Source organism: Bacillus cereus, from assembly GCF_007678085.1.
GTDB lineage: Bacteria > Bacillota > Bacilli > Bacillales > Bacillaceae_G > Bacillus_A > Bacillus_A cereus_BE.
On sequence record NZ_VEDW01000005.1, the window covers coordinates 115,343 to 173,013 of the forward strand.

Consider the following 57,671-nt stretch of genomic DNA (forward strand, 5'->3'; position numbering starts at 1 on the left):
GAAGAACATCGTCAGCGAATAATGTTACGCCCCACTCAAAATCGTCGAATCCAACAGATCCTGAAATAACTTGGCGTACTTTACCTGCGTACTGGCGACCAATTTTACTATGACTGTACATCATTTTTTTACGTTCTTCCATAGGAAGCATGTACCAGTTGTCATCACCTTGGCGACGCTTGTCCATTGGGTAGAAGCAAATGTGATTTGCTTTTGGTAACTCTGGATATAAGCGAGCTAAGATTTGTGGATTTTGGTATGGATCTTCATCAGCTGGAAGGTAGTTGCTTAGTTCAACAACAGATACGTAAGAGTATGCAGGAACCATATATTCAGCTAATGTTGTTTTATTCAATTCTGTCTCAATTTCATTTAACTCTTCCATTGTTGGACGTAAAATCATAAGCATAATATCAGCTTTTTGGCCAACAACAGTATACATTGCATGACTGCCTTTTTTCGCAGTAGATACTTCGTTCCATTTTTCAACGACATTTAAAAATTCAGACACAGCTTGTCCGCGTTCGTCGCTAGATAATGTTTTCCATGCAGCCCAATCAATAGAACGTAAATCATGTAAACAATACCAGCCATCTAACGTTGTTGTTGCTTCACTCATTCTATTCACCTCAGTTAATGATAGTTTTACACGTTAACTATAGCATATATAGTTTTAAAATCATCTATATAAAGCTTTGGCGCATAAAATTGTCACATTTAAGTTTACTTGAAAATAGGAGGGGATAAGGCTTAAAAGGGGTTTATTTCTAGGCTGAATTTTATGAAAATATAATCATTTTCATTTTATCTATTTTTTGGGAGCTATAAGTTTAAAATATAGAGGAAAAGCAGTATTCTTAAAGATAGAGTTTTTTAACATATGTAGGAGGGTTTATTCGTGAGCAACTTATTTACAACAGTAAAAGAAAAAGTTCAAGGAAAAGGCATTTCTATCGTACTTCCTGAAGGAACTGATGAAAGAATTTTAGGCGCTGCAGAGCGTTTAGCAAAAGAAGAGTTAGTAAAACCAATTTTAGTTGGTAATAAAGAAGAAATTAGCGCAAAAGCTGCTAGTATGAATTTAACCTTAGCAGGCGTTGATATTTATGACCCAGCTACATACGAAGAAATGGATGCAATGGTAGCATCTTTCGTTGAACGCCGTAAAGGTAAAGCAACTGAAGAAGATGCTCGCAAAATCCTTAAAGACGAAAACTACTTCGGTACAATGCTTGTATACATGGGCAAAGCACACGGTTTAGTAAGTGGTGCAGCTCACTCTACAGCTGATACAGTTCGTCCAGCACTTCAAATCATTAAAACAAAACCAGGCGTTACAAAAACTTCTGGTGTATTCATCATGGTACGTGAAGAAGAGAAATATGTATTCGCTGATTGCGCAATTAACATTGCACCAAACAGCCAAGATTTAGCTGAAATTGGTATCGAGAGTGCGAAAACAGCTGAACTATTCGGTATTGATCCACGCGTTGCTATGTTAAGTTTCTCTACAAAAGGTTCTGCGAAATCTCCAGAAACAGAAAAAGTTGTAGAAGCAACTCGCATTGCAAAAGAAATGGCTCCTGAATTAACTTTAGATGGAGAATTCCAATTCGATGCTGCATTCGTACCATCTGTAGCTGAGAAAAAAGCTCCAGGTTCTACAATTAAAGGTGATGCTAACGTATTCGTATTCCCAAGCTTAGAAGCTGGTAATATTGGCTACAAAATCGCTCAACGTTTAGGTAACTTCGAAGCAGTAGGACCAATCTTACAAGGTTTAAACATGCCTGTAAATGACCTATCTCGTGGATGTAACGAAGAAGAAGTGTACAAGTTAGCTTTAATTACAGCTGCTCAAGCACTTTAATTCTATAATGAATTGAAATAAAGACCGTCGCTATAATAGCGACGGTCTTTATTTTTCTAAGCCAAGTGCTTTATTGTTACGATCAATAATACGTTGTAAATTCGTCTCATATAAAGGTATTTCATCTATTGTTAATTGAGATGGTGTTAACTTTCGAGCGAATTGCTGCAATGTTTTTAAAAGGCGCATCATTAAATCTTGTACTGTAATGGTTTCGCCAAGTAATTCTGAAAGTGAAGCCATCGTACTCGGTACAATTTCAGGATACGTAAAGCGTGTTTCTTCTCCTTGAATGGCTAGGTTGTAAAAATCACGAACGAGTGCGGCACGTTCAGAGCCACTTCCTGTAGCGCATAGATAAATTTGGACAGCGACACCGCCGCGAATACGGCGCTGTGAAATACCAGCAAATTTTTGATCGCGAATACTTAAATCGTAGCTACCAGGACAGTAAGAACCAACGATTTCTTTTGCCTCGATTGTAACATCGTAATCCTTTAACATTTCCTGAATTAAATGCCACATTGTATCGTATCCAAGATCAATATCGATGCCTTTTTCCGTCTCTTGGAATAAAAGTGATACGTTTAAAACACCTTCATCCAGTACGACTGCAAGTCCGCCAGAATTACGGACGATAACATTGAAATTGTTTTCTTTTAAAAAGGAAATGCCTTCTTCTAAGTGTGGTAGGCGTGAATCTTGAATGCCAAGAACAATTGTATTGTGATGAACCCAAGAACGCATTGTTGCAGCTGATTGACCATTTCCAATGCTTGTGCACAGTGTGTCATCCATTGCGAATGATTGCAATGCATGGAATGTTGGTCCCAAACTAGACTGATCTACAATACGCCACTCTGGCTGAGATAAAATGGAACGGGAATTGCTCATATAACTAACCCCTTATCTTTAAAATGACAATCTCTATTATAGCAAAAATATAGAAAGTAGTTTTAGGGAGAAATCTTACTAAATTGTAATGTTGTTGTAAGGAAAGTAAATTGGTTAAACTAGCTGCGATAGTTAAACTAAGAGATGTAATTATGACTTTAGGAGGAATACAAATGAAAAAAGTGAAATTAGGACTCGTAGCGATTATGTCAGCTGCTGTATTTAGTGGTTGTTCTATTATGGATATGATTGCACCACAAGCAAAGGGTGTTGTGATGTATGGAGATGAAACTGGCGTTCAAAAAACAATGGATCAATATAAAGATAAAATTGAATCCCAAAGTAAATTTGAAGCAAAACTAGGTACTGTTAATGAGAAAAAGGTTTTAATTATGAATAAAACAACAGCTGAAAAGATGGTAAAAGAAAATATGCTGAAAAAAGTCGTGAAAGAAGATGTGGAACCACTTAAAGCATTGCCGACTATTTCTGATGAAGCTGGAATCGTATTTGCTAAAGAGGAACAAAAAGATGTAGTAATTGCAGGAAAGAAAATGAAGTATGAAGGTAATGTAGTAATTGGTGATGCGCGCAAATATACAGATATGTATGCATTTGTTAGTGATACGGAATATGCAAAAATAAGTGAACCGGTAAAAACAATTGGTTTAGCGGCCTTTAAAGAAAATCCAAAGGAAAAAATTTTCCCAGATATAAAGAGAGATTCGAAAGTAGAAGAAGCGCATATGGTTGAAGTGAAATAAAAAAGGATGCATGTAATGCATCCTTTTTATTCTGCAATTTTTTCTAAATTACCATTTCGATCCATTCGGAAGGATGTTTGAGAACGTTCTTCGTCATCCATGACTGCCAACTTACGAGCGCGGTTCATAATGTTCATAAGTGTTTCGTAATCTTCTTGTACAGTATGAGATTGTTTTTCTAATTTTTCTAGTTTCTTTTCTAGTTCTTCATTTCGAAGGATTTGTGATTTAATTTCTTGTTTCAATCTCGTATTCTCGTTTTCAAGAGCTGTCACTTTTATATTGGAAGATCCGACTGTTTGTAAAAAATAAATAACATCTTGCATTGTCATAGAGCTTTTTGCAGCAGGAACGGTAGTTTCTTGATATGGAATAGTTTCTTTATATTGTACAATTGATTCCTCTTGTACGAATTCTTCATAATCAGTTATCGAATCTGAAGCTGGTGGTGTATAAAGTAAACGTTTTTTCGCTTGTTCACCGCTTGCAGCACGCATTTTATCTTTACGATGTTTTTTTGCTAGTTGAAGAGCTTGTTCATAGCTATAGCGAACAACAGCATTCCAACGGAAACCACAGGCAGCCGATGTACGATTTAATTGATCCCCTACTTCTTCAAATGCATTTAATTGCGTACTCCCTTCTCGAACGTGACGAAGTACAGTTTCAGCAAGTAATAAATCATCCTCATCTGTCCAAGCATCTTGTCTTACTTTCATAGATTCAACTCCCTTTCTTTTTATGAACTTCCTATTTTTATAATGGGCAAAAAAACGAGCTTTTATACAAAGCTTTTAAAAATATGGTAGATTTCGATGAAAGGTATAAATTTTGCCAAGAATGACGGAAGCTTCTGTAGGAGAGCATATAAATATGTAGCATTATAGGAGGAAAGAGCGTCGCAAGGAAACTTGCAACGAGCTTCAAAGAGCGGTAAAATACCATTTAGTGTTTATTTTTAAATGTACTTGAGAAAAGTTTAAAATAGAGGAAGTGTTATATAATGGGAAACGAATTTCGTGTGTGTGATGATTGTCAGGCAACGAACGTTAAAACGTTGATTCCGAAGCTAAAAAAAGTAGATTCATGTGCAACGATTGAAGTTGCATGTCAGTCTTACTGTGGTCCTGGTCGTAAAAAATCATTCGCATTTGTAAATAATCGTCCAGTTGCGGCGCCAACAGAAGACGAATTAATTGTAAAAATTGAAGCAAAGTTAAAGAAGTAAGAACAAGAAGAGTGAACAGATTACTCTTCTTTTTTTATGCCCAAAAGAGGAAGCGTTTATTCTGTGGAAGCTTAATTGATGATAATAATAGTTAATGACAGATAGGCATTATCTATTTATTAAAGTCTCAACCTATATGAATTTGTATTTCAAAATAATGGTTGACAGTCTTTTGAAGCGATAGGTAGAATAGAAGGTGTCTGATTCTGAGAATCATTATCAGGAAAAGGACGATTTATTAAATTTTTTTATTACTATTTGAGAATAAATTTCATTTCATTAAATTAAATATATGTTGTTGGTTAGGATGGTTGAGGGATGGAAGCGAGCGCAAGGAGTATAGAACAGCAAGATGTGAATGTTAAAGAGATTAAGAGCAGGCCGCTCATTGCTTCTATTATTTTAGTAGCAGGTACAATTTTGTTAGCTTTAAGCATGGCATTGTCTATTTCATTTGGTGCTGCAGATATTAGCTTAAAGACTGTATGGCAAGCTGTATTTCAGTTTGACGGTTCTATTACGCATCATAACGTAATTCAAGAACTTCGCATGCCTAGAGCAATAGGGGGCGTAGTTGCAGGTGCCTTTTTAGCAGTATCAGGGGCAATTATGCAAGGTATGACGCGAAATCCACTTGCTTCTCCATCGTTAATGGGGATTACAGATGGGGCTGTATTTGGAATTGCGATTATGTATGCATTCTTCCCTAATTCACCTTATTTAATGTTCGTTATCGCATCTTTTATTGGTGCTGCGTTTGGAGCGAGCATTGTATATGGAATTGGATCTTCTTCACCAGGTGGATTAACGCCTGTGAAATTAGCTTTAGCAGGTGCAGCAATTAGTGCTTTATTAGGGGCCATTTCATCTGGAATTGCGCTATATTTCAACCTTGCCCAAGAGGTGAGTATGTGGAATGCAGGCGGAGTTGCTGGCGTGAAATGGGAAAGTATTAATATGTTAGTACCAATTGGTCTAGTTTGTCTCTTTATTGCAATTATAATGTCGAGGTATATTACAATTTTAAGCTTCGGTGAAGAAATTGCGATAGGACTTGGTCAAAATACGACGCTAATTAAGTTTATCGGAACAGTGCTTGTTCTTGTGTTAACAGGTTCTGCAGTTTCTATGGCAGGATCGGTTGGATTTGTTGGTCTTGTAATCCCGCATATGACTCGTTTCCTTGTAGGCTCAGACTATAGATGGGTTATCCCATGTTCTGCGGTCTTAGGCGGGCTGTTAATTGAATGTGCAGATATGTTATCTCGCGTTATTAATCCGCCGTTTGAAACGCCAATTGGAGCAATTACAGCGCTAATTGGGGTTCCATTCTTCCTCTACTTAGCACGTAACGAAGGGAGAGGGAAAATGTGAGGACAAGTGTCTTAACAAAAAAGAACGTTTCTATTTTAACAATTTTAGTAGGATTAATCGTTACTGTATTTTTAGTGAGTTTAAATACAGGGACATTTAAAATACCCCCAATAGACGTATTAAAGTCATTGGTTGGACTTGGGGCTGAAGATCAGTCTGTTATTTTATTTGAATTCCGTATGCCGCGCATGGTTATTGCTATATTAGTTGGATCTGCTTTAGCGATGTCAGGGGCGATTTTGCAAGGATTATCGCGAAATCCACTTGCTGATCCAGGTATTATCGGTATTAACGCTGGAGCGGGGTTAACAGTCGTTATCTTCGTCTACTTTTTCTTCGGAAAAGTTGGGACTGGTACATTTTTATCTGTATTTATCCTTCCTTTCTTCGCGTTAGTTGGAGCGATATTAGCAGCGGTTATAATTTATTTACTAGCATGGAAAGACGGCGTTTCATCAACGAGATTAATACTTGTCGGTATCGCTGTTGCAGCCGGGTTTGGTGCTGTTAGTTTAATTTTTTCTATGAAGATGACATCTAATGATTTCCGTTTTGCTACGATTTGGTTAGCAGGAAGTTTGTGGGGCACAGATTGGAAGTTCGTGCTAAGTGTACTTCCGTGGATGGTTATTTTCTTGCCACTTGCAATTAGTAAGGCACACATATTAAATGTAATGAACCTAGGCGACTCCACAGCTGTTGGCCTTGGATTAAATGTAGAAAAAGAAAGACGTAAATTATTATTTATTGCAGTTTGTTTAGCTGGTGCATCTGTTGCTGTTGCCGGAGGAATTGGTTTTATCGGTTTAATGGCTCCGCATTTGGCGAGGCGCCTTGTTGGTGGTAAACATCAAATTATGCTGCCTACCGCTGCACTAATAGGAACGTTTTTGCTTTTATTCGCAGACGTAATTTCAAGAAGTGTGTTAACAACTTCAGAAATACCGGTCGGTCTTGTTATTTCTGTAATTGGTGCACCGTATTTTATATACTTACTTATGAGGACAAAATAAAGGGAGGCTTTTTGTATGGCAACTTTAGCAGTTGATGCGGTATCTGTTGGCTATAATGAAGGGTTAATTATTGATGGATTAACAGTTGAAATTCCGGAAGGGAAAATTACAACAATTATTGGACCAAATGGTTGTGGGAAGTCCACATTATTAAAAACGGCTTCTCGTATTTTGAAGGCGAAAAAAGGTACTGTTTATCTTGACGGAAAAGCAATTGAGAAACAGCCAACGAAAGAAATCGCAAAGAAAATGGCAATTTTACCACAGACTGCAGAAGTGCCAACTGGCCTTACTGTGTTTGAACTCGTTTCATATGGACGCTTTCCTCATCAAAAAGGATTTGGAACATTGAAAGAAGAGGATTATCGCTACATACATTGGGCGCTTGAAGTGACAGGAATGACAGAATTCGCAAACCGTCCTGCAGAGGCGTTATCAGGTGGGCAACGTCAACGTGTATGGATTGCGATGGCTCTTGCACAAGGAACAGAATTACTCGTATTAGATGAACCGACGACGTACTTAGATATGGCTCATCAATTAGAAGTATTAAACTTATTGAAAAAGTTAAATGAAGAAGAAGGAAGAACGATTGTTATGGTTATCCATGACTTAAACCATGCTTCTCGCTTCTCAGACCATATGATTGCATTAAAAGCAGGTAAGTTAATGAAACAAGGAACGCCAGACGAAGTGATGACGAGTGAAACACTTCGCAGTGTATTTGAGATTGAAGCTCAAATCGTTCCATGTCCAGTAAACTGTAAACCAATTTGTTTAACATATGATTTAGCGATGATTAGTAATCAATTGCGTAAAAAAGCATAAGTAGAATCCCCCTCGTAAGGAGGGGGGCTTCTAATGGACGTTGAGCTTCTTATTCGTAAATAGGAAGTTGAACACCCGTTAGAACGGGGCATAAGCAACAATTAATAAATATATATTGATTAATTGTTAACCTTGTTTCTTATAGTTCACTGTAACGTATAAGAGAAATACAGCTAGAAGGAGTGGGAACATGAAGAATTTTAAAATGGTGTTATTAGCAATGGTACTAGTCGTTACTTCTGTACTATTTGCAGCTTGTTCTAACAAAGAAGAGAAGAAAGCAGATGCGAAGGATGCGAAAACTGAAGAGCGCACTGTACAACATGCAAAAGGGGAAATTAAAATCCCTGCAAATCCAAAGAAAATTGCTGACCTTAGTGGTTCAACAGAAGAATTATTAATTTTTGGTATGAAACCAATTATTACTGCTAATACATCTCAAGAAAAAATTGATGCACATATTGAAAAGAAATTAAAAGACGTAAAACCAGTTGGTTCTGCTTGGGGCGATAAAATTAACATCGAGGCAGTAGCTGCTGCAAAACCAGACTTAATTCTTGTAAACAATCGTCAAGAAAAGATCTATGATCAATTATCTAAAATCGCACCAACAGTTATGTTAAAAACTCCATTAGACCAATGGCGTCCAAAATTCGAAGAAGTAGGTCAAATCTTCGGTAAAGAGAAAGAAACAAAAGAATGGTTCAAACAGTATGAAGAAAAAGCAAGCAAATTACATGACAAAATCATTGCGAAAACTGGCGATGCAACATTCATGAAAATGGCTGCATATCCAAATGCTTTCCGTGTATACGGTGACTACGGTTACGGTAGCGTAATCTTTAATGACTTGAAATTACCAGCAGTTAAAGGTACACCAACGGATAAACCATTAGTACAAGTACAAAAAGAAGCTTTAATCGATTACAATCCAGATTACTTATTCGTATTTACGACTGGTGACGGTTCTCAGCGTCTAAAAGAATTCCAAGAAGAATCGATTTGGAAAAATATGAACGCTGTTAAAAACAACCACGTATTTACAATTAAAAACGAAGACTTAAACAAAGGTTACTTCCCTCTAGGTAAAGAAATGATCTTAGATGAAGTTGCTGAATTCGTTTTAGGTAAATAATGTATAAAAAGAAATCACTTTTACTCTGGTAAAAGTGATTTTTTCTTTATATAAGGGCAATTAATATAGTCTTTCGTTTCTTTCTGTTTCCTATTTCGTTTATAATATATAGTAAGAATGCAGTAAAGAAAGGGGGATGTCGGAAGGTGGTATATTTAAACGACAAACTCAGCGAAACAAAAGTGTTTAAAGACCCGGTACATAAATATGTGCACGTGCGCGATCGCGTTATTTGGGATTTAATCGGAACGAAAGAATTTCAACGCTTGCGCCGTATTAAGCAGCTTGGAACGACATTTTTTACATTTCACGGTGCGGAGCATAGTCGCTTTACTCATTCGTTAGGTGTATATGAAATTATTCGTCGTATGATTGATGATGTGTTTGATGGCAGGCCGAATTGGAATGCTGAAGATAGATTGTTATGTTTATGTGCGGCATTACTTCATGATGTCGGTCACGGCCCGTTTTCTCACTCGTTTGAAAAAGTATTTTCATTAGATCATGAGAAATTTACGCAAAAGATTATCGTTGGAGATACGGAAATTAATCGCATATTAAGTCGTGTGGATAAAGATTTTCCGCAAAAGGTAGCCGATGTAATTGGAAAAACATCTACTAATAAATTAGCGATTAGTATGATTTCCAGTCAAATTGATGCTGATCGTATGGACTATTTATTAAGGGATGCGTATTTCACTGGCGTAAAGTATGGAAACTTTGATATGGAACGTATACTGCGTGTCATGCGTCCGTACGGCAATCAAGTAGTTATTAAAAATAGTGGTATGCATGCTGTTGAGCATTATATTATGAGTCGTTATCAAATGTATTGGCAAGTATATTTCCACCCGGTAACGCGCAGTGCCGAAGTTATTTTAACGAAGATTTTACACCGTGCAAAATCATTGCATGAGAAGTATTATACGTTTAAAAATCATCCGGTTCATTTCTATTCTTTATTTGAAGAAGAAGTAACGGTAGAGGATTATTTAAAGTTAGACGAGAACGTCATGTATTATTACTTCCAAGTATGGCAGGATGAAGAAGATCCAATTTTAAGTGATTTATGCCGCCGTTTTATGAATCGAAACCTATTTAAATATGTAGAGTTTACAGATAAGCACGGTTTAGATAATTGGATGGAATTAAGTAGCTTATTTAAAAAGATTGGACTTGATCCAGAATACTATTTAGTAGTTGATTCAACATCAGACTTACCGTACGACTTTTACCGTGCTGGTGAAGAAGAAGAGCGTCTGCCAATCTTACTTCTTATGCCCAATGGAGAGCTTAGAGAGCTTTCACGTGAATCGGATATTGTTGAGGCGATTACTGGTAAGAAGAGAAGGGATCAAAAATTATTCTATCCGCATGATTTAATCTATGAAGATGGAAGAAAAGGAAAATATAAAGAGAGAATCATCGAGTTACTAGAAGGAAAAAAATAAGAAGCAGCTAAGGGCTGCTTCTTATGAAAGAACTTGAAATTATTTGTCGCTTAAGCGTTTTCCGCCAACTGCATAATGGTTTTTAGACATTTCTTCGATGAAAACAACGATGTTTTCTTCAGGAGCACCAGTTGTTTCGCTTACTGCTGCTGTTACTTTCTCAGCAAGAGCTTTCTTTTGTTCCTCTGTGCGTCCTTCTAGCATTTTCACTGTTACGTATGGCATATATAATCGCTCCTTTTATGTAAGTTACAATCTTATTATAGCGGATTATGGGGAAGAACAATCGAAAAAACAAATATTTTCTTTTTTGATATATGGAAGGGAACGTTGCAACCATTATCATTGCACACAAGGATAGATTTGTTTGGGATAGGGTTGCATAGTTTCTTCATAAAATCGGAGTGGAAATCACTTTTGTTCATAATGAAAAATTATCTCCACAAAAAGAACTTGTTCAAGATTTGTTATCTATCATTCGTGTATGTAGTTGTAGGATATATGATTGAGAAAATACAAAAAATGTCGAGGGTAAAGAGATATGAGAAGAGCATATTTTATAGAGATACGACCGACAAATGAACAAATAACCAAGATTAATCAAACGATTGGAGTGTGCAGGTATGTTTACAATCTGTATCTCTCTAAAAGCAAAGAGATGTATGAATCAGATGGGAAGTTTTTGAGTGGATATGGTTTTTCAAAATGGTTAAACAATGTTTATACAAAAGAATGTAACCAATGGATTAAAGCGGTATCTAGTAAAGCGGTTAAACAGGCCATTATGAATGGAGACAAAGCTTTTAAAAGATTTTTTCAGGGTTTGTCAGGATTTCCACGTTATAAGAAAAAGAAGAATCAAGATGTGAAATGCTATTTTCCGAAAAACAACAAAACAGATTGGACAGTAGAGAGACATAGAGTAAAAGTCCCAACGATTGGTTGGATGAGGTTAAAAGAATATGGGTATATCCCCAAAGATGCTATTGTAAAAAGTGGAACGATAGGTAAAAGAGCAGGAAGATATTTTGTGTCTGTGCTTTGCGAATTGGAAGAAACAAAAGCAAAGCCAACACTCCATTCGACAGGTTTAGGGATTGATTTAGGGGTGAAGGATTTCGCTGTACGTAGCGATGGAAAAACTCACAACAATATCAATAAAACAGTGAAAGTAAAAAAGATAGAAAAACGGTTAAAACGTGAACAACGCTCTTTATCGCGTAAATTTGAAAATCGAAAAAAGAGAGGTGAACAATCTGTTACTAACAAGAGAGCGAATATAGATAAAAACATTCTTAGGGTGCAAAAACTACATGCTCGATTAGCAAATATTCGACTAGAGTATGTAAAGTCTATTGTAAATGACCTGGTGAAAACCAAGCCAGCGTTTATTACAGTGGAAGATTTGAATGTGAAAGGTATGCTGAAGAATAAACATCTATCTAAAACAATTGCTAAGCAGTCTTTTTATGATTTTAAAGTGTGGCTTTTGACAAAATGTGAGGAATATGGAGTTGAATTACGTCAAGTAGATACATTCTATCCCTCGTCAAAGTTGTGCTCATGTTGTGGTCAAAAGAAAGCAGATTTAAAACTATCTGACCGAGGATATGAATGTAAATGTGGCAATGTAATGGATAGAGATTTGAATGCAGCGATCAACCTTTTACAAGCAAAAGAATATACAATACTAACGTAAATAGTTTGTATATATGTACGGTGGGCTACATCGGAATTTACGCCTGTGGAGTGTTACAGCAAACTGTAGTAGCGAGTTAGTGGCGAGACAGGACACATAGAAGCAGGAATACTCTAAGAATGTACATTTGTTTATATTTTTAGTAGCAGATGAAGCATGGATCAGTTATTTAGATATCCGTTGCACCAAATTCCGTTGGTAGCAATGGCCATTATTATTGCATTATCAGTGCATGAATTTGCGCATGCATATGTTGCATATAAATTTGGAGACGATACAGCAAAGAAGCAAGGCCGTTTAACATTATCACCGATGGCACACTTAGATCCTATCGGGATGATTGCTGTATTAATTCTTGGTTTTGGTTGGGCAAGACCGGTACCAGTTAATCCGTATAATTTTAAAAGACCGCGTCTCGCAGGAATATTAGTTTCTATTGCGGGACCAATTAGTAACTTAATTTTAAGCGCAATCGGTTTAATTATTTGGTATAGCTTATTAAAATTTGGTGTATTATACTCGATTCCATCTGCAGTAGCAGATACGTTAGCTCAATTTTTCCAGATTTTTATTATGTTGAATATCGTTTTACTTGTCTTTAACTTATTACCAATCCCACCACTTGATGGATATCGCGTAGTGGAGGATTTAGCACCAACAAATATTCGTGCGAAAATGACACAGTATGAAAAGTATGGAGCGATAGCGTTATTAATTCTTGTTATTACACCGCTTAGCAATTACACAATCCAGCCTATTTTTAATGTTGTTATTCCGTATGTATTAATATTTTTACAGAATATCATTGCGCCTATTTTCGGCCTTTAAACGAGGAGGAGCTTACATATGACAGAGAAAAAGAAAAAAATCGGTTTTAATATCGTGAAAAATGATTCAACAGATGGACATGGTGGTTTTGGCGTTGGGTCATTAAGTCTAGAAAACATTTCACCAGTATTTGTTGATGTACTAGAGAAAACAGCATTCGTTGATATCGGTGCGATGCATGCGCGTAGTACAGTAGAAAAAGGTATTAAGTTTTTAACAAATAAAGATGAGGTTCCAAACGGAAAACCATTTTGGCTTGTGTGGGTAACGATTGAAAGAACTGCGACGGGAGCTTATTATGCAGGTGTAACAGCTTGTGAAATGACAGTTGACCGTGAAATTCGCCGTGGATATAAATCACTTCCAGAGCACGTAAACAAAATGGATAAATCAATGAAGCGTCACATTATGGTTGACCATATGGATGAATCATCTAAAAAAGTGCTTGGTACGTTCTTGAAAGAACATAATGAAGCAATTTGGAACGAATCTAGTGAAGAATTGCGCCGTGCATTATTAAGTGAATAAAAAATAGCTGACGGATGCCCGTCAGCTATTTTTTTACCAAGGAAGATATTTTTTCCACCAACTTGTTTTTTTCTTTTCCTCAGTTGTCTTTTCAAATTCTTCTTTATCATCAACATGATCCATACAATATTCAGTTGGTTCTGTACCTTTTGCGAAATACATTTTCACTGAAATTGGACAGTTCTTTGTAGCGATTTTTCCGTTTTCAGGGTTAATATCGACTGCAACGACGTCACTTGGTTGTTTAAAATCTTTTTTAGGTTGTCCATCTAAGCCTTTTTCCATCGTATCGGTCCATATTCTTTTTGCATATCCTTGTTCTGCTACATTTGAAATCGATTTAGGTTGATCGTATCCAACCCATACACCCGTTACGATTTGTGGGGTAAATCCAATCATCCAACTATCTGTTTCAGTAGAACCAGATTTTCCGGCATATGTTCTTGATAATTTTGATAACATCGATTGACCAGTTACAGCAGCATAACTGCTTAGCTTTTTATTAAACATACCTGTCATCATTTCTTCCATTACAAACGTTTTGCTCTTATCGAGAACTTGTTTACTCTCCAAATGAGCATCATATAATATATTTCCTTCATGATCCATAATGCGTCGAATAAACATCGGTTTTACTTCTTTTCCGCCGTTTGCGAACATGCTATAAGCGTTAACCATTTCAATTGGTTTTACAGGAGATGTACCGAGAGCAAGAGACGGTACATCTTTTAATGCAGTAGTAATACCGAATTGCTTTGCTGTTTTTGTAAGAATGTCTTCGCCTAAAAACAAATTGGTCTTCACGGCATATACGTTATCAGAGACCGCAAGAGCTTGCGCCATTGTTACAAAATCGTCTGCATAATAGTCTTTATAGTTTTTCGGTTTATACTTTGAAACACCGTCACCTAAAGTAAATACAGTGTATTCGCTTTTTAAGCGCGTAGCAGGCGTAAATCCTCGTTCTAATGCCGCATAATATAGGAATGGCTTAAATGTAGATCCAGGCTGGCGAGCGGCTTGTGTAGCCCTGTTAAATTGACTTGTATTATAATCAGTTCCACCAACAAGGGCAGCTACTTCACCTGTTTTTGGATTCATAGAGACGAGAGCAGTTTGTATGTTTGTTGTGTCAGGTATGTTGTCTTTTACAGCTTGCTCTGCGACCGATTGTAATTTAGGGTCTAGCGTTGTATAAATACGCAGACCACCTTTTTGTAAGGCTTGTTCATCTAATCCGATATCACGAAGAAGAGAAGCTTGTACAGCATCTTGGAAATAAGGCGCGACCTCTGCCACTTTCTTCGTATCTAATGAGGCAAAAGTTAGCGGCTCTTTCTTCGCTGAAGTTGCTTGTTTCTTCGTAATATAACCTTGTTCTACCATTTCATCTAATATGAGAGATTGGCGTCCTTTCGCACGATCTTCTTTTAAAAAAGGAGAGTAGACACTAGGTCCTTTCGGAATACCTGCGAGCATACTAGCTTCCGCTAATGTTAATTCTTTTGCTGTTTTATCGAAATATAGACGAGACGCAGCTTCGATTCCATAAGCGCCATGCCCGTAATAAATTGTATTTAAATATCCTTCTAAAATATGATTTTTATTATAATTCACCTCAAGGCGGATTGTGTACATCGCTTCTAATAGTTTACGTTTCCACGTTTTATCATGATCTAAGTATAGGTTACGAGCATACTGTTGGGTAATTGTACTGGCACCTTGGACTTTTGCCATCGCTTTTAAATCGGCAACAATGGCACCAGCAATACGCTTCATATCAAAGCCATGATGTTTGTAGAATCGTTGGTCTTCGATAGATAGTGTCGCCTCTTTTACATAAGGAGAAATTTCATTGAGAGATACATTGTAGCGTTTTTGCATTTCATTACTTTGTCCTATAACAGTGTCATCATTAGCGTAAAAGACACTTGTTTGCGGAACAGCAACAGGAGGAGGTCCCATAATTTTTGCAACTATAATAATAACAAAAAAGGAAAAAACGAAAAAAAGAACAGAAGAAAACATTACGGTGAAGAAAAGACGTTTATATTTTTTAAGTTTCGGATTCATAGTTTGATCCATCTTTTTCAGCCCCTCATTCATACAAACATTATTGTATTAGTATTGAGGGTTTTCGGTTATTTTAAACAATGAAATTTCGAAAACAAAAAGCCCCTTCAATTAAGAAAGGAGCTCAAAGGCACGTGCTGGCCAATCGGTAATAATGACATCTACGCCATAGTCAATCATAGTTTGTAAATCTTTGTATTCATTAATTGTATAAGGGCGGAAAACGTACCCTTGATCTTGTGCGAATTGAACAAATTCTTTTGTTAATAATTGAAAGTTTGGGTGTAAACCAGTTGCTTCTCTATTTTTTGCTTCAGCAATAGGGTCAGCAAGTGGTACATCATATAAAATTGCTCTGGGGATTTCAGGAGCTATTTCTGCTAATAATGAAACAGATTCGTGGTTAAATGACGAGAATACAATTTGATTAGACAGGTGGTATTCACGAACGAGAGCAACAGCCTTTTCTTCAATATTTGGATAGTGAATAACATCTGTTTTTAACTCGATGTTGAGCTGTAACTTTGTTGTAGATAACCAAATGAATACTTCGCGTAATGTCGGAATCTTTGCTTCATGGAAAGAAGGGTCTTTATAGCTACCAGCATCTAGAGCTTGTAATTCCACTACCGTTTTTTCAGAAACAAGACCTCTACCATTTGTTGTGCGGTCTACCGTTTCATCGTGAATTACGACAAGTTCACCATCTTTTGATAGGTGGACATCAAGTTCAATTCCATGGGCGCCGATACGTTCAGCCTCTTGGAAGGCAATCATCGTATTTTCTGGATGTGTTCCTTTTACCCCGCGATGGGCGAAAATAAGTGGTTTATTCATACGGAAATCTCCTTATCTTTTCTTTTCTTTTCTTTTCTTTCATTATGAAACTGCTTCTGGAAAAATACAATTGAACAGGATAAACATTTACAAAAGTCTAACAGTTGCACAAAAGTTAACGTTAACGTAAAATGTAATAATTGAGTGGAGGGAGGAATAAACATGTATAAAATTGATGAAGTCACAAAGCAAGTTGGTTTAACAAAACGTACACTTCGTTATTATGAGGAAATTGGTTTAATTCATCCGCCTGAGCGTAGTGAGGGGAACATTCGCCTGTATACAGACGAGGATATCGCCAGAATTAAAAGAATTGTGGAAGCGAAAGAAGTGTTAGGAATTACGCTTCAAGAAATGCAACATTTCTTATCGTTAAAAGAAAGAATGGAGCAAAGAAGAAATAGCGAGAATCCTCGTGACCGCGAAGTGATTCAAGAAATTAAAGAGATGCTTGAAAAACAAGTGCAAACGCTAGACGAGAAAATGGAACAAATGCAGCGTGTAAAGGCAGAACTTGAAGATAGCTTACATCGTGCAGTGACATTTTTGGAGAGTACAAAAGGAGAATGATCAAAATGGAGAGCAAACAAAAACTAGGGAGATTGATTACAGTGGTGGCTACCTTCCTTGCCTTTTCGGGTATAGGGGTAGTCGACCCAATCTTGCCAAGCATTGCCGAGCAAATCGGTGCATCGCATTGGCAAGTAGAGATGTTATTTACAGCATATATTTTAACGATGGCCATTATGATGTTACCAGCTGGAGTATTCGCATCGAGATTTGGTGATAAACGAATGATGACGATCGGCCTTGCGATTGTGACTGTGTTTGCGTTTATATGCGGTATATCGCAAACGATTGCCCAATTATCTCTTTTCCGTGCGGGGTGGGGATTAGGAAATGCAATGTTCTTCGCAACGGCGATGACATTATTGATTGCATTAAGTAGAGAAGTTCATGAAGCAGTAGGATTATATGAAGCGGCTATCGGTTTAGGGATGGCAGGTGGCCCGTTATTAGGCGGGATATTAGGTGGACATTCTTGGCGTTACCCATTTTTTGCGACGAGTATTTTAATTTTCTTAGCATTTATTTTAGTTTTCTTTTTTGTAAAAGAACCGGAGCGAAAAGTGAAGCGTAAAGCGGCAGGCGTAGGAGAACTACTTAACCTGGTGAAATATAAACCGTTTATGCAAGGTGCGATTTCAGGAATGCTATATTACTACGGATTTTTCGTTGTGTTAGCATATTCACCACTTATTATGCATTTATCTGCTATTCAATTAGGATTTGTATTTTGCGGATGGGGATTAGCATTAGCTTACGGTTCTGCAATTTTAGCTCATAAGTTAGAAGGTAAATATGAGCCAAAAACATTGTTGAAAGGTAGTTTACTCGTATTTGCGCTTTTCTTAATCGCATTATTCTTTGTGAAAGTTATGTGGTTACAAATTGTATTAATTGTTCTATCAGGATTAGCATCTGGATTAAATAATGCATTATTTACAAGTTATGTAATGGATATTTCACCTTATGAAAGATCTGTTACATCAGGTGTTTATAATTTCGTTCGTTGGCTAGGTGGCGCAATTGCTCCAATCTTATCAGGAATCATCGGTCACACCGTTTCACCGCAAAGTCCATTTTTAGTCGGCGGAATTGTTGTATTAGTCGGTTGCGTAATGATTTTAATTCCGGTTCGAAAGCCGGTAGAAGTAGAGAGAAAAGCCCTTTCTTAAGAAAGGGTTTTCTTTCCTATTATAGGGTAATCCCTTTTCGTATATATGTTAGAACCCTCTGACTAAAATATATTTTCGGTATTTTTGTACTTTTAACTATACTTTTTGGATGTTTTGTTTTATTTTTGTTAGGGGACATTAATGATGTCCCTATTATAAATTTGCATTGAAAGGCGTGATTGTACGATGGAACTATGGTTCACTGAAAAACAAACAAAACATTTTGGGATTACGGCGCGTATTAACCGCACATTACATACGGAGCAAACAGAATTCCAAAAACTTGATATGGTTGAAACGAAAGAGTTCGGAAACATGCTTATTTTAGATGGCATGGTTATGACAACAGAAAAAGATGAGTTCGTTTATCATGAAATGGTAGCGCACGTACCTTTATTTACACATCCAAACCCTGAAAACGTATTAGTTGTAGGCGGCGGTGATGGCGGTGTTATTCGTGAAGTGTTAAAACACCCAAGCGTAAAGAAAGCAACTCTTGTTGAAATCGATGGAAAAGTAATTGAGTACTCTAAACAATACTTACCATCAATTGCAGGCGCATTAGACAATGAGCGTGTAGAAGTAAAAGTAGGAGACGGTTTCCTACACATCGCAGAAAGCGAAAATGAATATGACGTAATTATGGTAGATTCTACTGAGCCAGTAGGACCAGCAGTAAATTTATTTACAAAAGGATTCTACGCTGGAATCTCTAAAGCGTTAAAAGAAGATGGTATTTTCGTTGCACAAACGGACAACCCTTGGTTCACACCAGAACTAATTACAACTGTGTTTAAAGACGTAAAAGAGATTTTCCCAATTACTCGTTTATACACAGCGAACATTCCAACTTACCCAAGTGGTCTTTGGACGTTCACAATTGGATCTAAAAAACATGATCCATTAGAAGTAAGTGAAGAGCGTTTCCACGAAATCGAAACGAAATACTACACAAAAGAATTACACAATGCAGCATTCGCATTACCGAAATTTGTTGGCGATTTAATTAAGTAAGAAATCGAGTTTGAACAAATAAAGTGTAGGTAGCTCATTTAAGGTGTTTGTCCAGAAGACTTGAACATGCTAGCTACTTACACTCCTGTAAAGAAAATCGTCTTCTTATTGTTAAAAAAGAAGACACCGGTAAATCGAGAAAGAGGAGCAGTTCGCTCCAAATTTGAGAAATAATGAAAGGTTGGGATACCTTAAGTTCCACATAAGGAGGAAAAGAATATGCGTTTTGATGAAGCTTATTCAGGTAAAGTATTTATTAAAAGTCATCCAAGTTTTGAAGAGTCAAAGGTAGTTATTTACGGGATGCCTATGGATTGGACAGTAAGTTACCGTCCAGGTTCTCGCTTTGGCCCTGCACGTATTCGTGAAGTATCAATCGGTCTTGAAGAATATAGCCCATATTTAGATCGTGAATTAGAAGAGGTAAAATATTTTGATGCGGGTGATATCCCATTACCATTCGGAAACGCACAACGCAGTTTAGACATGATTGAAGAGTATGTATCAAAACTTTTAGATGCCGATAAGTTTCCACTAGGTCTCGGCGGTGAGCACTTAGTGTCTTGGCCAATTTTTAAGGCAATGGCAAAAAAATATCCGGATTTAGCAATCATCCATATGGATGCTCATACTGATTTACGTGAGTCGTATGAAGGGGAGCCTTTATCCCACTCTACACCTATTCGTAAAGTGTGCGATTTAATTGGTCCGGAAAACGTATATTCTTTCGGTATTCGTTCTGGAATGAAGGAAGAATTCGAATGGGCAAAAGAAGTAGGTATGAACTTATATAAATTTGACGTATTAGAACCGTTAAAAGAAGTATTACCGAAACTTGCAGGACGCCCAGTCTATGTCACAATTGACATTGACGTATTAGACCCAGCTCACGCTCCTGGAACAGGAACATTAGAAGCTGGAGGTATCACATCTAAAGAACTATTAGATTCCATCGTAGCAATTGCAAATTCAAATATAAATGTAGTTGGAGCAGACTTAGTAGAAGTAGCTCCTGTCTACGACCATAGTGATCAAACGCCAGTCGCAGCAAGCAAATTCGTGCGGGAAATGCTGCTCGGTTGGGTGAAGTAAAAGCGGAAGCGGCTCGCTCAGAATGTGAGGGGGACGGAGCTTCAGACGTAGAGGCGTTTTTTGCCTCGAAGGAAGAAGCGAAGCCACCGATCATTCTAGCCGCCGCAGCTAGATAAAGTAAAAGTGAAGCCGACTGTTTAGACCCGGTGACTAAGGTTCTTAGACGCAAGGGTCTAGCCGTTGTAGCTAGATAAAATACGAGCCTCCTATATGAATAGGGGGGCTCTTATTTTGTCGATATATTAAAAAAATCGCTGATATATTCGAAAAATCGCCGATATTATTTCATTTAACGTTACGCAACATAAAAAAGAGCTATTCTCAAACAATGAGAATAGCTCTTTTTCTTATGCAACCTTCTCTTCCGAAGTAATACCGCGAATTTCATCAGCAGAACGGATTGGATATTTGCGGAATATGACCGATCCGATATATCCAACAATAGTGGTAACGATTCCACATAATACAGCAGCAATTGTTACTTTTACAACGTCATTAAATCCGAATAAGACAAGAAGTCCTGGGATTGGTGATGCTGTTCCTGGTGCGTTATTAACGAGCTGGAACAGAGATGTAATAATACCAGCAAGTGCACCGCCAACGAAGTTTGTCGCATAAATTGGAATTGGATTTGCTGAAACAACATCGGCTTGTGTTAAAGGCTCGATTGCTACAGCGATTGTATCTTTCTTTGAACAAATTTTTAGTCGCTTAAAGAAAATAAAGTTCATCGGGGCTGAGGCTGCTACGGCAAGACTACCAATTGCCATTGGTAAGCCTGTTAATCCAAGCATTGCAGTTAGTGCCATAGAACTTAATGGAGAGGTAGAAATAACTGTTATTAATCCACCAAGCATGATACCCATAATGATAGGACTTTCTGTAGTTGCAACTGAAATCATAGAACCGATTTTACCGAGTGTTGCGTTCACGAGCGGATCCATAAGCATTGCCATTCCGCGTGAGATTGGTGCAGCAATAAATAAAATTGCTAAAAATTCTACACCAGCCGGTAATTTCTTTTCGAGAAATTTCACGACGAAAGCGCAAATATATCCAGCGAAAAATCCTGGTAAAATACCGAAACCACTAGTAGCGATACCGATTAAAACAGCATATACGGGTGAAACACCAATTGCTAGTGCGACTAAAATTGCCGCTGCGACACCGCTCATACTACCAGAAGCTTCTCCTACTGATTGTAAAAAGTCATTATGAAACATTTCTCCACCGATATAACGATGAAATGCTTCAATAAGAAAACTCGCGATTGCTGCATTAGCTAAAGCACCCATTGCTTTCATGCCGTAAGGAGCACGGTAACTAAAAAGTGTAAATAGACAAAGTACAACAAGTAATAGTGCTAAACCTTGCAAGATAGCCATTTGAAAACTGTCTCCTTTGATTTTTGTAATAAAAATTCGTATCATTCAATAATAATATAAAAGTTTGGTAAACGGAAAAATTTTTTGATGGGAATTTGCTATAAAGGGAAAAACTCTTACAATAATGTAAGGAAAGTGTAAGGCGTTTCGATAGAGTATAGTATGTTGTTTTTCGTATAATACATGTATAGACATAAGGTTAGTGAGAAAGAAGTGCAAACAGGAGGCGCATTTATGAAATTGGTAATTAAAGTTTTAGCTGTGTTCGCCATTATTTTAGGGGGAACAGCATATTATTTAAACACAAAAACAGAAGGTGTACATGCTTTTGTAGACAACTTCTTTTCAAATAAAGAAATACAAGATTATTATGCGGTTATAGATAAAGGTGAGAAAAAAGACGATGAATACTTGTATACATTTAAAGGGTATACAGAAGACGGAAAGTTACAAGTTGTGAAAAGAATGATGAACCGTGAATTGCATACGGGGGCATTTATAAAAATTTATGCAAAAGGTATGCAAGGAAAAGGATGGGCTGAAATCTCAAAAGAATCAATTCCGCAAAAAGCGTTGGAAAAAATAGAAAAACCATAAAAGGAGCGACTCATTCGCTCCTTTTTTAGTGCGTTAAAATGGTGATAGATGTCTTTTCTTTGTTAGAAATGATTTTTGCACGTCCACCAATTGGGAAAGTGAAAATCGGGGTTGTATGCCCGAAACTTGCGTTTGCGATGATAGGAATATGTGTAAGTTCAGGTTTTGAAGCGATCATTTCTTGAATGTCTTCTATCGTACATTCTGCACCTTTTTGCATCTTTCCTATGACGATGCCCTTTATGCACTCAAAATCTAACTGCTGCATAAGGGAATGTAAATAACGATCAAAAGTTTTAAGAGTAGCTGTTCCAGTTAAACTATCCTCTTCAAGAAATAAAATTTTATCCTGTAAATTTGGCATATATGGTGTACCTTGTAGTAAATTCAATGTGCTCATATTACCACCGATAATTTCTCCAGTTGCTTCGCCTTCGTGAATTGAAACATATCCTTCATTTTTTATGAATTCTCGATTTTCCTGATCGATGTACCAAGAATCATCGCTCCATGTTTCAGATGGCAGGATTTCAATAGGCTCATTAGAAGTTAAGCATTTTAAAAAGTAATCGGTTGTATACTCGAGACCTTTTTCCATTCCAAATGAAGAGAAGTGGGGTCCTGAATATGTAACAAGTCCTGTTTTTGTGTAAATTGCATTATTTAAAGCAGTGATATCAGAATAGCCACAGAAAAATTTCGGGTTTTCTCGAATTAAATCGTAATCGAGATGTTTTAATAAACCGTTAGAATTGTATCCACCAAGTGTCGTCAAAATAGCTTTTACATTTGGGTCTTTAAATGCTTCGTGGAGATCTTGAACGCGTGAAGAAATAGAAGAGGAAGCGAATCGATCTATCTCATCAGCATATGTTGAGAATGTAACTTGAAAGCCCATGTCAGTTAATCTTTTTATAGCAAGCTCTTGGTTCGTATTTGAGACAATACTTAAACTACAAGCTGGTGAAATCACTCTAATTTCATCACCTTTTTTCAATTTTGTTGGTAGCAAATAACTCACCTCTTTAAATAAAAGAATATTTAGATTTAAAAAACATTTTATCATATGAAATAAAGTGAAAGTGAATTATTTTTTGAAATGGAGTTTTCCTGATTTTTCAGCAGACAGGCAGAGGTTTTTTTTGATATGATAGGAAAAGTGATTTATTATAAGTAGTATTTAATATCTATAACATTTGAAAGGTGTGCAAGACGTGGAGAAACAACTTGCAGGCTTGCCGGTACACGTTCATTTCGTAACAGAAATCCGTGAAGGGGCGAGGAAGGAAACCGTTGCTTTTGAAGCAAACGGTCAATACTATGTAAAAGGTCAAGGTACATATGTAACATTCCAAGAGCCGAACGAACAGGGCGAAGTGAAAACAATTATTAAAATTCAAGATGAACAAGTTCTCATTATGCGTTCAGGTGCTGTTTCAATGCGTCAAACGCATGTGAAAGGTGAATGGACAACTGGTACGTATACGAGTGAACTTGGTACGTTTGCATTGCAAACGAAAACTGATAACGTTCTTTTTAAATGGTCGGATGAAAAGAAAAAAGGACAACTCTTCTTAACGTACGCATTGCTTCTAAGTGAACAAGAAGCTGGCAGATATACAATTACACTTAATTTGAAGGAGGCAAAATAATGAATTCTTTAGAACAAGTAAAAGGATTAATTAAAGAAGAAATTCAAGCTGCTGTATTAAAGGCAGAATTAGCGACAGAAGAACAGATTCCAAACGTTGTATTAGAATCTCCAAAAGATAAAACAAATGGTGACTTCTCTACAAATATGGCAATGCAACTTGCACGCGTTGCAAAAAAAGCACCTCGTATGATTGCAGAAGAATTAGTTGCAAACTTCGATAAAGCAAAAGCTTCTATTGAAAAAATTGAAATCGCAGGACCTGGTTTCATTAATTTCTACATGGATAATAGCTATTTAACAGACTTAATCCCAACAATCGTTAACGCTGGCGAAGCTTACGGTGAAACGAATACTGGTAAAGGTGAAAAAGTACAAATTGAGTTCGTATCTGCGAACCCAACAGGTGACCTTCACTTAGGACATGCACGTGGTGCAGCAGTAGGTGACACTTTATGTAACCTATTAGCAAAAGCTGGTTACGATGTATCTCGTGAGTACTACATTAATGACGCTGGTAACCAAATTCATAACTTAGCTCTTTCTGTTGAAGCTCGTTACATGCAAGCTTTAGGGTTAGAGAAAGAAATGCCAGAAGACGGATACCATGGTGCGGACATCATTGGAATCGGTAAACGTTTAGCTGAAGAATTTGGCGATCGTTATGCGAAAGCTGATGAAAAAGAAAGCTATGAATTCTATCGTGAGTACGGTTTAAAATATGAGTTAGCGAAACTTCAAAAAGACTTAGAAAGCTTCCGTGTTAAATTTGATGTATGGTTCTCAGAAACATCATTATACAAAAACGGAAAAATCGATCAAGCTCTTGCTGTATTAAAAGAGCGTGAAGAGATCTTTGAAGAAGATGGAGCAACTTGGTTCCGTTCAATGACTTACGGTGACGATAAAAACCGTGTATTAATTAAAAACGATGGTTCTTACACATACTTAACGCCAGATATCGCGTATCACCGTGATAAATTAGAGCGTGGTTTTGATAAGTTAATCAACATTTGGGGTGCTGATCATCACGGTTACATTCCTCGTATGAAAGCTGCTATTCAAGCGCTAGGTTACGATAAAGAAACACTTGAAGTAGAAATTATCCAAATGGTACAACTGTACCAAAACGGTGAAAAAATGAAGATGAGTAAGCGTACAGGTAAAGCAGTTACACTTCGTGAGCTTATGGAAGAAGTAGGCGTGGACGCAATGCGTTACTTCTTCGCAATGCGTAGTGGTGATTCTCATTTAGACTTCGATATGGACTTAGCTGTATCAAAATCTAATGAAAACCCAGTTTACTATGCACAATATGCACATGCTCGTGTATGCAGTATCCTTCGTCAAGGTGAAGAGCTAGGATTAGCTACAGGCGGAGATGTGAACTATAAACTTGTTACTTCTGAGAAAGAAGTAGAGTTACTGAAAAAACTTGGTGAATTCCCAGCAGTAGTTGCGGATGCAGCGCAAAAACGTCTACCACACCGCATTACAAACTATGCATTTGAATTAGCAGCAGCATTACACAGCTTCTACAATGCTGAAAAAGTATTAAACCAAGATAACGTAGAATTAAGTAAAGCTCGCTACGAGTTAATGAAAGCAGTACGCACTACACTTCAAAACGCATTAGCAATCGTAGGAGTATCTGCACCAGAAAAAATGTAATAAAGAAAAGCGGAGCCGACTGTTTAGCCCCGAAGGCTAAGGTTCTTTCCCACTGAAGATGTTTTTTATCTTCTCGTGGGAAAGGTTCTTAGACAGAAGGGACTAGGAGGCAGAGCTGGACATAAAGAAAAGCGGAAGCGGCTCGTTCAGAATAGGAGGGGGATGGAGCTCCTGACAGAGAGGCGTACTTTGCCTCGGAGGAAGGCGCGAAGCCACCGAGTGTTCTAGTCAATTTTTCGCTTTCAGTAAAAGGCAATCACACGATGTTGTGATTGCTTTTTTTTTATGGAGATAATAAAAAAATAAAATTTTATCAAACAAAAGGAGAATTTGCGTCGTCTTATATAAATGACAGGAGGTTTCCGATGGAAGAAAAAGTAGAAGAATTAATCGATATATATAAGCGGCAAATATATTCCTTATGCTATAAATTAGCGAAAACGAAAGAAGATGCAGAAGATATTTTTCAAGAGACTTGGATAAAAGTTTTTTCCTCTAGGCACCAACTTTCTTACGTGGAAAATTATAAGAAATGGATTACTACAATTTGTGTTCGGACATTTTATGACTTTTATCGTAAGAAGAAAAGGTGGAAAGATCGCGTCTTGGATTTATTTCATAAAGAGGAGGGTGGAGAAATAGATTTCGCAGATGAAGTGAATATATCAGAAGAGTTTATTCAAAAAGTGGAAGCAGAACTGATACGGGAAGTTATACAGTTATTGAATGAAAAATATAAAATCGTGCTCGTACTCTACTATTATGAACAATACTCTTATAAAGAAATGAGCGAAATATTAAATATACCGATTGGTACGGTGAAATACCGCCTTAATTATGCGAAGAAGCAAATGCGGGAACATTTGGAGGGGTTCGTTTATGACGGAAGATAAGTTTGATCAAAAGATAAAAAGTAGCTTAGCAGGAGAGATGGTTCCTAGTGCAGAGCTGCTAAACAATACGAAAAATAGTGTGCGAAAGGCTCGGAAATTAGAGAAAAGATGGTTTGCTTTTATACATGTTATTTGGATTGTATTATTAACAGCTGCCCTAGAACAGTTTGTTGTTCATTTAGATAATAAAATACCTATGATAATAGCAATTGTTATAGTGATGCACCTATACATTCCGATATATGTTGTCATACAGTCATTTTTAAAGAAGGAGTATAAATTATATGAAGGAATTCGTTAATTCAATTATTACATTTGAAACAGTTGGGATTATCATGTTATTGGCTTTTATATCACTTTTAATATGTGTTGCATCATGGGTGTATACTGACGCGAAAGCACATGGAATAAGTAAGTGGTGGAGTGTAGTGGCAATTATAGTGCCATTCTTTATTGGAGTATTGATATATACGTTAAGAAGAAACAAAAAGAAAGTAGACGGAGAACATAATATGAATGGTATGAAAAAACAAAAATTAACATTAGTTGCGATATTTTCAAGTACAATGTTTGTATTACTTAGTGGTTTTACTTTTGTGCAAACGTTAGATGATACGTGGAGATCAGGAGATATATATTTAGAAAATGAGAAGCAAGGAGAGACAAGTTATGAAGCGGAGTTTTCATCATGGGATATCGCTGGGAAAGATATTGAACTTGAGTATGCAAAAGATACAGAAGTAATATTTTCTTATGAGACAGATGCAAAACGTGGGAATTTATGTTTTAGCTTATATGAAAGGCAAGGAGAAGGTATAAGAGAATTAAAAGAGATCTGTGAATCGAAAAAAGGTACTTTCAAAGCTACATTAAAAGCAAATGAAAAGTATGTATTTAATATAAGTGGTTTAATGGTTAAAGATGGTTTTGTAAAAGTGAATTGGGAGATAAAATAAAGGGCCTTGAGAAAGGCCCTTTATTTTATTGGATTGTATACGTAACGGAAAAGCTAACAGGACTATAGTAAACGAAAGGTGTATGAAATTGAACATACATATTTCCATCTGTTTTTGCAGTGAAAATTCTGCCGTAACCATCAGAATAACGCCCGATAAGGTTATGATTTGAATCATAGACACTGTAACTAGGAGTTTTGCTATTAGGTTGAATTGTTAACTCTTGTCCCTTTTGAAGGAAAACAGGTTCTTGTTCAGAACTACTTCCAGTTTGCAAAGAATAAAATTTTGTAAAGCTTTGTTCTTGAGTGGCAGCAGCGATCTTTGTTTCGGGAATAAACGCGGTAGCACCAGTAATTCCTGCTAAAGTTAACGCACCGGCTAAAATCATTTTTTTCATAGTAGAAAAATCCTCCTTATTAGTTGTAATCATTTTTGTTACAATTAATATTGTATATGATAATGAGTTGGTGGAAATATGCTTTTATGCATATATGTATTTTCTCAATAAAAGACCACTGATAAAAATCAGTGGTCTTTTAAATAATTAAGCAGCTTTCTGTTCAGTTTGAGTAATAGGTTTTTGAAGGGTATTATAAACACCAGTCCCAATAACCTCTAATGCCATTCTCATACGTTCAGGTGAAATATTCTCAAATACGTTATCTTGAGGTGTGTGATATACCTTTTCGATATGATAGATTAATGGATTCCAACTATCAACACCCATCCAAATAAATAGAGCGGCAGGAATACCAACTTCAGCAAACGGTACGTGATCACTAGAGCCAAATTTTCCTTGCAGTACGAGGTCATTATTTAATTGTTTACCTGCTTGTAAGGCTGCGTCTGTTACAAGGTTTGGAGAACCGTTAGGCGTCATAGCATATAAATTCTTTGCTTTATCGTAATTTGTTGCAACCATGTCTGCGTTAAAGACGCCTAAAATTCGATCGCGTTCTTTTTGGGGTAGACTATTAACGTAATAATCGGAGCCAAGTAAGCCAGTTTCCTCAGAACCAAAAGCAATAAAACGAATTTCTTTATCAGTTTCTACATTTTGAAAAGAACGAGCTAACTCTAATACTAATCCTGTACCAGAAGCATTATCGTTTGCTCCAGGTGCTCCAACTACGCTATCATAGTGCGAACTTACAACGACAGCTTTTTCATTACCTGTACTATTTTTTGGTTTCTTTTTAGCGATGACGTTTAAGGATGTTAAATTAGATTCATGTCTCGCTTTTAGAGAAAGAAGAGTGGTCCCTTTTTTAGCGATTTCTTCTTTGAATGCATTTCCTTGCGCATAAGCAAGACCAAAGACAGGGATAGACTGCTTTTTCGTTAGGCGGGGATTGAAGGTTTGTCCATAATTTCCGCGTCCGCCAATTAAACTGTATAAAAGGACACCTTTTGCTCCTTTGCTAACAGCATTTTCAACTTGTTTATTATAGTCTGCAACTGTTGTTCCTCTTTCAAATAGAACAATTTTCCCGTTTACTTCATTTGGGATATCCTCTAATTTTGTCCCACCTTGAACAAAGATAAGAGGAGCTGTAACAGCTTCTGTAGAAATTAGTGCGTTAGGGGCAGCACCAGCTTGCCAATTACGCTTTGTGGATAATGGTGATTCAATAAATCCAACGTATTGATCAGGCACTTGAAATGGTTGATATTCTACTTCATAGCCCATTGATTTAAGTTGCATACCAACGTAGCGAGAAGCCCATTCTTCTGATTTTGTCCCACCAGGGCGAGGACCAATTGTTTCGGATAAGAAACGAATATGTTCGATGGCGCGGCTTGCATCAACTTGTTTTGTGATAGGTGAAGTCTGTGTGATTTCTGACGTGGAATCAGCTTTGGCTTGTCCGATTGGAGCTAAGCTAACAGCGAGTGATACGGCAAGCAAAGAGCTTACTATCTTTTGTTTCAAAGATTTTTTCATTTTTTCCTCTCCTATTCTTCTATTCTCTCTGACTGACAAAAGAAGACGGATAACGACTTCATTTTACCTTTATTTTCATTATTTTTCAATATTCTGACATTGAGAAATAAAAAAATGCTATATGCATATTTGCATATTTTTGATGGAGATATGTATGCTATCATTTTAAATGAAGGTTCGCTTTCTGCTTGGAAAGCTCCTACATTGCATGAATCTAGTGTACCCAAACTTTAGATTATGTAGAGAAAAGAATCCTATAGGGTTTCTTTTCTCATGTTTGAATCATGTGATGATAAATATGTTTCCGCATTTCATACTTATTATCAGTGATATATGTAAGGCATCCATATGAAAATACGAGGCTGTTCAAAGGTTTTCCGTACTTTTGGACAGCCTCACCCCGTTAAAAGGACGATACTCTATGTATCGTTTTTTTTGCATAAAAAAACACCCAATCAAATGTTTACTTGATTGGGTGTGAAAAACTATTAATAATATTTTTTTCGTTTTGTAGCTAAAATACTTAACAATCCAGCTAGTATAAGTATGATGCCTACTGTTTGAGTAGGATCATTTTTGTGACCTGTATTTGGAAGTTCTTTACCCGTATTTCGGCCATCTTGCTGTTTGTTTATCTGTGTTTCAGGGTTTCCTTTTTCTAGTTCTTCAGAAGTTCCTTTACCATGTGTTTCAGGATTTCCTTTTTCTAGTTCTTCAGAAGTTTCTTTTCCTGTTTCTTCTTCTTTATTAGGAGGAGTAATTGGTTTATCATCTCCACCTGATGAAGAGTCGATTTTTTTATTTGAAACTGTAACTTGTAGTGGTGCGGCTTGAGCTTTTTCAATTGTAAAGTTTATTGGTGATGCATCTAATTGATAGCCTGTAGGAGCCTTTGTTTCCACTAATTGATAATTACCAGGTTTCAAATCATTTACGATTAATTTACCATGCCCGTCTGTTTGTAAACCTTCTCGTATTACTTTTCCGTCTGGATCTAAAATATTGAAAATGGCACCTTCAAGTGTTCCATGGTGATCGATATCAACTTTAGTTAACTCCACTGAACCTGTTGTTAAACTATTTAAGGCTGTAACAGAAGTAACTTGAGATTGTCCTTTCGCAATTGTGAAAGGAATTGGTTTAGCGCTTAAATCGTATCCAGTAGGAGCCTTCGTTTCAATAAACTGATAGTCTCCCGGACGTAAATCAGAAACAGAGATTTTTCCATCTTTATCAGTAGTTAAATCAGAACGAACATCATTGCCGTTCATATCAACGATTTTAAAGATAGCTCCTTCAAGAGTAGAGTTGTCAACGTCGTCGACTTTAGTTAATTCAATAGCGCCTTTCGTTAAGCTATTTGTAGCAGTAACAGAAGCTTTAGCCGTTTGACTCTTTTCAACAGTAAACTTGATAGGATTTTGATTTAGGTCGTAATGGTTAGGAGCCTTCGTTTCAACGAATTGATAGTCTCCCGGACGTAAATCAGAAATAGAAATTTTTCCATCTTTATCAGTAGTTAAATCAGAACGAACGTTGTTGCCGTTCATATCAACGATTTTAAAGATAGCTCCTTCAAGAGTAGAGTTGTCAACGTCATCGACTTTAATTAATTCAACAGCGCCTTTCGTTAAGCTATTTGTAGCAGTAACAGAAGCTTTAGCCGTTTGACTCTTTTCAACAGTAAACTTGATAGGATTTTGATTTAAGTCGTAATGAGTAGGAGCCTTCGTTTCAACGAATTGATAGTCTCCCGGACGTAAATCAGAAATAGAAATTTTTCCATCTTTATCAGTAGTTAAATCAGAACGAACGTCGTTGCCGTTCATATCAACGATCTTAAAGATAGCTCCTTCAAGAGTAGAGTTGTCAACGTCATCGACTTTAATTAATTCAACAGCGCCTTTCGTTAAGCTATTTGTAGCGGTAACAGAAGCTTTAGCTGTTTGACTCTTTTCAACGGTAAACTTGATAGGATTTTGATTTAAGTCGTAATGAGTAGGAGCCTTCGTTTCAATAAACTGATAGTCCCCAGGACGTAAATCAGAAACAGAGATTTTTCCACCTTTATCAGTAGTTAAATCAGAACGAACATCGTTGCCGTTCATATCAACAATTTTAAAGATAGCTCCTTCAAGAGTAGAGTTGTCAACGTCGTCGACTTTAGTTAATTCGACAGCGCCCTTCGTTAAGCTATTTGTAGCGGTAACGGAAGCGATTTTTTCTTGCCCTTTTTTAACTGTGAACTTAATAGGTGTTTCGTTTAAGTCATAATGAGTAGGAGCTTTTGTTTCGATAAACTCATAGTCTCCTGGTGGTAATTCATCCACAACTAAACGGCCGTTTTTATCAGTCGTTAAATCAGTACGGACATCGTGTCCATCCTTATTAACGATTTTAAATACCGCACCCTCAAGTGTTGTGTTTTCTTCAACATCATCCACTTTAATTAACTCCACACTACCTTTCGTTAAGCTGTTAGTAGCAGTAACGAAGACATGTTTTGTTTGACTTCTTTCAATTGTGAACTTAATAGGATCTTCATTTAAGTCATAATGTTTTGGAGCTTTCGTTTCAATAAATTGATAGTCTCCAGGTTGTAAGTCTTTAGCGATGATTTTTCCATCTTTATTGGTAACTAAATTCGTACGAATATCGTTACCGTTTATATCAGTAATTTTAAATACCGCACCTTCCAGCGTTTCTTTTGCATCTAGAGAGTCAACTTTCGTTAATTCCACGCCACCTTTAGTTAAGCCATTTTTAGCAGTAACAGAAACGTGAGTTGGTTGGCTTTTCTCGATAGTGAAAGGAATCGGTGTTTTATTTAAATCATAGTCTTTAGGAGCTTTCGTTTCAACGAATTGATAATCTCCAGGTCGTAAATTAGAAGCAGAAACTTTCCCGTCTTTATCAGTAGTTAAATTCGTGCGAACAACTTTACCTTTCGCATCAATGATGTTAAATACTGCATCAGAAAGTTTTGTATCTGGATTTATATCATCTATTTTAATTAATTCCACAGCACCTTCAATTAAGCTGTTAGTAGCAGTGACTTGTAGTTTCTCTGCTTGGCTTTTCTTAATTGTAAATTTAAGCGGTGTACTGTCTAATTTGTAGTGTTCAGGAGCTTTCGTTTCAACAAACTGATAGTCTCCTGGACGTAAATCTGGAACAGAGATTTTTCCATCTGCATCTGTCGTAAGATTAATGTGAAGATCTTTACCATTACTTAAATCAATGATGTTAAATACTGCGCCTTTAAGGGCAGTTCCATCGACGTCATCCACTTTAGAAAGCTCTACCATACCTTTTGTTAAACTATTTTTAGCAGTAACAGAAATCGGTTCGGCTTGTCCTTTTTCAATAGTGAAAGGAATCGGTTCTTTATTTAAATTGTAGTGTTTCGGAGCTTTCGTCTCGACGAATTGATAGTCACCAGGACGTAAGTTAGAAACACTAATTTTACCTTGTGAATTTGTAGTAAGATTCTCGCGAATTACAGTACCCTTCATATCAACAATGTTAAATACTGCGCCTTCAAGAGTAGTACCATCGACGTCGTCCGCTTTAATAAGTTCCACGCCGCCTTTTGTTAAACTATTTTTCATAGTAACAGTAGCAATATTTTTCTGGCTTTTTTCAACTGTAACTACCATTGGCTTTTTGTCTAAATCATAATGTTTCGGAGCCGCTGTTTCGACAAATTGATACGTACCAGGACGTAAGTTTTCAACAATAATTTTTCCTTCACCGTTCGTTTTTAAATCTGGTTTAATTACAGTACCGTTTTGATCTAGTAAATTAAACACGGCATCGGCAAGTTTTGTTTGATCGTTTAAATCATCCACTTTAATTAATTCGATACTACCTTGTTTTAAACTATTTTTAGCGGTTAAAGAAATAGTCTCCTTCTGCCCTTTTTCAATAGTGAAATTGATTGGTGTTTCATCTAAAACGTAATGCTTAGGAGCTTCTGTTTCGATGAATTGATAATCACCAGGACGTAGGTCGTTAATTTCAATTTTCCCTTTACCATTTGTAACAAGACTTTCATGAATTACAGTACCCTTCATATCAACAATTTTAAATACTGCGCCTTCAAGTTTAGTACCATCGATGTCATCTACTTTATAAAGTTCCACTGCACCTTTTGTTAGAGCGTTTTTGGCCGTAACATGAAGCGTTTCAGTTTGGCTTTTCTTAATTGTAAATTCGATCGGTGTTTTATTTAAATCGTAATGTTCAGGAGCAGTTGTTTCAATAAATTTATACGTACCAGGACGTAGGTTTTCAACAACAATTTTCCCTTCATCATTTGTTTTTAAACCTTCTTCAACTAGCTCTCCTTCTGCATCTAATAAATTAAATACAGCATTAGCAAGTTTAGTGTTTGTATCGATATCATCAATCTTTGTTAATTCCACGCTACCTTTTTTCAACGTGTTTTTACCTGTAACAGTAATTTTTTTCGTTTGACTTCTTTCAATTGTAAATGGAATCGGTGTTTCGTCTAATACATAATGCTCAGGAGCAGTTGTTTCAATAAATTGATAGTTTCCTGGATGTAAATCAGAAACCGAGATGTCACCATTGTCGTCTGTAACAAGGTTTGTGCGAACTTCAATGCCATCCATATCAACAATTTTAAAGATTGCACCTTTCAGCATTGTACGATCGATGTCATCAATTTTCGTTAATGTGACTGCACCTTTCTTTAAGCTGTTAGTAGCAGTAACAGTAATGTTTTCTTGTTGACTTTTTCCGATAGTGAACGGAATAGGATCGTTGCTTAACGTATAGTCTCTTGGAGCTTTTACTTCAACAAACTGATAGTCTCCAGGACGTAAATCAGAAGCGGTAACTTTACCGTGCTCATCGGTCGTTAAGTCTTTACGAACGACCTTTTTAGTATCATGAGCATCAACAATGATAAATTCTGCACCTTCAAGCGTAATGCCATTAACATCATCCACTTTAGTTAAAGTAACGCCACCTGTAAGTAAACTATTTTTTATAATTACAGGGATAGGAAGATCTTCCTTGCTACCTTTTTTAATCGTGAACTTAATTGGTGTTTGATCTAATTTATAATGTTCAGGAGCAGCTGTTTCAATAAATTGGTAATCTCCTGGTGCTAAATCAGGAATAACTAGTACTCCATAATCATCTGTTTTTAAATCTTTCGCAATTTCTTTGCCAGTTGCGTCTTGTAATGTGAACACCGCACCGGCAAGGGCGATACTACTTTCCACATCATCTTCTTTAATAAGTTTAACTTTTCCTTTCGTTAAACTATTTTTAAATGTAAGTGGAAGAAGTTTTTGTTGTCCTTTTTCGATTGTAAATTCAATAGGTTCTACATTTACATCGTAATAAGTTGGAGCCTTTGTTTCGATAAGTTTATAGTTACCAGGACGTAAGTCGTCTACAACTAGCATTCCTTTACTATTCGTAACAAGTTCCGTACGAATAACTTCATTCGTATCTCTATTAATAATTTTAAATACTGCACCTTCAAGTGTTTCCTTTTCATCTGCAGCATTCACTTTTGTTAATTCAATACCGCCTTTTGTTAAGCTGTTTTTAGCAGTAACGGTAATTGGTGAAGTTCCTTGACTTTCTTTAATCGTGAACTTGATAGGTTGCGTATTTTTATCGTAATACTTCGGTGCTGTTACTTCGATAAATTTATAATCGCCAGGGCGTAAACCAGTAGCGATAGCTTTACCATCCGCACCAGTTTTCACATTTTCGCGAATGACTTTCTTTTCATCATTAGCATCAACAATTTTAAATACAGCACCTGCAAGAGCTGTACCATCGATATCATCAACTTTCGTTAATTCAACATCTCCTGGTTTCAAAGCATTTTCAGCTTTCACAAGTAGAGTTTCTTTCTGACTTCTATCGATTGTAAATTCAATAGGTTCTGCTCGTAAAACGTAATGTTCAGGAGCAGCTGTTTCAATAAATTTATACGTACCAGGACGTAAGTTACTAACTTTAAATTTACCTTTTTTATCGGTAGTTAAGTTAGTGTGAGGGGGAACTTCATTATTATTTGCATCGACAAGTTTGAATACTGCACCTTCTAGCGGCTTTTTCTCACCAAACTCATCAACTTTTAATAATTCCACTTCTCCTGTTTTTAAACTGTTTGTTGCCGTAACGGTAGCTAAAGATTGTTGGCTTTTGTCAATTGTAAACGTAATAGGATCTGTGTTTAACGTATAATCCTGTGGAGCTTTCGTTTCAATAAATTTATATGTGCCAGGCTCTAAGTCTTTAACAGTTACTTTACCATCCGCACCAGTTGTTACGTTTTCGCGAATAACTTTCTTTTCGTCATTAACATCAACAATTTTAAAGACCGCGTCTTTAAGAGCTGTACCATCGATGTCATCAACTTTTGTTAAAGTTACGCCACCTTTAATGAGGTGATTCGTTGCTGTAACAGTAAGTGCTTTTTGTTGGCTCTTTTCAATTGTAAATTTAATCGGTGTTTTATCTAGGTTATAATGTTTAGGCGCTTTTTCTTCAACAAATTGATAATCTCCAGGACGTAAATCTTTTGCCTCGATTTGCCCTTGAGCATTTGTCGTTAATTTTCCGTAGCCAGGGATTATTTTGTTTTTTCGGTCCCGTACACTAAATACGGCCCCCGCTAAAGTTTCACCATTTTTATCAACTTTTGTTAGTATAGCCGACCCTTTAATTAAATTGTTTGTGGCTTCTTTTTCAATTACTGTTGTTTGATCTTCTTCGATTTTAACTTCAATAAGTTGACCATCTAATTGATAATGCTCAGGAGCTTTTATTTCTTGTAAGTAGTAAGTTCCTGGTTTTAAATTATCTACAGTAATTTGCCCTTTATCATTTGTTGTTAATTCTTTATGTTTAGGAATGACTTGTTTGTTTTCATCCAGTAAAGAGAAAACAGCATGTTCAAGTTTTTCCCCACTGTGAGCATCAGTTTTTGTAAGTACTACTTTCCCAACAAATTTCTTATTTGTAAGGGTATATTTTGTAATTTCTTCAGAACCTAGCTCAACAAGTATACCTTCTCTTAATTCTTTACTAATTACATAACCTTTAGGTGCTTTCGTTTCTTTAATCATATATTTATCGCGTCGTAAGTTGTTAAACTTAGCGACACCATCATCACCTGTTGTAATTGGTCGAATAGCGGTTGTACCTGTTTGATCATATAAAGTAAATTCTGCTCCAGCTAATGGTACTGTTTGATCTTTATCATCAACCTTTATAATTTGAAGGCTTCCGCGTCCTTTACTAGCAGAACCACCTCCAGATCCAGAAGATACTTTAACAACTACCTTTTCAGTAGTTTTCGTTTCCTCTAATACTAAACGGTGGCCAGTAATATTTGCCTTATTGCTTACTGTTTCCATATGATCTGCATTAATGAGTGATCGATATTCTAAAATATATGCTCGATTAATCGTATGAAGGAATTCAACTTTAAACTGTTGCTTCCCTGTATCGTTGTCTGTTGTTACTTTGAGTTTATAGTCTGTACCTTCTTTTAATTCATTTGTTGCATCTTTTGTTAAAGTACCATCCACGGCTACGGTTGTCGGATATAGGTGGAATGACTTTTCATCAAGAATTTGATTGTCTGTTGGATCATCTGTTACAACTGCATTTTCAATAGTTGATTGACTCGGGTTAATAGAAACGCTCCAATCAATGTACTTGTCATTTTGTTTCGCTTTTTTCATAACCCCGCTACCACCGTTTGTGATTTTAAATGCACCATGAATACTAGCAATGGTTTCTGATCCATCTTTTAAATCGGCATAATTATCGTAGCGTTTATTAATTTGTTCACCTGCAAGTGAAGTTTTAAAGCTAATATGGTACGCTGTTTTAATTTCATTTTTAAAATGAATCGTTAATGTATTGTTATTATCTTTTGTTGGAGTTTCTATCGTATATTCGCTAGATGGAACAGGATCACTTACTTCAAATCCATTTGCACCACCAGTTAATTTCATATGTCTAACTTCAATAGATTCCGGTATTAATTTTTGGTTATCTCTTAATACGTCAACGATAGAAGGGTCCTTAATCGTCATATTATTATAGTTAAAACCTATGTCCCATTTAATTTCTTTCGTTTGGGCGTTGTAAGAACCGTATTTAAATCCGTTTCCTTTTGTGTAGTAATCGGGATCAAACGTATCATCGGAGGAACTATTTTTCTTGTTATCATTTATGTCTATCCATGATAAATTTGCTGTATTTTGGAATGAGTTATTTTTACTCTTATCCTCTTTTACTTTAGATAGGGTTTCGTAATTAAAGTCTGTTGTGTATGTGATAGTTAAAGTTTTATTCATATTAGACTTATAATCACCAGTTAGTTTCACTTCGAATCCTTTATCGGTTACATGAAGTGTGTAGTCATGCCCTAATTTAAGTTCATTTGATCCGTCAGTAATCTTGAAACTATTTTCCTGTAACGTTAGACCGCCAAAGTCAAACGTATCCTTGATAACAGCATCGTTTAACACGTAGTTGTTATTATTGACAATAATTGTCCATTTTGTTGTTTTGGCATTGTAATCTGTATCGCCTGCATTTTTATTATGTTTCTTTATGATGTTTTGTTGTTGTAATGTAACTTTGTTTGTTTTACTTGAACCACCATCTGCGATAATTTTATTTTCGATTTCTCCATCTGCGATGACATCACTCGCGGCTTTTGATGTGTAAGTAATTACGTAGGCACTATCAATATCAGTAGTAAACTGTAAATCAAATCCCTCAGTCGTTTCTTTTACTGTGAAGTTTGTAGCATCGTCACCAGTGACAATTTGCCCACTATCATTATAAGAAGCATTTTTTACAACAATAGAACTTCGATCAATTTTATGATCCTTATCTAGAATATCTTTTAAAAGAGCCGCCTCTTTTTTGATCTTTTTTTGGTCCCCGTTGTAAGTAATCGTCCATTCGATTGTTTGTGTTTTTGGGTTGTACTTACTAGTTTTCTCTAGATGTGTACCGCGTGAAACAGTTACAGTTGCATTTGCAGATACATCTTTTTGATTCTTGCTGGATACTTTTGCGTTGTTTTTGAAACTAGTAACACTTTCATCTGTAATCTTTGTTGCATATTCAATTTCATATGCTTTATTCGTTTCATTTTTAAAAGCGATATTTAATTTATCAGAGGATGAAGTAAGCTCATATTCTTCCTTAGGAACTTCTGCTCCACGAGTTGTCTTCCCGTTAATATCTACCTCTAAATAATAAACCTTAATAGAATCTTCGTTGAGGCTTGCCCCTTTTGGGATTTCATCTTGAAAGACGGCATTTGTAAGCTTATCTTTCGTCTTGTTCATTTCTACTTTCCAATTAATTTGATTCGTATTAATTGGTCTATCAGGTACACCTGTTTTATCTATAGATTGTTTTACTTTAGGTTTAAAATCGAGCTCAATAATAACGTCTTTTTCTTTAATAGGGAATGGGATTTGTTTTTCTGTAGTCCCTGTAATTTTTACTTCATTAAACTCCGTACGAATGTTTAAATTTCCAGCTATATTAGGATGATCTTCAATATATTCGTTAAAAGTCATCGTTACTTTGCCATCAGGCGTAACAACGAACGATCCAATCGTATGTCCTTTTCCATCTATTAAATCTTGTGTAATCGTATTGTGGACAATAAAGTATTCTGGGAGTTGGAAAGTAAAATAATCACCATTTTTGACGTTTAGTGATTTTAAAACTTCCCATGTAAAATCGATTTGGGTAATAGAATTTGGATTTGGACGATTATCCGTATTATTAAATGGTTTACCGTCTTTATCCGTTAATGTGACACCCGTTAAAATATTTTCTGTAATTTGCTTAGGTGATGGATCTGGATTCTCAACAGGTTGTTCTGTTGTATTATCACCAGGAGTCTCCGTAGGCTGCTCTGCATCACCATTCTTGTGCTCATCCACAGGTTGCTGAGCTTCGCCGTTCTTGTGCTCATCCGCAGGTTGCTGAGTATCGCCATTCTTTTGTGCATCCGCAGGTTGCTGAGCTTCACCATTTTTTTGCTCATCCACAGGTTGCTGAGCATCGCCGTTCTTGTGCTCATCCGTAGGTTGCTGAGTGTCGCCGTTCTTTTGTGCATCCACAGGTTGCTCTGCAGTGTCCTTGTTCGTAGTAGGGAAAGCAGGGCTATCTACTTGAACGGGAACTGAAATAGACTTAGCTGTTGTACCTAGAGGGAATGAGAGTTGAACAGATTTTGCACCAGGTTTTAAATCAGGATTGAATACTGTATCAAAATTGATTTTTCCGTTAGCACCTTTGGAATCTTTTACTTGATCGTTAAATACTAGTTTCATCTTGTTATCGTTTGCTGTAACAAAATATTGACCAATAATTTGCTGATCTGCCATCAGATTTCCTTGTTGATTATTTTTAACTTTTAATGCGTTAGGTATTTCGAGCACTGCTGAGTCTGTTTGATGATCTTTTATTGACCAAGCATATTCTAGGTGAATGGTTGATCCTACTTGTATTAAGTTTTTAGGATTTAGTGCTTCGTCAATAATATGATTCGTTGTATCTTTCATTTCAACAGTGTCAAATAATGAATTGCCTGTTAATGTTTCCGCTTTTACTTGATTGTATGGAAAACTAGCAAGCTGTGAAAATAGTACGAATACAATTAAACATATATTGAAAAGTTTTTTCATTGTGCCTCCTTTATGAATCCTTCTATTGTATAAAAATGCTTTGTGAAGAGATTATTTGTCATGGATCAATGTGATTTACGTGATGCCTCCTTTACTACGTATACTCTTTAGGGAAAGTATTCATATTCGATGCTTTGTAACGTAAAAAAATTGCATATTTTAATAATATAGGGAGTGAATATACAAATTTCGACAAAAAAATGACGAATGAAATACTGATAAGGAATGATATCAGACCTTTATAGAATGTGACTTGTTACGTAGTTCTTTATAAAATAGGTACATACAAAAAATATGCAGTGAAATGCTTAAACTATTTTATACTGATCGGTATTTTTGCAATGTGCAAAGAATTGTTATAAAGGTGAGTTTTACGATACATACTAACCAAAATAATGTATCCCATTGTAAAAAATTCTTTCGTATTGAGGTAGTAATAAAATGTAGCTTGAATTTGGTCAGGATGAAGAAAATATGTACTGTCTAAAAGAGTATACAATTCGTAGATTAAAGCGAAGATAGCGTTTTATAATAAATAGAACGCATTCCTTTAATCGATGCTATTAAATAAAAAAAGAAGGTACTCCCTTGATCATCTTTTATGAGAGATAATCATCAATAACCTTCGTTAAAAATTATATACGTAAATGAAAAAGAGTTCAACCGTATTGCCTCTTTTCAAAAAAGTATGTAAAAAGAACCGCTTCCTACTAAGAAGCGGTTCTTTTTTATATTTCTGTTAAGATTATCGGCTCGCCGCGTGTTACGACAACTGTATGTTCACATTGTGCAACAAGACTTTTATCAGGTGTAACGAATGTCCAACCGTCATCGCCACGTTCAATAATGTGATCAGCTTTCATAGAAATGAATGGTTCTACAGCGATAACAAGACCGTCTTTTAGAAGTGCATTATCCATTGGGTCAAAGTAGCTTAAAATGTGGTTTGGTGCTTCATGTAAGCTAAGACCAATACCGTGACCAGTTAAGTTTTGAATCACATTGTATCCATTTTTATGTGCAAAGTTTGAAACAGCACGACCAATTTGGTTTTGTTTTGAACCAGCTTTCACCTTTTTCATTGCTGCCCAAAATGCATCAACCGCTGCTTGGCAAAGCTTTTCTTTTGCTTCATCTTCTCCAAGTACAAATGAAATACCTGTATCTGCATAATAACCATCAAGTGCAGCAGATACGTCAACATTTACTAAGTCGCCTTCTTTTAATACGCGATCTCCTGGAATACCGTGAGCAACTTCTTCGTTTACACTAATACAAGTTACACCTGGGAAATCATATTCTTTTTCAGGTGCAGAAATAGCACCATGCTCATCTAATACTTTTTTACCGATCAAATCAAGCTCTTTCGTTGTCATACCTGGCTTCGCTTCTTTTTTCATTTCTTCACGTGCAAGCGCAACGATGCGGCCGATTTTTCGTAAGCCTTCTAAATCTTGTTCATTACGAATAATCATGAAAACCACTGTCCTTCCTCGAATGTATATCTTACCCGATTGTATCATGTTTATTTTCGTCCTGCTACTCGCTTGCGGTATGTGAGTTGATTCCTCTCATAAGGAATACATGACAATTGTCATATCGATGTCATGACGCATCATACTGTTTCCTAAGTTTTCCAAAACGTACAATATAAATATAAGAAACAGCGGGGGTGGAGAGATGGAAAAGATTATAGAAGTAAATGGTGTTTCTAAAACATTTAAATATAAAAAGGCAGTAAATAACGTTTCATTTCATGTGAATAAAGGAGAAATAGTAGCACTGCTTGGACCAAATGGTGCAGGGAAAACGACGACGATGTCGATGATGCTTGGATTAAAGGATCCGACGGAAGGAAATGTTTCTATATTTGGAAAGAGTCCAAAGCATAGGGACGTTCGTAATAGCTTCGGTGCGATGTTACAAGAAGTAAGTGTCATTGATAGCATTACAGTAGAAGAGGCGATTGAGTTATTCCGTAGTTATTATACGAATCCGGTAGCGAAAGAAACGTTGCTACAGTTATCAAATTTAGAATCAGAGCGAAAGCAAAGATGTGAGAAATTATCAGGTGGTCAAAAGAGAAGGTTAAATTTTGCGCTCGCACTTGCAGGAAATCCAGATTTGCTATTTTTAGATGAGCCGACAGTGGGGATGGATATTACGTCTCGAAGAACGTTTTGGGAAACAATTCGAAAGCTAGCAAGTGAAGGGAAAACAATTATTTTAACAACGCACTATTTAGAAGAAGCGGATGCATTGGCGAATCGTATTTTATTGTTTGCGAATGGAAAGATTATCGCAAACGGTACGCCAGACGAGATGAAAGCGACGATTTCACGAAAAACAATTACGTTTTATTCGAAGGAAAGTATTCCTGCAAAATTACTAAAAGAATTACCAAATGTAACAGAAGTACAGTCAAACGAAGGGCACTTCACTTTAATAACCGAAGATACAGATGCAACTTTAAAAGCAATTTATCAAAAGAACTTACCTGTAACAAATATTTCAGTTGAACGTGGAAGTCTTGATGAAGCATTTGAACAGTTTGTCGCAAATCAGAAGGGGGAAATCGCATGAAAGCTTTATGGATGCAATGCAAAATAGAAATTTTACGTACGTTCCGCAATAAATTATTTATCTTTTTCTCATTATTAATGCCAGTTATGTTTTACTACATTTTCACAAATGTTATTCAAGTGCCACAAAATGGAGATGCGTGGAAAGCACATTATTTAATCTCAATGGCGACGTTTAGTATTGTAGGGACGGCACTTTTTAGTTTCGGTGTAAGGATTTCTCAGGAAAAGGGGCAAGGGTGGACACATTTGTTGAAAATTACACCACTTCCAGAGGGAGCGTATATAACAGCAAAGATTATTGCTCAAACAGTAGTGAATGCTTTTTCAATCTTAGTTATCTTTATCGCAGGAATATTAATTAATCATGTTGAGTTAACAGTAGGGCAATGGATTGGTGCTGGATTGTGGTTGTTGTTAGGAGTGACACCATTTTTAGCGTTAGGAACAGTAATAGGTTCTATTAAGAAGGCGGATGCAGCAGCGGGTTTAGCGAATATTTTAAATATGAGTTTAGCTGTAATTGGCGGTCTATGGATGCCGATCGAAGTATTCCCGAAAATATTAAGAACGATTGGTGAATGGACACCAACATATCATTTCGGAAGCGGTGCATGGGATATTGTAGCTGGAAAATCAGTTGGTTGGGAAAATATCGCGGTATTAGGAGGTTATTTCCTTATATTTGTTGTAGTATCAATATATATAAGAAAAAGACAGGAAGCGGTATAAATGATAGAGAAGAAGAGGATTGAGATTTTTCCGAAACATATGGGTTTCTTCCCGTATATGTGGCTTGTGTATCTGTTGTTTCCAATTTACCATTTAGTGCAGGCGTCAGGGTGGAAGCTTGTAATTGGAAGCGGTATGTTGATAGTTTTTATTATCACATACCGTCAGCTTTATTTTGTGCAGAGGACGTTTGTTGTTTGGGCATGTATTCAAATGGTACTTATCTTTTTATTTGCTTTATTTTATAATCCTTTCATGATATTCTTTGGCTTTTTCACGGCAAGTGCGATGGGATTTACGCCAAATAAGAAAGTGTTTCGAGTGCTATTATGTTTGTTAGTTATAATGCTTGGGGCATTTTTATTTGTAAATATGAATCAATTAACAACTACAAGTTTAGTAAATATCGTTCCGATGTTTATTTTAATGCTCCTTACGCCATTTGGAATGCGTAATTTTAATCAGAAAAAGATGTTAAGAAATCAATTAAACGAAGCGAATGAGCAAATTAAGGACTTAGTAAAACGTGAAGAACGGCAGCGGATTGCAAGAGATCTTCATGACACGTTAGGGCATACGTTATCACTCATTACTTTAAAAAGTCAGCTTGTGGAGAAGTTAATTGTAAAAAATCCGGAGCGTGCAAGTGTGGAAGCAAAGGAAATTACGCAAACATCTCGTACCGCTTTAAAGCAGCTAAGGGAATTAATTTCTGATATGCGTATGATTACAGTGGAAGAAGAGCTTGAGCAAATAAAAGCAATCTTACACGCTGCTACTATTGAATTAGAAATAAAACAAGAAACGAGTGCAAGTTCGTTATCACCAATTGAACAAAATATTTTAGGAATGTGTTTACGAGAGGCTGTGACGAATGTTGTAAAGCATAGTAAGGCAACGCGTTGCACAGTTTCTGTACTGGAATCACAAGGTGAATTAATTTTGACAGTAGAAGATAACGGAATCGGTTTAGCAGATCAAAACCACGATGGAAATGGCATTCGTGGTATGAAAGAGCGCATCGCTCTTATTGATGGGTTTGTTGAACTGAGTACGGTCAATCCAGGGACACTATTAATAGTAAAAATACCAGTCGTCATTAGAACAGGAAAAGATGAGGTGAGGGCATGATTCGAATTATTATTGCAGAAGATCAGCGGATGCTTCGTGGTGCATTAGGGGCCCTACTGGATCTAGAAGATGATATTGAAGTAATTGGGCAAGCCGCGAACGGGGAAGAGGCGTTAAAATTAATAGAATCGCTAAAACCTGATGTAAGCATTATGGATATTGAAATGCCAATTCAAAGTGGATTAGATGTTGCGGAAACGTTACAGAAAGAAAAATCAGCATGTAAGGTAATGATTTTAACAACATTTGCACGCCCTGGATATTTTGAACGAGCAATGAAAGCTGGCGTGCACGGATATTTATTAAAAGATAGCCCAAGTGAAGATTTAGCTGCATCTATTCGTAATGTAATGAAAGGAAAGCGAGAGATTTCTCAAGATTTAATGTTCGGCTTATGGCAGGAGCAAAATCCGTTATCAGATCGCGAAAAAGAAGTATTGCTACTTGCGAAAGAAGGAAAGACGGCAAATGAAATTGCGAAGGCACTTTATCTTTCACCCGGCACAGTGCGTAATTACATTTCTGAAGTATTAACGAAGCTCGATGCGAAAAATAGAATTGAGGCAATTACAATTGCGGAAGAAAAGGGATGGATATGAAAAGAAGTTTACCTATGAGTGGTAAACTTCTTTTTTCTTATAAACAAGTATTTCAATAGAGAGTTTCGTCGCAGTTGCATCGCTCAGAATTTGAAGTATATCGCGTAATTTAGATTTTACTTCATTTTTCGACAAAAAATTTGTTATAGTAAGATTAGGTTGTTGGTCTAAATTTTGGACAACTTTACCACTAACAGTTGTAATTACTCCATTTTTATCTACTTTTACAATAAGATCTTGGCAATATACTTTGTAATTTTTGTAAGTTTGTGCAAGGTGAACTTCGGTTTGATTTTCTTTTGTTTCTTTATTGGTAGGTTGGGAATCTACATTCATTTCAGTTGTCACTCACTCTTGTTGAGCTTTAGCCTCGTTTATCTCACTCTTTAAATACTTTTTCGCCATATATTTTTGTATCATTTTGAGGTTGTGTTAATTTTTAAATCGTTAAACTAGGCTGAGCGATTTCAACTTTTACTTCATTTCTATCTAGTTCTTGGGTGTGGATATCTTCTGCTGATAAAGGATAAAGAAGACCGAATGTAACGAAAGCATGGGCAAATTTTCTATAATTTATCTATAAAATTACTAGTCTATTATATTATGTGAGATGGATTGTATGAAAAATTTGCCGAATTTTATATATATTATGCATTATTTCATATCAAAAATTGTCGAATTCACATTATGGTAGTGGTATGACAACTTAACAAATTAGATTGTTATAATGGGATGGTGAGTAAGTATGCACGCAGAAAAATTAGGAAGTGAAATTAAGAAGATTAGGGTAATGAGGGGATTAACACAAAAACAGTTATCCGAGAACATATGTCATCAATCGGAAGTGAGTCGAATTGAATCGGGCGCGGTATACCCAAGTATGGATATATTACAAGGTATTGCAGCAAAATTACAAGTTCCCATTATTCACTTTTATGAAGTACTTATTTATTCTGATATTGAAAGAAAAAAACAGTTTAAAGATCAAGTCATTATGCTGTGTAAGCAAAAAAAATATAAAGAGATTTATAATATAGTATGGAATGAGCTGAAAAAGGAAGAATATCATCCTGAATTCCAGCAGTTTCTTCAATGGCAATATCATGTAGCAGCTTACATATTGAAGAAAATTGATTACGAATATTGTATTTTAGAATTAAAAAAATTGTTAAACCAACAATTAGCTGGAATAGACGTATACCAAAATCTCTATATAGAGAATGCAATTGCAAATATTTATGCTGAAAATAATTATTTTAAGAAAAGTATTGAGTTATTTGAAGATATATTAAAACAATTAGAGACATTGCATGATAATGAAGAATTCGACGTGAAGGTAAGATATAATCATGCAAAAGCATTATACTTAGATGAGCAATATGAAGGGTCACTTTATCAAGTAAATAAAGCAATTGAAATATCATGCCGAATTAATAGTATGGCATTAATTGGACAGTTATATTATCAAAGAGGCGAATGCCTAGGAAAATTGGGGTATGATGAGGCAGAGATTGAAGATGCATATAAAAAGGCAAGTTTCTTTTTTGATATATTAGAGATGCATGCATATAAAGAAGCGCTCGCAGATAAAATCAGCAGATAGATAACCTAAAAAATGGATATGCATAATTGCATAGGATATGGATAAAATTTCATGATATATTAAAATAAAAAAATGTGGGTGATGGAATATGAAGAAACTACTTATTGGTAGCCTATTAACGTTAGCAATGGCATGGGGTATTTCATTAGGTGATACAGCATTAGAGAAAAGCCAAGTAATTTCTCATAATGATCAAGAGGTACAATTAGCAGGAGATCTACCTTTTGAATATTAAAAAACAACCGTCTTACTTAGACGGTTGTTTTTTTGTGGAGTAACCTCCAAACATCTTTACTAGAAACAGGCTTGCTAATAAAGAATCCTTGAATGTGGTCACAGTTTTGTTCATATAAAAACTTCCATTGTTCTTCCGTCTCTACACCTTCTGCAATAACTTCTAAATTTAGTTCTTTTGATAGTGTAATGATGGAAGAGATAATTGCTTCCTCTAAAGGGCTATTTGTAATTCCACAAATAAACTCTCGAGCAATTTTTAATGTATTGATAGGATATTTTGTTAAATAAGCTAAAGAACTATAACCCGTTCCGAAGTCATCGATTGAAATTTGAATACCGAGATTTTGCAGCTGTTCTAGTTTGGAAATGACAGATTGATTTTGATTAATAGCGATACTTTCTGTAATTTCGATATCTAGTGCTTCAGGTTTGAGTTCGGTTTCTTCTAGCACTTTTGAAATAGTATGAATTAAATTTGCATGGTTAAATTGAACAACAGATAAATTTACACCAACTTTTAAGTGAGCAAAACCTTGATTATGCCATCTTTTTGCCTCTAAGCAAGCGGTACGTAAAATCCAATTTCCAAGTTCAATAATAAATCCAGTTTCCTCCGCTAGAGGAATGAATTGGACAGGAGATACGATGCCGAGTTTTGGATGTTTCCAACGAATTAACGCTTCAAAACCGATAATTTGTTTTGAAGCTGTACTTACTTGTGGCTGGTATTCAAGGAAAAATTCATTTTGTTGTAATGCCTTTGTAAGTTCGCCTTCTAAGAATTGGATCTCATTTTGGGCGATACTCATTTCTTTTGAGAAGAAAACAAATCTGTTTTTTCCATTTGCTTTCGCGCGATACATAGCCATATCAGCATTTTTCATTAATTCTGTTACATCTGTTCCATAATCAGGGTACATTGCAATTCCGATACTCGGTGTAATAGACAGTTCTTCATCTTTAATGAAGAATGGTTTGTTTAAAATGGTTAAAATTTGTTCAGCTATAAAAGCCGCACTTTTCTCTGAGTACATATCTGGTAATAGAATTGTAAACTCATCTCCACCTTGGCGAGCAACGACATCCTTTGAACGCAAACAACTGCGTAATCTTTTTGCTACTTCAATTAATAATAGATCTCCGACATCGTGACCAAGTCTATCGTTTATTTTTTTGAATCGATCTAAATCAAGGAACATGACGGCAACATCATTCGCGCTAGTTTGAGCTGTATTTAAAATGTTTTTTAAATCTTTTTCGAACTTTCGGCGATTTGGTAATCCAGTAAGTGCATCGTGAAAGGCTAAATGTTCTACTTGTTTTTGCTTTTCATATAAAGTTGTAATATCACGTGCTATGCCGAACATCCCAACAACTTCTTTGTTTATAAAAGTAGGGATGAGCGTAATATGAAGGTAATAGTAATAGCCTTCTTTTTCTTTTGTGCGAACTTCTAAAGTTTGTGGTCTACCTTCTTTTGTCATTTGCAAAGCTTTTCTTAGTAGATCATGGTCTTTTGAGTCAATAAAGTGTAGAAGAGAATAGCTTTCTACTTCACAATAGTAGGCAGTAAATAAGCTTTCACAAGCTGTATTAGATTTTTGGAAAATACCGTCCATATTTAAAGAGAAAACGGCATCAGGATGATCTTCGAACAACGATTTATAGCGTTGTTCACTCTTTGATAACGCAGATGCACCCTCTTCTACTTTGCCTTCTAGTTGTGTAGTCAACTGTTCGTATGTACCGATTAGTGCTTGATTATCTTTCCACATGTAAAGTTGCCGTAGGAATAATAAGATGAGTGATAATACTAGACCGATTAGCATAAACTTATCATCCCAAGGTTGAATAAGAATAAAGGAAAAGGTAATGATTATACTGAAATAGGGTAATATAAAGCGCACATAGTCGAATCGGTAATACTTCGTTTTCGTTTCATGCTGCATTGGTTTATCTAAAATGTATAGTATGGATGATAAACCGATTAATAAAATCGAAGCAGTATGTACTAAATAAGAGACTTCAGAAGAAGTTTCCATTCCGATATTTAGTTGGAGCAGATGTATATATCCGTACACAAGTATGATAGTAAAGCCGATAATTAATGAAATTCTGCTAGCAGAATATTCTTCTCTTCTATATAGGCTAATAACCGCGTAAATTACTAATGATTGTGCAATAAAATATCCGATTAAAACCCACTTATCTGTTGTTAACATACGAAAGTTTGAAAGGTCTAAAATAAAAGTTAAGGTAAAATAAATATTCATAATAACAATAAAGATGCTATCAAATGAAAATTGAGCAAGACCTCTAATAGAGTAATGTTTTATGAACTTGATAGCAAAGCCAGAGAAGAGCAAAATATATTGTACGATGAAAAAGGGCAATGCCTTATATGAGAATATAACTTGGTCGTATATAGAAAGTGAATGAAGAAATAAAGTTATCTCCATTGTCAATCCACATAGGCAAGTGCATAGTACTAAAACCCAAAATAGTTTGTCCCCACGCTTCATTTTCATAATTGCTTTATATAGGCAATAGCAAGAAAAGAGTGTGGCAAAACAAAATAAGAAGAGAATTCCAATTTCTTTTATATTCAAGTTCTTAGGAATAAGGAATATCCAAAGGGAAAATATAATTATGTACATCATGACAAAGTGTACATATTTTTTTTGATTAATCATAGTATGACTCCGTTTCAATAAAGTTGAATCACAGGTGGAAAATGCTAACTCCAATCATAGCATATAAAATAGGGTGTTTTTTATTAAAAAACTTACTTTTTTTGAAAAAAATAGCGCAATGTTACAATTCACCATTGTAACATTGCGCTTTTTATCCTTTTTATTCCTCTTATAGAGGAAATTTTATCTACTAATTGAAAAAGTGCTAAATCTTTTTGTTTACTTTCAATCATAATATCGAAATTCTGATTGGTTTTTTTTGCAATGTGTAAGAAAGGCTTAATAAATTCTAAATCAATATATGCAGCGTGAGCTCTAAATTCTTTCTCTGATTTAGGGGAAGAAATGTGAACTTTAGGAGAGATATTTGTATGTGACCAAGTTTCAAAAATTGCAGGAAGTAACTCTTCTAGTGGTTCCTCGCAAAGGTTGGCCATATGATGATGATAATCAAATACAAATGGGATTTTTTCTTTTTGGCAAATAGATAAAGTTTCAGCAGTTGTATATGTTTTATCATCATTTTCGAGTGTCATTTGCTTCTTTATATGTGCAGGAAGTTTTTTTATATTTTCATGGAAACGTCCAACCGCTTCTTCTTTATTTCCATAGGCACCACCTACATGGATGTTAATATAAGAAGAATCTGCAATTCCTATTGCATCCAATACTTTATAATGATAGGTCATATCTGTAATCGCGTTAGTTGTAATATGTGGCTTGTCGCTTGTAAATAGCGTAAATTGATTTGGATGAAAACTTATTCGTAAATTGTGTTCTTTAATTAATGCCCCAATTTTACGCCAAAGCGGTGTAAATGCCTCGATATAATCAAAATCGACTTCCGGATGTGTTGCAAGTGGGACAATGGAAGAAGATAAGCGATATAACGGAATTTCATGCGCTATATTGTAATGAAGAATACGTAGTGTATGCTCAAGATTCTGCCTTGTAACATCGTATAATTTATCTTCACGCTCTTGTTTACTAAGCTTTTGAAAGCTTGTAAATGTCATCGTTTTGGCAGGAGAACAGTCCCAGAGTGCCATTGCATGTGAGACATATCCGAACCGCATAATCATATGTGATACACCTCTTTTTACTCAGTATCTTTCCTATAAGAAGAAGGAAAGTATCGTTCCTATCCATTCTTTCCCTCTATCAATAAGAGAAAGGCTGCTAACATCTTTAAAGGAAAGCAAGGACGCGTTTTCTAAATCTTCATGGAATCTGTTTTTTACTATTTGTATAAAATGTTTATCATATAAAAGGCAGTTGATTTCATGATTAATATATAAACTTCTCATATCAAAGTTTGCAGTTCCGATATCACAAATATAATCGTCCGCTATAATAACTTTGGCGTGAAAGAAACCTTGTTGAAATGCGTAAATATTACACCCGGCTTGTATTAACTTTCGACAATATGGAAATTTTGCTTCTCGAACAAGGGCGTGATCGGCCTTTTCTGGAACGAGAATCGTGATTTGAACCCCACGTTTTCGTGCTTTTAATAATGCGTTCATTATTTTTTTTCCAGGAATGAAATATGGTGTACCGATAAAGAGTTCTTCTTTCGTATTTTCAATTAAGTGTAAAAAAGTATGTTGTAAATAAGCCCCATCGGTCGGAATAAATTGATGTTGGATGGTACCAGGTTGCAGTTTCGGAAAATAAAGAGAAGCATCCAATAAATTTTGGTTTGTATCATCAAACCAGTCATGTAAAAATTGTTTTTGTAAATCTTGTACTCCTTCGCCTGTAAGGCGTAAATGATAGTCTCTCCATAATCCTAAACGTTCATTATGTCCCAAATACTCTTCACCGATATTAAATCCACCGATATAACCAATTTTTCCGTCAATTACTGTAATTTTCCTGTGGTTGCGCTGATTGGCAGAAAAGAAAAGGAACGGAAATTTCACTTTATGACAAAATGAAAAAGAGACGCCGTGTTTTTGTAGGGAACGAATTGCCTCGTTTGATAAATAATGGCTTCCAAATCGATCGAGTAGAAGTCTTACTTCAATTCCTTCCTTTGCTTTATCGATAAGTAACTTTAAAAATTCACGACTAATTTTATCGTTTTTTACAATGAAGAACAAAACGTGTATATGGTGCCTTGCTTGTTGTATATCAGTAAATAAAGCATCATATAAATCCTGTCCGTATGTATAAAGGTGAAAATTACTTTGACGTAAAGGGAAAGTACGAGAGCGCACACGCTTTAAATGAAGAATCCTCCCATATAAAAGGTCAATTGTGATCCAAAGAATAACGCATATTAACAAGAGAGATAAGAAGAACATAAGTGAATTCCCTCCTTTGCATTCTTTTCACCTTCATTTTGTTGGCTGGCCGTAAAAGCCCGATTGGTGAGGGCTAATAATTCAGTGGAGAATGAACAGCTCCCTACTGAATTAAAGTTTCACTTTATAGTTTCACCGAAATAAACAGCTTTATGAAAAAATATGTTGTTGTATAACAAAAAACTGTTGACTGAATGCTCACTCATTATATAATGAAGATAGGGGAAAAAATTCAGAAAATTATATGTTTTTGAAGATTCTAAAAAAGAAAGAGGGCTTACAAAGAGAGGGGTAGCATAAAAATGAATAGCTTACTGATCATGAATTGGCTGGCTGCCATTGCTGTTATTGCTTATGCGGGATATTTGTTTGTGTATCTTATACGAACGAGAATGGCCTACATACAGTTAGGAAAAAAGATTGAATTTGACCGTCGTTTTAAAGAGCGTTGGGATCTTCTTAAGGTCAATGTTTTCGGTCAGAAAAAGCTGCTGAAAGATAAAAAGAGCGGCATTATTCACGTTATGTTCTTTTACGGATTTATTCTTGTCCAATTTGGAGCAATTGACTTCGTTTGGAAAGGACTCGCACCAGGATCACATCTTCCACTTGGACCACTATACCCTGCATTTACATTCTTCCAGGAAATTGTCACACTTGTTATTTTAATTGCAGTCTTTTGGGCTTTTCATAGACGTTATGTTGAGAAGCTAGTTCGTTTAAAACGTAATTTCAAATCAGGCCTTGTCCTTATCTTTATTGGTGGCTTAATGATTTCTGTGCTACTCGGTAATGGAATGGGAATTATATGGCACGGCGAAGAGCTTTCATGGAGTGAACCAATCGCTTCTGCAATCGCTTACGTTTTCTCGGGAATAAATGAAACCGTAGCCATTTCTGTATTCTATTTCTCTTGGTGGGTGCATCTACTAATTTTGTTAACGTTCTTAGTGTATGTTCCACAATCAAAACACGCGCATTTAATTGCGGGACCAGCTAACGTTTTCTTCGGTCGTCTTTCAAATCCAGGGAAACTTGAAAAGATTGACTTTGAAGATGAAACGCAAGAAACATTTGGTGTTGGTAAAATCGAAGATTTTAGACAAAATCAGCTTATTGATTTATACGCTTGCGTAGAGTGTGGTCGCTGTACAAATATGTGCCCGGCAACAGGAACAGGGAAAATGTTATCGCCGATGGATTTAATTTTGAAACTCCGCGATCATTTAACTGATAAAGGGGCAGCAGTGACATCAAAAGCACCGTGGGTTCCAGTAGTTGCTTTTAATAATACACAAGGAAATCAGTTAGCGATGATGGCAGCTGGAAAAGGGCAACAAGAATCAGCGGCTACAACGCTAGCTTACGATCCGAGTTTAATCGGAGATGTTATTACAGAGGAAGAAATTTGGGCTTGTACAACGTGTCGTAACTGTGAAGACCAGTGTCCGGTTATGAATGAGCATGTTGACAAAATTATCGATTTACGCCGCTACCTCGTTTTAACAGAAGGAAAGATGGACGCGGAAGCGCAGCGTGCGATGACAAACATTGAGCGTCAAGGGAATCCGTGGGGACTGAATCGTAAAGAGCGTGAAACTTGGCGCCAAGGTGATGATGAAGTAACGGTTCCAACTGTAAAAGAAAAATCGAAAGCTGGCGAGGAGTTCGAATATTTATTCTGGGTTGGTTCAATGGGATCATATGATAATCGTAGTCAGAAGATTGCGATATCGTTTGCGAAGTTAATGAACGAAGCAGGCATTTCATTCGCGATACTTGGTAATAAAGAAAAGAATTCTGGAGATACACCGCGACGTCTTGGAAATGAATTTGTTTTCCAGGAGATGGCAACAAAGAATATCGAGGAATTTGAAAAAGCAGGAGTGAAGAAAATCGTTACGATTGATCCTCACGCTTATAACACATTTAAAAATGAGTATCCAGACTTTGGCTTGCAAGCAGAAGTCTATCATCATACAGAATTGTTAGCTCAGTGGGTGAAAGAAGGACGCTTAAAACCTGTTCACGCTATTGAGGAAACAGTTACGTACCATGATTCCTGTTATTTAGGAAGATACAACGAAGTATACGAAGCGCCACGCGATATTTTGAAAGCAATTCCTGGTGTGAATCTTGTAGAAATGGCACGTAACCGTGAAACAGGAATGTGTTGTGGCGCAGGTGGTGGCTTAATGTGGATGGAAGAGACAGCAGGTTCACGTATTAACGTTGCTCGTACAGAACAAGCGCTAGCTGTGCAACCATCCATTATCGGTACAGGTTGTCCATATTGCTTAACGATGATTAGTGATGGGACGAAAGCGAAAGAAGTAGAAGAGCAGGTTCAAACTCTTGATGTAACAGAGATTTTAGAACGCTCTGTTATCGGACAGAAGAAAGAAGCAATGTAATCTGCAAGCATGAATACAACTTTAGAGAGAGGTGCAATCATTGCACCTCTTCTCAACGTAACAATACCGAGCGAGCGCTCGGTGCTAAAAAAAGAGATGGGGGAAATAGATATGAGTAAAACAGTTATTTTAAGTGCCGCAAGAACACCGGTTGGGAAATTTGGAGGATCTTTAAAAGACGTGAAAGCAACAGAACTTGGGGGAATTGCAATTAAAGCAGCGCTTGAAAGAGCAAACGTTTCTGCTAATGATGTTGAAGAAGTTATATTCGGAACGGTTATTCAAGGTGGACAGGGACAAATTCCATCACGCCAAGCTGCGAGGGCTGCTGGAATTCCTTGGGAAGTGCAGACGGAAACAGTGAATAAAGTTTGTGCATCAGGGCTTCGTGCGGTTACGTTAGCGGATCAAATTATCCGTACTGGCGATCAATCACTTATTGTAGCTGGTGGTATGGAGTCGATGAGTAACAGTCCTTACATTTTACGCGGAGCAAGATGGGGATACAGAATGGGGAACAACGAAGTAGTTGATTTAAACGTTGCTGACGGTTTAACATGCGCATTTTCAGGTATACACATGGGTGTTTATGGCGGAGAAGTTGCGAAGGAAGATGGAATCTCTCGCGAAGCACAAGATGAATGGGCATATCGTAGCCATCAACGTGCGGTGTCAGCGCATAAAGAAGGACGTTTTGAAGAGGAAATTGTGCCAGTAACGATTCCGCAAAGAAAAGGCGATCCGATTGTCGTTGCAAAAGATGAGGCGCCACGTGAAGATACAACGATTGAAAAATTAGCGAAATTAAAACCTGTATTTGATAAGACGTCAGCAGTGACAGCGGGAAATGCACCAGGACTAAATGATGGTGGTGCTGCACTTGTACTAATGAGCGAAGACAGAGCAAAGCAAGAGGGAAGAAAACCATTAGCGACAATTTTGGCACATACAGCAATTGCAGTGGAGTCTAAAGATTTCCCAAGAACGCCAGGTTATGCAATTAACGAATTGTTGAAAAAAACAGGCAAGACAATTGAAGATATCGATTTATTCGAGATTAATGAAGCATTTGCAGCGGTAGCAATTGCAAGTACAGAGATTGCAGGAATTGACCCAGACAAATTGAATGTAAATGGCGGCGCAGTGGCAATGGGACATCCGATTGGAGCAAGTGGAGCGCGTATTATCGTTACACTTATCCATGCACTGAAGCAGCGTGGCGGCGGAATTGGAATTGCTTCTATTTGTAGCGGTGGCGGTCAAGGTGACGCAATTATGATTGAAGTTCGTTAATTTACGTGTAGGTGATTATTGATTTATTAACAATTTATATTAAGGGGGAAGAAAGAATGGGTGTACAAAAAATAGTTGTAATTGGTGCGGGACAAATGGGATCGGGAATTGCGCAAGTATGTGCAATGGCAGGATATGATGTGAAGGTACAAGATTTAAAACAAGAGCAATTAGATAGAGGATTGGCTATTATTACGAAAAATTTAGCGCGCCAAGTAGAAAAAGGACGCATGAAGGAAGAAGAGAAGGAAGCAACGTTAAATCGCCTTACAGTAACGCTTAATTTAGATTGTGTAAAGGAAGCGGATCTTATTATTGAAGCAGCTGTTGAGAAAATGGATATTAAAAAGAAAATCTTTGCGAATCTAGATGAAATTGCTCCAGATCACGCAATTTTAGCGACGAATACGTCATCTCTGCCAATTACAGAAATTGCAGCGGTAACGAAACGTCCAGAGAAAGTAATCGGTATGCACTTTATGAATCCGGTTCCGGTTATGAAGCTTGTTGAAATTATTCGTGGTTTGGCTACAGATGATGTGGTATATGAAACGATTGAGGATATTACGAAGAAAATTGGGAAAGTACCAGTTGAAGTAAATGATTTCCCAGGGTTCGTATCGAACCGTATTTTATTACCAATGATTAACGAGGCGATTTATACGTTATATGAAGGTGTAGCGACGAAAGAAGCGATTGATGAAGTAATGAAACTCGGTATGAATCATCCGATGGGGCCTTTAACGCTTGCTGATTTTATCGGTTTAGATACATGTTTATACATTATGGAAGTGTTGCATGAAGGCTTAGGTGATAGTAAATATCGCCCATGTCCATTACTACGTAAGTACGTAAATGCAGGATGGTTAGGACGTAAAACAGGTCGTGGTTTCTACGTTTACGAATAAATTCCCCTTTGTTACAAAATAGTGGTCTTACCAAATTATTAAAAGGATATATAGCAAATGGAGGCGGAGTATATGAACTTTCGTTTTAATGAAGAGCAGCAAATGATGAGGAAAATGGTTCGAGATTTTGCACAGAAGGAAATAGCACCCTTTGTTCCGAGTATGGAACAAGGGGTGTTCCCAAAAGAGATTTTGCAGAAGATGGGTGAGCTTGGATTAATGGGAATTCCAGCGCCTGCAAAATACGGCGGTGCAGAAATGGATTTTATTTCTTACATTTTAGCAATTGAAGAAATCTCAAAGGTGAGTGCGACAGTTGGTGTAATTTTAGCTGTACATACGTCAGTTGGAATGAACCCGATTTTATATTTCGGAACAGAAGAACAGAAGCAGAAATATGTTTCTAAACTTGCGACTGGTGAATATTTAGGTGCATTTGCATTAACAGAACCAAATGCAGGATCAGATGCAGGGAGTTTGAAATCAAGAGCTGTAAAGAAAGGCGATCACTACATTATTAATGGATCGAAAGTATTTATTACAAATGGCGGCGAAGCAAGTACATACATTGTATTCGCTTCTACAAATCCAGAGGCAGGAAAAAGTGGGATTTCTGCATTTATAGTAGAGAAAGATACACCGGGCTTAATTATTGGCAAAGATGAGCATAAAATGGGACTTCTCGGTTCTCGTACTGTACAACTTACGTTCGAAGATATGAAGGTACCAGCTGAGAATTTACTTGGTGAAGAAGGACAAGGATTTAAGGTAGCGATGGCAAATTTAGATGTTGGACGAATTGGAATTGGTGCACAGGCTTTAGGAATCGCTGAAGCAGCGCTTGCATGTGCAATTGATTATGCGAAAGAACGTGAGCAATTCGGAAAGCCAATTGCGGCGCAGCAAGGGATTGGCTTCAAACTTGCAGATATGGCAACTAGTGTAGAGGCAGCGCGATTACTCGTATATAGAGCA

General features: G+C 36.4%; 47 protein-coding genes (2 of these 47 running past the window's edge). 31 read left to right on the plus strand and 16 right to left on the minus strand.

Annotation, left to right across the window (positions count from 1 at the left end):
- Window positions 1-619: the 5' portion of a hydrogen peroxide-dependent heme synthase gene (gene hemQ, locus FS742_RS20975; RefSeq protein WP_144614843.1), read on the minus strand. Its footprint begins 125 nt before the window's first position; only the first 619 of its 744 coding nucleotides appear in the window; the start codon lies at window positions 617-619; its stop codon lies off the left edge, out of view.
- Between the two features lie 279 nt (window positions 620-898).
- Between hemQ and pta the strand changes: the two genes are divergently transcribed.
- Window positions 899-1,870: a phosphate acetyltransferase gene (gene pta, locus FS742_RS20980; RefSeq protein WP_000067215.1), complete on the plus strand. Its 972-nt coding sequence runs from the start codon at window positions 899-901 to the stop codon at window positions 1,868-1,870.
- 48 nt (window positions 1,871-1,918) lie between these two features.
- Here pta and lipL read toward each other — a convergent pair whose 3' ends face one another.
- Window positions 1,919-2,764, minus strand: a complete 846-nt coding sequence (gene lipL / locus FS742_RS20985) for an octanoyl-[GcvH]:protein N-octanoyltransferase (protein ID WP_144614845.1) — start codon at window positions 2,762-2,764, stop codon at window positions 1,919-1,921.
- 173 nt (window positions 2,765-2,937) lie between these two features.
- Here lipL and FS742_RS20990 point away from each other — a divergent pair, with 173 nt between their 5' ends.
- On the plus strand, window positions 2,938-3,528 hold the full coding sequence (locus FS742_RS20990; protein WP_144614847.1) for a lipoprotein BA_5634 family protein: 591 nt from the start codon (window positions 2,938-2,940) through the stop codon (window positions 3,526-3,528).
- Window positions 3,529-3,554: 26 nt separating this feature from the next.
- Here FS742_RS20990 and FS742_RS20995 read toward each other — a convergent pair whose 3' ends face one another.
- Window positions 3,555-4,247 carry an RsfA family transcriptional regulator gene (locus FS742_RS20995; RefSeq protein WP_144614849.1) on the minus strand — a complete coding sequence of 231 codons (693 nt, stop codon included), beginning with the start codon at window positions 4,245-4,247 and terminating at the stop codon, window positions 3,555-3,557.
- A 284-nt stretch (window positions 4,248-4,531) separates the two neighbouring features.
- Between FS742_RS20995 and FS742_RS21000 the strand changes: the two genes are divergently transcribed.
- The 6 genes from FS742_RS21000 (at window position 4,532) to FS742_RS21025 (ending at window position 10,557) form a co-directional block, all read left to right on the plus strand.
- A complete protein-coding gene (locus tag FS742_RS21000; protein ID WP_000526074.1) occupies window positions 4,532-4,756 on the plus strand; it encodes a YuzB family protein in 225 nt (74 codons plus the stop codon).
- A gap of 318 nt (window positions 4,757-5,074) precedes the next feature.
- Window positions 5,075-6,130 carry a FecCD family ABC transporter permease gene (locus tag FS742_RS21005; protein ID WP_048528004.1) on the plus strand — a complete coding sequence of 352 codons (1,056 nt, stop codon included), beginning with the start codon at window positions 5,075-5,077 and terminating at the stop codon, window positions 6,128-6,130.
- Window positions 6,127-7,143 carry a FecCD family ABC transporter permease gene (locus FS742_RS21010; RefSeq protein WP_144614851.1) on the plus strand — a complete coding sequence of 339 codons (1,017 nt, stop codon included), beginning with the start codon at window positions 6,127-6,129 and terminating at the stop codon, window positions 7,141-7,143. Before FS742_RS21005 ends, FS742_RS21010 begins: the two co-directional genes overlap by 4 nt.
- A 15-nt stretch (window positions 7,144-7,158) precedes the next feature.
- Window positions 7,159-7,971, plus strand: a complete 813-nt coding sequence (locus FS742_RS21015; protein WP_000212064.1) for an ABC transporter ATP-binding protein — start codon at window positions 7,159-7,161, stop codon at window positions 7,969-7,971.
- A gap of 190 nt (window positions 7,972-8,161) precedes the next feature.
- On the plus strand, window positions 8,162-9,106 hold the full coding sequence (locus FS742_RS21020) for an ABC transporter substrate-binding protein (protein WP_144614853.1): 945 nt from the start codon (window positions 8,162-8,164) through the stop codon (window positions 9,104-9,106).
- Window positions 9,107-9,252: 146 nt separating this feature from the next.
- A complete protein-coding gene (locus FS742_RS21025) occupies window positions 9,253-10,557 on the plus strand; it encodes an HD domain-containing protein (RefSeq protein ID WP_144614855.1) in 1,305 nt (434 codons plus the stop codon).
- A gap of 39 nt (window positions 10,558-10,596) precedes the next feature.
- On the opposite strand, the gene FS742_RS21030 is transcribed toward FS742_RS21025, so the two are convergent.
- A complete protein-coding gene (locus FS742_RS21030) occupies window positions 10,597-10,782 on the minus strand; it encodes a 2-hydroxymuconate tautomerase (protein ID WP_001147171.1) in 186 nt (61 codons plus the stop codon).
- Between the two features lie 316 nt (window positions 10,783-11,098).
- Here FS742_RS21030 and FS742_RS21035 point away from each other — a divergent pair, with 316 nt between their 5' ends.
- The 3 genes from FS742_RS21035 (at window position 11,099) to FS742_RS21045 (ending at window position 13,612) form a co-directional block, all read left to right on the plus strand.
- Complete coding sequence (locus FS742_RS21035) at window positions 11,099-12,256, plus strand: RNA-guided endonuclease InsQ/TnpB family protein (RefSeq protein WP_144614857.1); 1,158 nt, start codon at window positions 11,099-11,101, stop codon at window positions 12,254-12,256.
- 156 nt (window positions 12,257-12,412) lie between these two features.
- Window positions 12,413-13,084 carry a site-2 protease family protein gene (locus FS742_RS21040; protein ID WP_144614859.1) on the plus strand — a complete coding sequence of 224 codons (672 nt, stop codon included), beginning with the start codon at window positions 12,413-12,415 and terminating at the stop codon, window positions 13,082-13,084.
- Window positions 13,085-13,102: 18 nt separating this feature from the next.
- On the plus strand, window positions 13,103-13,612 hold the full coding sequence (locus tag FS742_RS21045; RefSeq protein ID WP_144614861.1) for a YwhD family protein: 510 nt from the start codon (window positions 13,103-13,105) through the stop codon (window positions 13,610-13,612).
- A 33-nt stretch (window positions 13,613-13,645) separates the two neighbouring features.
- Here the strand turns inward: FS742_RS21045 and FS742_RS21050 are convergent, their stop codons facing one another.
- Window positions 13,646-15,697, minus strand: coding sequence for a transglycosylase domain-containing protein (locus FS742_RS21050; protein ID WP_144614863.1), 2,052 nt, complete (start codon window positions 15,695-15,697; stop codon window positions 13,646-13,648).
- Window positions 15,698-15,796: 99 nt separating this feature from the next.
- Window positions 15,797-16,522 (minus strand): glycerophosphodiester phosphodiesterase, encoded by a 726-nt coding sequence (locus FS742_RS21055; protein WP_144614865.1) that lies wholly within the window; start codon window positions 16,520-16,522, stop codon window positions 15,797-15,799.
- A gap of 162 nt (window positions 16,523-16,684) precedes the next feature.
- Between FS742_RS21055 and FS742_RS21060 the strand changes: the two genes are divergently transcribed.
- From FS742_RS21060 to speB, 4 genes are all read left to right on the plus strand, one after another.
- On the plus strand, window positions 16,685-17,092 hold the full coding sequence (locus FS742_RS21060) for a MerR family transcriptional regulator (protein WP_000276567.1): 408 nt from the start codon (window positions 16,685-16,687) through the stop codon (window positions 17,090-17,092).
- A gap of 5 nt (window positions 17,093-17,097) precedes the next feature.
- Window positions 17,098-18,261: an MFS transporter gene (locus FS742_RS21065; protein WP_144614867.1), complete on the plus strand. Its 1,164-nt coding sequence runs from the start codon at window positions 17,098-17,100 to the stop codon at window positions 18,259-18,261.
- 186 nt (window positions 18,262-18,447) lie between these two features.
- Window positions 18,448-19,275 (plus strand): polyamine aminopropyltransferase, encoded by an 828-nt coding sequence (speE, locus tag FS742_RS21070; RefSeq protein ID WP_000424700.1) that lies wholly within the window; start codon window positions 18,448-18,450, stop codon window positions 19,273-19,275.
- A gap of 219 nt (window positions 19,276-19,494) precedes the next feature.
- Window positions 19,495-20,367, plus strand: a complete 873-nt coding sequence (gene speB / locus FS742_RS21075; protein WP_001209831.1) for an agmatinase — start codon at window positions 19,495-19,497, stop codon at window positions 20,365-20,367.
- Between the two features lie 347 nt (window positions 20,368-20,714).
- On the opposite strand, the gene FS742_RS21080 is transcribed toward speB, so the two are convergent.
- Window positions 20,715-21,752 carry a PTS sugar transporter subunit IIC gene (locus tag FS742_RS21080; protein ID WP_144614869.1) on the minus strand — a complete coding sequence of 346 codons (1,038 nt, stop codon included), beginning with the start codon at window positions 21,750-21,752 and terminating at the stop codon, window positions 20,715-20,717.
- Between the two features lie 234 nt (window positions 21,753-21,986).
- Here FS742_RS21080 and FS742_RS21085 point away from each other — a divergent pair, with 234 nt between their 5' ends.
- On the plus strand, window positions 21,987-22,349 hold the full coding sequence (locus tag FS742_RS21085) for a YxeA family protein (protein WP_144614871.1): 363 nt from the start codon (window positions 21,987-21,989) through the stop codon (window positions 22,347-22,349).
- A 25-nt stretch (window positions 22,350-22,374) separates the two neighbouring features.
- Here FS742_RS21085 and FS742_RS21090 read toward each other — a convergent pair whose 3' ends face one another.
- A complete protein-coding gene (locus FS742_RS21090; RefSeq protein WP_144614873.1) occupies window positions 22,375-23,361 on the minus strand; it encodes a S66 family peptidase in 987 nt (328 codons plus the stop codon).
- Window positions 23,362-23,563: 202 nt separating this feature from the next.
- On the opposite strand from FS742_RS21090, the gene FS742_RS21095 reads away from it, so the two are divergent.
- The 5 genes from FS742_RS21095 to FS742_RS21120 all read left to right on the plus strand — a co-directional run bounded on the left by FS742_RS21095 (window position 23,564) and on the right by FS742_RS21120 (window position 27,520).
- On the plus strand, window positions 23,564-24,001 hold the full coding sequence (locus FS742_RS21095; RefSeq protein WP_000414868.1) for a YwiB family protein: 438 nt from the start codon (window positions 23,564-23,566) through the stop codon (window positions 23,999-24,001).
- The gene (gene argS / locus FS742_RS21100; RefSeq protein WP_144614875.1) at window positions 24,001-25,671 is read left to right on the plus strand and encodes an arginine--tRNA ligase; all 1,671 of its coding nucleotides are present in this window, start codon (window positions 24,001-24,003) and stop codon (window positions 25,669-25,671) included. The genes FS742_RS21095 and argS overlap by 1 nt, the downstream gene beginning before the upstream one ends.
- Before the next feature lie 365 nt (window positions 25,672-26,036).
- Entirely contained in the window at window positions 26,037-26,564 is a 528-nt protein-coding gene (locus tag FS742_RS21110; protein WP_144614877.1) for an RNA polymerase sigma factor, read from the plus strand.
- The gene (locus tag FS742_RS21115; RefSeq protein ID WP_144614879.1) at window positions 26,551-26,865 is read left to right on the plus strand and encodes an anti-sigma factor; all 315 of its coding nucleotides are present in this window, start codon (window positions 26,551-26,553) and stop codon (window positions 26,863-26,865) included. Before FS742_RS21110 ends, FS742_RS21115 begins: the two co-directional genes overlap by 14 nt.
- Window positions 26,849-27,520, plus strand: coding sequence for an anti-sigma factor (locus FS742_RS21120; protein ID WP_144614881.1), 672 nt, complete (start codon window positions 26,849-26,851; stop codon window positions 27,518-27,520). The genes FS742_RS21115 and FS742_RS21120 overlap by 17 nt, the downstream gene beginning before the upstream one ends.
- Before the next feature lie 25 nt (window positions 27,521-27,545).
- Here FS742_RS21120 and FS742_RS21125 read toward each other — a convergent pair whose 3' ends face one another.
- The 4 genes from FS742_RS21125 to map all read right to left on the minus strand — a co-directional run bounded on the left by FS742_RS21125 (window position 27,546) and on the right by map (window position 41,718).
- Window positions 27,546-27,920: a hypothetical protein gene (locus FS742_RS21125; protein WP_144614883.1), complete on the minus strand. Its 375-nt coding sequence runs from the start codon at window positions 27,918-27,920 to the stop codon at window positions 27,546-27,548.
- Between the two features lie 147 nt (window positions 27,921-28,067).
- The gene (locus FS742_RS21130) at window positions 28,068-29,468 is read right to left on the minus strand and encodes a M28 family metallopeptidase (RefSeq protein WP_144614885.1); all 1,401 of its coding nucleotides are present in this window, start codon (window positions 29,466-29,468) and stop codon (window positions 28,068-28,070) included.
- A gap of 488 nt (window positions 29,469-29,956) precedes the next feature.
- Window positions 29,957-40,195 (minus strand): SpaA isopeptide-forming pilin-related protein, encoded by a 10,239-nt coding sequence (locus tag FS742_RS21135; RefSeq protein WP_144614887.1) that lies wholly within the window; start codon window positions 40,193-40,195, stop codon window positions 29,957-29,959.
- Between the two features lie 728 nt (window positions 40,196-40,923).
- Window positions 40,924-41,718, minus strand: coding sequence for a type I methionyl aminopeptidase (map, locus tag FS742_RS21140; protein WP_002096176.1), 795 nt, complete (start codon window positions 41,716-41,718; stop codon window positions 40,924-40,926).
- A 157-nt stretch (window positions 41,719-41,875) separates the two neighbouring features.
- Here map and FS742_RS21145 point away from each other — a divergent pair, with 157 nt between their 5' ends.
- Genes FS742_RS21145 through FS742_RS21160 form a run of 4 tightly spaced genes read left to right on the plus strand, consistent with a single transcriptional unit; the run spans window position 41,876 to window position 45,239 of the window.
- Window positions 41,876-42,778, plus strand: a complete 903-nt coding sequence (locus FS742_RS21145; protein WP_144614889.1) for an ABC transporter ATP-binding protein — start codon at window positions 41,876-41,878, stop codon at window positions 42,776-42,778.
- A complete protein-coding gene (locus tag FS742_RS21150; protein ID WP_144614891.1) occupies window positions 42,775-43,509 on the plus strand; it encodes an ABC transporter permease in 735 nt (244 codons plus the stop codon). The genes FS742_RS21145 and FS742_RS21150 overlap by 4 nt, the downstream gene beginning before the upstream one ends.
- Window positions 43,510-44,640, plus strand: coding sequence for a sensor histidine kinase (locus FS742_RS21155; protein WP_144614893.1), 1,131 nt, complete (start codon window positions 43,510-43,512; stop codon window positions 44,638-44,640).
- Window positions 44,637-45,239, plus strand: coding sequence for a response regulator transcription factor (locus tag FS742_RS21160; protein WP_088113920.1), 603 nt, complete (start codon window positions 44,637-44,639; stop codon window positions 45,237-45,239). Before FS742_RS21155 ends, FS742_RS21160 begins: the two co-directional genes overlap by 4 nt.
- Before the next feature lie 12 nt (window positions 45,240-45,251).
- On the opposite strand, the gene FS742_RS21165 is transcribed toward FS742_RS21160, so the two are convergent.
- The gene (locus FS742_RS21165; protein WP_144614895.1) at window positions 45,252-45,575 is read right to left on the minus strand and encodes a bacillolysin; all 324 of its coding nucleotides are present in this window, start codon (window positions 45,573-45,575) and stop codon (window positions 45,252-45,254) included.
- A gap of 409 nt (window positions 45,576-45,984) precedes the next feature.
- Between FS742_RS21165 and plcR the strand changes: the two genes are divergently transcribed.
- Window positions 45,985-46,842 (plus strand): transcriptional regulator PlcR, encoded by an 858-nt coding sequence (gene plcR, locus FS742_RS21175; RefSeq protein WP_061671862.1) that lies wholly within the window; start codon window positions 45,985-45,987, stop codon window positions 46,840-46,842.
- 88 nt (window positions 46,843-46,930) lie between these two features.
- Window positions 46,931-47,077 carry a quorum-sensing peptide PapR gene (locus FS742_RS21180; protein ID WP_000734732.1) on the plus strand — a complete coding sequence of 49 codons (147 nt, stop codon included), beginning with the start codon at window positions 46,931-46,933 and terminating at the stop codon, window positions 47,075-47,077.
- Between the two features lie 16 nt (window positions 47,078-47,093).
- Here FS742_RS21180 and FS742_RS21185 read toward each other — a convergent pair whose 3' ends face one another.
- The 3 genes from FS742_RS21185 to cls all read right to left on the minus strand — a co-directional run bounded on the left by FS742_RS21185 (window position 47,094) and on the right by cls (window position 52,081).
- Complete coding sequence (locus tag FS742_RS21185) at window positions 47,094-49,772, minus strand: DUF4084 domain-containing protein (protein WP_144614897.1); 2,679 nt, start codon at window positions 49,770-49,772, stop codon at window positions 47,094-47,096.
- Window positions 49,773-49,900: 128 nt separating this feature from the next.
- Window positions 49,901-50,854 carry a UV DNA damage repair endonuclease UvsE gene (gene uvsE / locus FS742_RS21190; RefSeq protein WP_144614899.1) on the minus strand — a complete coding sequence of 318 codons (954 nt, stop codon included), beginning with the start codon at window positions 50,852-50,854 and terminating at the stop codon, window positions 49,901-49,903.
- Window positions 50,855-50,887: 33 nt separating this feature from the next.
- The gene (gene cls, locus FS742_RS21195) at window positions 50,888-52,081 is read right to left on the minus strand and encodes a cardiolipin synthase (protein ID WP_144614901.1); all 1,194 of its coding nucleotides are present in this window, start codon (window positions 52,079-52,081) and stop codon (window positions 50,888-50,890) included.
- Window positions 52,082-52,383: 302 nt separating this feature from the next.
- Here cls and FS742_RS21200 point away from each other — a divergent pair, with 302 nt between their 5' ends.
- The 4 genes from FS742_RS21200 to FS742_RS21215 form a co-directional block, all read left to right on the plus strand.
- The gene (locus FS742_RS21200; RefSeq protein WP_144614903.1) at window positions 52,384-54,495 is read left to right on the plus strand and encodes a (Fe-S)-binding protein; all 2,112 of its coding nucleotides are present in this window, start codon (window positions 52,384-52,386) and stop codon (window positions 54,493-54,495) included.
- A gap of 9 nt (window positions 54,496-54,504) precedes the next feature.
- Window positions 54,505-55,788 carry an acetyl-CoA C-acetyltransferase gene (locus FS742_RS21205; RefSeq protein WP_144614905.1) on the plus strand — a complete coding sequence of 428 codons (1,284 nt, stop codon included), beginning with the start codon at window positions 54,505-54,507 and terminating at the stop codon, window positions 55,786-55,788.
- 56 nt (window positions 55,789-55,844) lie between these two features.
- Complete coding sequence (locus FS742_RS21210) at window positions 55,845-56,696, plus strand: 3-hydroxybutyryl-CoA dehydrogenase (protein WP_144614907.1); 852 nt, start codon at window positions 55,845-55,847, stop codon at window positions 56,694-56,696.
- Between the two features lie 72 nt (window positions 56,697-56,768).
- Window positions 56,769-57,671: the 5' portion of an acyl-CoA dehydrogenase gene (locus FS742_RS21215; protein WP_144614908.1), read on the plus strand. Its footprint extends 228 nt past the window's final position; the window shows 903 of its 1,131 coding nt (coding positions 1-903); it begins with the start codon at window positions 56,769-56,771; its stop codon lies beyond the right edge, outside the window.

Coding starts and splice junctions, on each gene's coding strand:
- lipL (WP_144614845.1), bottom strand. CDS start 2,764: ATGAGCAATTCCCGTTCCATTTTATCTCAGCCAGAGTGGCGTATTGTA.
- FS742_RS20990 (WP_144614847.1), top strand. CDS start 2,938: ATGAAAAAAGTGAAATTAGGACTCGTAGCGATTATGTCAGCTGCTGTA.
- FS742_RS20995 (WP_144614849.1), bottom strand. CDS start 4,247: ATGAAAGTAAGACAAGATGCTTGGACAGATGAGGATGATTTATTACTT.
- FS742_RS21000 (WP_000526074.1), top strand. CDS start 4,532: ATGGGAAACGAATTTCGTGTGTGTGATGATTGTCAGGCAACGAACGTT.
- FS742_RS21005 (WP_048528004.1), top strand. CDS start 5,075: ATGGAAGCGAGCGCAAGGAGTATAGAACAGCAAGATGTGAATGTTAAA.
- FS742_RS21015 (WP_000212064.1), top strand. CDS start 7,159: ATGGCAACTTTAGCAGTTGATGCGGTATCTGTTGGCTATAATGAAGGG.
- FS742_RS21020 (WP_144614853.1), top strand. CDS start 8,162: ATGAAGAATTTTAAAATGGTGTTATTAGCAATGGTACTAGTCGTTACT.
- FS742_RS21030 (WP_001147171.1), bottom strand. CDS start 10,782: ATGCCATACGTAACAGTGAAAATGCTAGAAGGACGCACAGAGGAACAA.
- FS742_RS21035 (WP_144614857.1), top strand. CDS start 11,099: ATGAGAAGAGCATATTTTATAGAGATACGACCGACAAATGAACAAATA.
- FS742_RS21040 (WP_144614859.1), top strand. CDS start 12,413: ATGGATCAGTTATTTAGATATCCGTTGCACCAAATTCCGTTGGTAGCA.
- FS742_RS21045 (WP_144614861.1), top strand. CDS start 13,103: ATGACAGAGAAAAAGAAAAAAATCGGTTTTAATATCGTGAAAAATGAT.
- FS742_RS21050 (WP_144614863.1), bottom strand. CDS start 15,697: ATGGATCAAACTATGAATCCGAAACTTAAAAAATATAAACGTCTTTTC.
- FS742_RS21055 (WP_144614865.1), bottom strand. CDS start 16,522: ATGAATAAACCACTTATTTTCGCCCATCGCGGGGTAAAAGGAACACAT.
- FS742_RS21060 (WP_000276567.1), top strand. CDS start 16,685: ATGTATAAAATTGATGAAGTCACAAAGCAAGTTGGTTTAACAAAACGT.
- FS742_RS21065 (WP_144614867.1), top strand. CDS start 17,098: ATGGAGAGCAAACAAAAACTAGGGAGATTGATTACAGTGGTGGCTACC.
- speE (WP_000424700.1), top strand. CDS start 18,448: ATGGAACTATGGTTCACTGAAAAACAAACAAAACATTTTGGGATTACG.
- speB (WP_001209831.1), top strand. CDS start 19,495: ATGCGTTTTGATGAAGCTTATTCAGGTAAAGTATTTATTAAAAGTCAT.
- FS742_RS21080 (WP_144614869.1), bottom strand. CDS start 21,752: ATGGCTATCTTGCAAGGTTTAGCACTATTACTTGTTGTACTTTGTCTA.
- FS742_RS21085 (WP_144614871.1), top strand. CDS start 21,987: ATGAAATTGGTAATTAAAGTTTTAGCTGTGTTCGCCATTATTTTAGGG.
- argS (WP_144614875.1), top strand. CDS start 24,001: ATGAATTCTTTAGAACAAGTAAAAGGATTAATTAAAGAAGAAATTCAA.
- FS742_RS21110 (WP_144614877.1), top strand. CDS start 26,037: ATGGAAGAAAAAGTAGAAGAATTAATCGATATATATAAGCGGCAAATA.
- FS742_RS21115 (WP_144614879.1), top strand. CDS start 26,551: ATGACGGAAGATAAGTTTGATCAAAAGATAAAAAGTAGCTTAGCAGGA.
- FS742_RS21120 (WP_144614881.1), top strand. CDS start 26,849: ATGAAGGAATTCGTTAATTCAATTATTACATTTGAAACAGTTGGGATT.
- FS742_RS21125 (WP_144614883.1), bottom strand. CDS start 27,920: ATGAAAAAAATGATTTTAGCCGGTGCGTTAACTTTAGCAGGAATTACT.
- FS742_RS21130 (WP_144614885.1), bottom strand. CDS start 29,468: ATGAAAAAATCTTTGAAACAAAAGATAGTAAGCTCTTTGCTTGCCGTA.
- FS742_RS21135 (WP_144614887.1), bottom strand. CDS start 40,195: ATGAAAAAACTTTTCAATATATGTTTAATTGTATTCGTACTATTTTCA.
- map (WP_002096176.1), bottom strand. CDS start 41,718: ATGATACAATCGGGTAAGATATACATTCGAGGAAGGACAGTGGTTTTC.
- FS742_RS21145 (WP_144614889.1), top strand. CDS start 41,876: ATGGAAAAGATTATAGAAGTAAATGGTGTTTCTAAAACATTTAAATAT.
- FS742_RS21150 (WP_144614891.1), top strand. CDS start 42,775: ATGAAAGCTTTATGGATGCAATGCAAAATAGAAATTTTACGTACGTTC.
- FS742_RS21155 (WP_144614893.1), top strand. CDS start 43,510: ATGATAGAGAAGAAGAGGATTGAGATTTTTCCGAAACATATGGGTTTC.
- FS742_RS21160 (WP_088113920.1), top strand. CDS start 44,637: ATGATTCGAATTATTATTGCAGAAGATCAGCGGATGCTTCGTGGTGCA.
- FS742_RS21165 (WP_144614895.1), bottom strand. CDS start 45,575: ATGAATGTAGATTCCCAACCTACCAATAAAGAAACAAAAGAAAATCAA.
- plcR (WP_061671862.1), top strand. CDS start 45,985: ATGCACGCAGAAAAATTAGGAAGTGAAATTAAGAAGATTAGGGTAATG.
- FS742_RS21180 (WP_000734732.1), top strand. CDS start 46,931: ATGAAGAAACTACTTATTGGTAGCCTATTAACGTTAGCAATGGCATGG.
- FS742_RS21185 (WP_144614897.1), bottom strand. CDS start 49,772: ATGATTAATCAAAAAAAATATGTACACTTTGTCATGATGTACATAATT.
- uvsE (WP_144614899.1), bottom strand. CDS start 50,854: ATGATTATGCGGTTCGGATATGTCTCACATGCAATGGCACTCTGGGAC.
- cls (WP_144614901.1), bottom strand. CDS start 52,081: ATGTTCTTCTTATCTCTCTTGTTAATATGCGTTATTCTTTGGATCACA.
- FS742_RS21200 (WP_144614903.1), top strand. CDS start 52,384: ATGAATAGCTTACTGATCATGAATTGGCTGGCTGCCATTGCTGTTATT.
- FS742_RS21205 (WP_144614905.1), top strand. CDS start 54,505: ATGAATACAACTTTAGAGAGAGGTGCAATCATTGCACCTCTTCTCAAC.
- FS742_RS21210 (WP_144614907.1), top strand. CDS start 55,845: ATGGGTGTACAAAAAATAGTTGTAATTGGTGCGGGACAAATGGGATCG.